Source organism: Micrococcus sp. CS26, from assembly GCF_055522295.1.
On sequence record NZ_JBVFVY010000005.1, the window covers coordinates 54,481 to 111,502 of the forward strand.

The following is a 57,022-nucleotide window of genomic DNA, read 5'->3' on the forward strand; positions in this document are numbered from 1 at the left end:
CACCGGAGGGATCTGCCCCGCGGCGGGCAGCCACGCGGCGCACACCCCGACGACGACGGGCCCGGCCAGCGCGCCCCGGCCCACCTCGTCCATGCCCGCCACCAGCACCCGGTCCACTCCCCGCGCGGCGAGGACCGGCGCGGCCAGCCCCGCCTCGACGTCCAGACCGGCGCGCACCGTCGGCCGGCCGCCGCCCCGACGGACGGTCACGTGCGAGCCTCCGGCACGGGCGCGTCCGGCACGGCGGCGAACGCGTCGGGGTCGGCGCCGGCGCCGCCGACCCGGTCCAGCGGCCAGACCACGAACCGGGCGCGGCCCACCACGTCGTCGAGGGCCACGAACCCGCCCCCGGGCCCGGCGCGGTGCGCGCGGGAGTCCGCCGACGCCGAGCGATGGTCGCCGAGCACCCACAGCCGCCCCGCGGGGACGGTCACCTCGAACGCCTCCTGCGCGGGCGTCTCCCCCGGCGCGAGGTACGGCTCCTCCACGGGCACCCCGTTCACGCGCAGCGTCTCCTCGCCGGGCGTCCAGGAGACGATGTCCCCCGGCAGCCCGACGGCCCGCTTGATCACGTGGCCGCCCCCGGGCAGCCAGCCCTTCGTGTCCTCGAACACCACCACGTCACCGCGGCGCACCGGGAACGGATCGGGGGTGAGCAGCGTGGCGACCACGCGGTCGCCGGCCCGCAGCCCGGGCTCCATGGACGAGGACGGGATGGCGTACATGCGCGCCAGGAAGGCCCACGCCAGCACGCAGGCGAGCACGGTCACGGCGGCCGCGATCAGCGCGGTGCGGCGCCCCGTCACGGCGTGTCCCCGGAGGGGGCGTCCATGGTCCCGCGGCGGGACAGGGGCCACACGACCTCCGCGGCCCGGCCCTCGACCCGCTCGAGCGGGATCAGCCCGCCGCCGGGGGCGCCCAGCAGTGCGCGGGAGTCCCGGGAGGCGGCGCGGTGGTCGCCCAGGACGACCATGCGCCCGTCGGGCACCTCGAAGGACCAGGTCCCCGCCGCGGCCGGCTCGTCTGCGGTCACGGGCCTGCCGAGATACGGCTCGTCCAGCGGCTCGCCGTTGCGCAGCAGCCGGCCGTCCGGGGCGCAGCACTCGAGGCGGTCCCCCGGCAGGGCCAGCACGCGCTTGACGAAGACGTCCTCGGCCGCGCCGACGCCCCACCACCGGGCGACGTCCTCGAGGCCGCGCTCGAGCGATCCGGCCGAACGGTACGGCGCCAGGCTGCCGGCGCCGTCGAACACCACCACGTCGCCGTGGTGCAGGCCCTGCCCGCCGGCCGCGGCGGCGTCCACCCGCACGCGGTCGCCGGGCTGCAGGGTCGGCTCCATCGACCCGGAGGGGATGAGGTAGACGGGGCCGGTGAGGGCTCGCAGCACCGCGGCCACCACGACGGCGGCCACCACGGTCAGGCCGAGCCACGCCCACCAGCGGCTCGTGCCGGAGGCGGGGGCCGCCGTCGGGCCCGAGGAGGAGCCGGCCCCGGACGCGACGGAGCCCCGTGACCGGCGGGGGTCACGGGGCTCCGAGGTGCGCATGGGTCGATCACCGGTCGGCGGGGCCGACCGGGATGATCACTTGGCGTCGGCGCGCTTCTCGCGGATGCGGGCGGCCTTGCCGTGGCGGTCGCGCATGTAGTACAGCTTCGCGCGGCGCACGTCGCCCTTGGTGACGACCTCGATCTTGTCGATGACCGGGGAGTGCACCGGGAACACGCGCTCCACGCCGATGCCGAAGGACACCTTGCGGACGCGGAAGGTCTCGCGCACGCCGTAGCCCTGACGGCCCATGACGTAGCCCTGGAACACCTGGACGCGGGCGGTCTTGCCCTCGATGATGTTCACGTGCACCTTGACGGTGTCGCCGGGGGCGAACTCCGGGATGTCGTCGCGCAGCGTCTTCTTGTCGAACGAGTCGAGAATGTGCATGTCGTCTCTCCTGGCGGATGCCACAGGTCAACCGCGTGGTATGCGGGCGCACGGCCCGTCCACGTCCGCATGACGAGGGGGCCGGGTCCCGAGCCGAGGGCCGGGCTCCGCACGTGGGGTGCGGTCCCGGGGTCCGATCCGTTGACGCGCGCCCCCTGTGGCAGGTCGGGCGTCCGGCGGACACGAGGACCCATTATGCCACAGCCGACGACGTCGCGACGCCCCTCCGGCCCGTCGGGCGCGGCGGGTCAGTCCTCGGAGTCGTACGCCGCCCACAGGTCCGGTCGCCGCTCGCGCGTGCGCTCCTCCTGCTGGGCCCGACGCCAGGCCGCGACCTTGCCGTGGTCGCCCGAGAGCAGCACGGGCGGCACCGCACGGCCCCGCCAGTCCGCGGGCTTGGTGTAGACCGGGTACTCCAGCAGGCCGTCCTCGTGGGACTCCTCGACGAGCGAGGCCGGGTTGCCCACGACGCCCGGCACGAGGCGGCCGACGGCCTCGATCATCGCCAGCGCCGCGACCTCGCCGCCGTTGAGCACGTAGTCGCCCAGCGAGACCAGCCGCACCTCGAAGAGCTCCTCGGCCCAGCCGAAGACGCGCTCGTCGATCCCCTCGTAGCGGCCGCACGCGATCGCCACGTGCTCCCGGCCCGCCAGTTCCCGGGCGAACCGCTGGGTGAAGCGCTCCCCCGAGGGCGTCGGCACGAGCAGCACGGGGCGGTCCCCCGGCTCCGCCGACGACGACTCGGCGGGGGCCGGTGACACGGGCCCCTGGGCCGCCACGTGCTCGAGCGCGAGCGCCCACGGCTCCGGTTTCATCACCATGCCGGCGCCGCCACCGTAGGGCGTGTCGTCCACGGTGCGGTGCCGGTCGGAGGTGAAGTCGCGCAGGTCGTGGACGTGCACGTCCACGAGGCCCTCGCGGCGGGCACGGCCCAGCAGCGAGACGTCGAGCACCGCGAGGTACTCGGGGAAGATCGTGACGACGTCGAAGCGCACCGCTCAGTCCTCCGCATCCGCATCGGCGGGGCGTGCCACGGCGGGCCCGTCTGCGGCGTCCTCGTCGACGCCGGTGGCGAGCTCGAGCAGCCCCGGCGGCGGGGTCAGCACGAGCACGCCGGCCTCGGGGTCGATCTCCGGGACGATCTCCTCGACGAAGGGCACCAGGGCCTCCTCCTCGACGCCGTCCAACGCGACGTGCAGCAGATCCTGGACCGCCCCGGTGGTCAGGGCCGTGACGACGCCGACGCGCTCGCCCTCGACCCGCACCTCGAGGTCCACGAGGTCCTCCTCGTACCACTCGTCGGACTCCTCGGGCGCGGCGGGAACGGCGAACAGCTGGGCGCCGCGCAGGGTCTCGGCGACGTTGCGGTCCGGCGACTCGCCGAAGCCGACCACGAGGATCTGCTTGTTCCACCGGGCCCGGGTGACGGTGAGCTCCGCCGGAAGGCCCGGGGCGCCGTCGCGCACCACGAGGCGCTCGCCGGGGGCGAAGCGGGCGTCCGGGTCGTCGGTGAAGACCTGCACGGTCACCTCGCCGCGGATGCCGTGCGGCTTGCCGATGCGGGCGACGCGGACGAGGTCGTCCTGGGCTGCGGGACTCATGGGCTCTCCTGGGTGGGACGGTCGGTGGCGGGAGGGGGCGGGGCCGCAGACGACGACGGCCCGCCGGCCCGGTGAGGGGCGGGCGGGCCGTGCGTCACGGGCCGTCAGGAGCGGCGGTCGGTCTCCACCACGTCCACGCGGACGGGGTGGCCGGCCAGGCCGTCCAGCACGGTGCGCAGCGCGGTGGCGGTGCGACCCTGGCGGCCGATCACGCGACCCAGGTCCTCGGGGGCCACGCGGACCTCCAGCATGTCGCCGCGCCGCTGGGAGCGGGCGTCCACGCGGACCGCCTCGGGCGTGTCCACGATGCCGCGCACCAGGTGCTCGAGGGCCTCGGTCAGCATGGTCACTCGGACTTCTCGGCGTCCTCGGCCGGCGCCTCAGCGGCCTCCTCGGCCGGAGCCTCGGCGGCCTGCTCGGACTCGGCCGGGGCCTCCTCCTGCTTCGGCTCCTCCGGCAGGATGACCGAGCCCTTCTCGGGGGCCACGAAGGCCTCCTTCTCGGACTTGGACTTCAGGGTGCCCTCGGCGCCCGACTCGCCCTTGAACTTCTGCCAGTCACCGGTGACCTTCAGCAGCGCGGCGACCTGCTCGGTCGGCTGGGCGCCGACGGAGAGCCAGTACTGGGCGCGCTCCGAGTCGATCTCGATGAACGAGGGCTCCTCGGTGGGGTGGTACTTGCCGATCTCCTCGATGGCACGGCCATCGCGGCGGGTGCGCGAGTCCATGACGACGACGCGGTAGAACGGGGCGCGGATCTTGCCGAACCGCTTCAGACGAATCTTGACAGCCACGAGTGTGGTTCTCCTTCAGTGGATCTGGGGGGCCGGGGCACGACGCCGCGTGGGGGCAGCGGGCGTCGACGACCTGGCACACGGAACGGAGCGCAGCGGAGGATAGAGGGTCGTCCGGGCTCACGCTCAGTACCGTGCCATTCTGCCAGATCGGGCGGGCCGGTGCACACCCGGCGCGCCGCGACCGGGCAGCGGGCGACTCAGCGGTCCTTGAGGTACTTCTCGAAGCCCGCCGGCAGGTTGAGGGTGGACGGGTCGAAGCCGTCCATCCCCGCGCCGTCGCGGCCGAACACCGCCCCGGCCTGTGCCTGGGCGGCGCGGGCGCGCCGCTCCTCGATCGCCTTGCGCTCGGCCGCGGCCTTGGCGGGGTTGCCGGACTTCACGCGATCGCGCTTGGCGTTCTTGCCCTTGCCCTTCGCCTTGCGGGAGGCGCCGCCCGGCATGCCGGGCATGCCGGGGATGCCACCGCCGGCGGCCATGCGCTTCATCATCTTCTGCGCCTCGGCGAAGCGCTCGAGCAGGCCGTTGACCTCGGACACGCTCACACCCGAGCCGCGGGCGATGCGGGCACGGCGCGAGCCGTTGATGATCTTGGGGGCCACGCGCTCGTGCGGGGTCATCGAGTGGATGATCGCCTCGACGCGGCCGATCGACGACTCGTCGAACTGCTCGAGCTGCTGCCGCATGCCCTGGGCGCCCGGCATCATCATGAGCATCTTCTTCAGCGAGCCCATCTTCTTGAGCTGCTGCATCTGGGCGAGGAAGTCGTCGAGGGTGAAGTCCTCCTGGTCCGCGAACTTGCGGGCCATCTTCTCGGCCTCGCTGCGGTCCCAGTTCTGCTCGGCCTGCTCGATCAGGGAGAGCACGTCGCCCATGTCGAGGATGCGCGAGGCCATGCGGTCCGGGTGGAAGACCTCGAAGTCCTTCAGGCCCTCGCCCGTGGAGGCGAACATGATCGGCTTGCCGGTCACGTGGCGGACGGACAGCGCGGCGCCGCCGCGCGCGTCGCCGTCGAGCTTGGTGAGCACGACGCCGGTGAAGCCGACGCCCTCGTTGAACGCCTGGGCCGTGGCGACGGCGTCCTGGCCGATCATCGCGTCGATGACGAAGAGCACCTCGTCCGGGTCCACGGCGGCGCGGATGTCCGCGGCCTGCTGCATGAGCTCGGCGTCCACGCCGAGGCGGCCGGCGGTGTCGATGATGACCACGTCGTGGTACTTGGTGTTGGCCTCGGCGACGCCGTCGCGGGCCACCTGCACCGGGTCGCCCGTGGCGGCCTCGAACTCGGAGGAGACGCCGGGGTGCGGCGCGTAGACCGGGACCCCGGCGCGCTCGCCGCCGACCTGCAGCTGCTTCACGGCGTTCGGACGCTGGAGGTCGCAGGCCACGAGCAGCGGGGTGTGGCCCTGGGACTTGAGCAGGTGGGCGAGCTTGCCGGCGAGGGTCGTCTTGCCGGCGCCCTGCAGGCCCACGAGCATGATGACGGTGGTGCCCGTCTTGGCGTGCTGGATGCGCCGGGTCTCGCCGCCGAGGATGCCCACGAGCTCCTCGTTGACGATCTTCACGACCTGCTGGCCCGGGTTCAGGGCCTGGGCCACCTCGGCTCCGAGGGCGCGCTCCTTGATCTGCGCGATGAACTGGCGGACCACGGGCACGGCGACGTCGGCGTCCAGGAGGGCGCGGCGGATCTCGCGTGCGGTGGCGTCGATGTCCGCCTCGCTCAGCCGCCCCTTGCCCTTGAGGCTGCGGAAGGTGGCTGTGAGGCGGTCGGACAGGGAGTTGAACACGGCGGGTGTGATCCTTCGAAGCGGGGTCGACTGATCCGGACGCGGTCGGTCGCGGGCGCCGCGGCATCCACCGCGGCGCCCGCCAAGCCTAGCAACCGACCGGCCTCACCCGTCCGCGGCGGCTCACCGCGCCTCCGCGGGGACGGGCACCCCGCCGAAGCCGACGTCGTAGGCCGACTCGTCGTGCAGGGTCAGATCGACGCCCCGCTCCTCGTCCTCCTTGCTCACTCGCAGGCCCATGGTCCCGCGCAGGACCAGGGCGATGACCGTGGTCACCACGGCGGTGAAGACCACGGCGACGAGCACGGCCACCGTCTGGGCCACCAGGAGACCGGCGTCTCCGCCGTAGAACAGGCCCGCCCGGCCCTCGTCCGGCAGGGCGAAGAAGCCGATCAGCACGGTGCCCAGGATGCCAGCGGTGAGGTGCACGCCGACGACGTCGAGCGAATCGTCGAAGCCGAGGCGGTACTTGAGGTTGACCGCGAGCGCGCTGGCCGCACCGGAGACCAGGCCGATCACCACGGCCCCCAGGGGGCTCACATAGGCGCACGCGGGCGTGATGGCGACCAGTCCCGAGACGATCCCGGACGCGGTGCCGATCGAGGTCGGCCGGCCGCGGCGCAGCCACTCCACGAACACCCAGCCGAGCATGCCGGCGGCGCCGGCGGCGAGGGTGTCCACCCAGATCAGTCCGAGCTCGTCGACACCGCCCGCCGCGCCCCCGTTGAACCCGAACCAGCCGAACCAGAGCAGGGCCGCACCGAGCATGGTGAACGGGACGTTGTGCGGCCGGTGGCCGGGGTCCACGCCGAAGCCGTGGCGCTTGCCCAGCAGCAGCGCGAGCACGAGGGCGGCCACGCCGGCGCTGATGTGCACCACGAGGCCACCGGCGAAGTCGAGGGCCTCCCCCAGGCGGGCGCCGATGGCGCCGTCCTCGGAGAGGAGCCCGCCGCCCCACACCATGTAGGCCAGCGGGGCGTAGACGACGGTGGTCCAGACGGGCACGAAGACGCACCACGTGACGAACTTGAACCGGTCGGCCACCGCGCCGGAGATGAGGGCGACCGCGATGATCGCGAAGGTGGCGCCGTAGGCCGCGGCGACGAGCCCGCCCTCGGCCATCGTGCCGGTCAGCCCGAGGTCACCGGCGGGGTTCCCCACCACCCCGGCCCACCCGTCGCCACCGGTCATCCCGTGGACCCACAGGACCCAGACGACTCCGACGAGGCCCATCGAGACGAAGGACATCATGATCATGTTGAGCGAGGACTTCGCGCGGGTCATGCCGCCGTAGAAGATGGCCAGTCCGGGTGTCATGAGCAGGACCATCGCCGCGCTCGTCACCATCCACACTGTCCCTGCGTCCAGGACGTTCGACTCCTCCATGGGGGTCTCCTTCGGTCCGGGCCGCGAGCCGGGGGCGAACGCCCGTCCCGCGGCGTCGCTGCCCGGCCCCGATCGGGGCCGATGGAGGGACGATACCGGAGAAGTGGGCCACGCCACACGTCGATGACGTCTCCGTGACAGAACAGGGCCCCTCCCGACGTCGTCGGGAGGGGCCCTGGACCGGGTGCGGGACGTCAGTCGGTCAGCAGCGCGTCCACGAAGCCCTCGGCGGTGAACGGCGCGAGGTCATCGGGGCCCTCGCCGAGGCCGATCAGCTTGACGGGCACGCCGAGCTGGCGCTGGATGGCGATCACGATGCCGCCCTTGGCGGTGCCGTCCAGCTTGGTCAGCACGATGCCGGTGACGTCCACGACCTCGGCGAACACCTTCGCCTGGGTCAGGCCGTTCTGGCCCGTGGTGGCGTCGAGCACGAGCAGGACCTCGTCCACCTCGGCCTGCTTCTCGATGACGCGCTTGATCTTGCCGAGCTCGTCCATGAGGTTGGCCTTGTTCTGCAGGCGGCCCGCGGTGTCCACGAGCACGACGTCGACGCCCTCGGCGATGCCGCGCTCCACGGCCTCGAAGGCGACGGACGCCGGGTCGGCGCCCTCCTTCTCGGAGCGGACGGTCTCGACGCCCACGCGGGCGCCCCACGTGGCGAGCTGCTCGGCGGCGGCGGCGCGGAAGGTATCCGCGGCGCCGAGCACGACGGTGCGGTCCTCCGCCACGAGCACACGGGCGAGCTTGCCCACGGTGGTGGTCTTGCCGACGCCGTTGACGCCCACGACCATGGTCACGGCGGGGCGGTCGCCCTTGCGGGTCGCGGCGAGACGGCGGTCCATCGAGGGGTCCACCATCGCCACGAGCTCCTCGCGCAGCAGGGTGCGCACCTGCTCCGGGTCCCGCGTGCCCTCGACCGTGACACGGGCCTTGAGGCGGTCGACGAGCTCCAGGGTGGGCTCGGTGCCGAGGTCCGCCATCAGCAGCGTCTCCTCGATCTCGTCCCACACGTCGTCGTCGATGCGGTCCTGGGACAGCAGCGCCAGCAGACCCTTGCCGAAGACGTTGTTGGACTTGAGCAGGCGGGCCCGCAGGCGGGCCAGGCGCGAGCCGGCGGCCTCGGGCCGCTCGTACACGGGCTTCGCCGGGGCGGTCTCCACCTCCTCGACGACGGCGGGCTCCGGCTCGGCGACGACGGGCGGCGCCTCGTCGACCTCGGGGCGTTCCAGGACGGCGGTGGAGCCCGACGGGGCCGCGTGTCGCGGACTCGGGCGCGGGTCGTCCGCGTCCCGCACTCCCTGGTACGAGCCCTTCGGCGGGGCGGGGCGCCGGTCCAGCAGGCCGACGAGCACGCCGCCCAGCAGCAGGGCGGCCACGACTGAGACTATGAGCACGATTTCCACGGGTCCAGTCTGTCACACGGGCCGTCGCCCGCCCCGGGCTGCACACCCGGCGCCGTGCGAAGATGGCGGTCATGCCGTTGTCGTCCGCCCGCTCCTCGCGGGTCCCCCTGCCCCGTGAGATCAAGGTCCTCGTCGCCGCCGCGTTCATCATCGCGATCGGCTTCGGGATCATCGCCCCGCTGCTGCCGCAGTACGCGAGCTCCTTCAACGCGTCCGCGACGGCCGTGGCCGCCGTCGTCTCCGCGTTCGGGCTGACGCGGCTCCTGTTCGCCCCGCTCTCCGGACGCCTGACGAACCGCCTCGGCGAGACGCCCGTGTACATGACCGGTGTGCTGATCGTGGCCGCGTCCATGTTCCTCATCGCCTTCGCGCAGACGTTCGAGCAGCTGCTGCTCTTCCGCGCCCTCGGCGGCGTCGGATCCACGCTGTTCACGGTGTCCGCCATGGCGTTCCTGGCGGCGAAGTCACCGCCGACGATGCGCGGACGCGTCTCCGGTGCGTACGCCTCCGCCTTCCTCATCGGCAACATCGTGGGGCCGATTGTGGGCTCCGCCCTGGCGGTCTTCGGCTTCCGTGCGCCGTTCCTGATCTACGGCACGTCGCTGGTGATCGCCGCGGGGATGGTGTTCGTCCTGCTGCGGGACACGCGGCGCGCGGACCGCGGCACCGGCGATCCCCGCCCGACGATGCCCCTGAAGGAGGCGTTCGGCCTGCCGTCCTACCGCGCGGCGCTCGCCTCGTTCTTCGCGAACGGCTGGGCGACGTTCGGTGTGCGCAACTCGGTGATGCCCCTGTTCGCGGCCACCGCCTTCGCCGGCACTGGGCTGCTGGGCTGGCAGGTGGACGGGGCCTTCATGGCCGGACTCGCCCTCTCCGTGTTCGCGCTGGGCAACGTGGTCGCCGTGACCTTCTCCTCGCGACTCTCCGACGTGCACGGCCGCAAGCCGCTGATCCTCACCGGCCTGCTCACCATGGCCGCCACCACCGGGGTGATCGGCTGGATGAGCTCGCCCGCGCTCTTCCTGCTCGCGTGCCTGCTGGCCGGCGCCGGCACGGGCACCCTCAACGCCCCGCAGCAGGCGGCCATCGCCGACGTCGTGGGCCAGGGACGGCGCTCCGGCGCTGTGATGTCCGCCGCCCAGATGTCCGCCGACCTGGGCGCCATCTCCGGCCCGCTGCTGGCCGGCCTCGTGGTGGACACCGCCGGCTACGGGTGGGCGTTCGTGCTCACCGGCGGCGTCATCCTGCTCGGCGCCCTCGCGTGGTGGCGTGCTCCGGAGACCAATCTGCCGATCGTGCCCGGCGGGCCCCGCACCGGGTCCCTGCCGCTGGTCCGCCCGGAGGACGCCCGGGTGACCCCGCGCGAGGACGGGTGAGGCCGGGGCACGCCACGAGGCCGCCGTCCCCGCGGGGACGGCGGCCTCGTGCGTGGACGGGGGTGTCCCCGTCCGGGAGTGCGATGCTGCTCAGGCGCCGTCGAAGGCCGGCAGCCGCTCGCCCACGCCGAGCAGCTCGGCGATCGCCGAGACCGTGCGCTCGGCCGCGCGGCCGTCGCCGTAGGGGTTCACCGCCTGGGACATCGCAGTGTACGCGGCCTCGTCCGTCACCAGGCGGGTGACCTCGGTGACCACGACCTCCTCGTCCGTGCCGATCAGGCGCACGGTGCCGGCGGTCACGGCCTCGGGACGCTCGGTGTTCTCGCGCATCACGAGGACGGGCTTGCCCAGCGACGGAGCCTCCTCCTGGACGCCACCGGAATCCGTCAGCACGACGGTGGCCACGGACAGCAGGTGGGTGAACTCGCCGTAGGCCAGGGGCTCGGTCACGAGCACGTTCTCGCGGCCCTCGATCTCGGGAAGGATCGCTTCGCGAACCACCGGGTTGCGATGCGCCGGCAGCACGAAGGTGACCTCCGGGTGGTCCGCGGCCAGGCGGGCCAGGGCGCGCCCGACGCCGCGCATCGCGTCGCCCTGGTTCTCGCGCCGGTGGGTCGTCACCAGGACGACGCGACGGCCGGACGCCTCCAGCTCGGCCAGACGCTCGTCCTCGAACGGCACCTGGTGGCTGACGGCCTCCAGCAGCGCGTCGATCACGGTGTTGCCCGTGACGTAGATATCCTCCGCGGCCACGGCCTCACGCAGCAGGTTGTCCCGGCTCACGGTGGTCGGGGGCAGGTGCAGCGCCGAGATCTGGCTGGTGATCTTGCGGTTGGCCTCCTCCGGGAACGGGGAGAGGATGTCGAAGCTGCGCAGGCCCGCCTCGGCGTGGACCACGGGGATGCCGCGGTTGAAGGCGGCGACGGCGCCCGCCGTCGAGGTCGTGGTGTCGCCCTGGACCACGACGGCGTCCGGCCGCTCCTGCTCCAGGACGGCGTCGAGCCCGTCCAGGGTGCGGGCAAACACGCCGTTGAGGGTCTGCCGGGGCTGGATGATGTTGAGGTCGTGGTCCGGGACGATGCCGAACAGCTCGTTGACCTGGTCCAGCATCTCGCGGTGTTGCCCCGTGACGGTCACCACGCACTCGAACCGCTCGTCGGCCTGCAGCGCCTTGACGATGGGGGCCACCTTGATCGCCTCCGGGCGGGTTCCGTAGATGGGCATGATTTTCTTCACGGTGTTCCTCGCTGCATCGACGACGGCTCAAAGGGGAGGAGATCAAGTCCAAGCGGCGGGACCTCCAGACGGCTTCACCATAGTCGAAGCCAACAATCCGACCCCCTCAGCAGCTGCGTTCCCGCGCCGCCGTCTCCTACACTAAGGAGGCGGTCGACGCGCCTCCCGCGCGCGGCATCGCCGTCGTGGGGCACCGTCAAGAGAAGTCCCGCATCGACGGCCGGTCCCCCACTCGGGTGGCCCACGCTCAGAAAGGCAGGCGCGAACCGATGACCACACGGCGACCAAGACGACCCTCCGAACCCGTCGCCAGCGCGTTCCGCGCCGCGGCCGTCCAGGCTTATGGTGACGCTTCGCACCTCTCACCTGTCACAGGTCGCCCTGCCCCTCGCCGCTATCTGGTGGAGCTCTGGCAACGCCGACACTTCATCTGGTGGCAGTCCCGAGGACGGCTCGTCACAGGAAACGACGACAGTCGTCTCGGGTCGGTATGGCTCATCCTTCGCCCAATGCTCGACGCGATCTTCTACTGGCTGATCTTCGGTTTGCTTTTGCGTTTCGACCACGGAATGGACAATTTCGTCGCCTTCGTCATCGTGGGTGTGTTCATGTTCCAGATGACCAGCGCCGCATTGACATCTGGCACGCGGACCATCGCGTCGAACCTGTCCTTGACCCGCGCCTTCCGGTTCCCACGCATGGCGCTGCCCTTGGCCGATCTCGTGTACGACGTGCTCCAGCGACTACCGGCGATCGCAGTGATGTTCATCCTCGTCATAGCGATCCCCCCGCATGAGACACCTGAGTGGTCCTGGCTGGTCTTCCCGGGTGTCCTGGGGCTGCACGTGATCCTAAACTTCGGCATCATGCTCCTGCTGGCGCGGCTCAGCACCCTCCTTCCGGATGTGAGCCGCATGGTGCCGTTCGTGTCCCGTCTCCTGATGTACGGCTCCGGAGTCATCTTCCCGATAACGCGTTTCACGGACAACCACCCCGCCCTCCATGCGATCATCCAACTCAACCCGTTGTATGTACTGATCACGATGTACCGTCAGGTCATCATCGAGGGGGTGACGCCGCCGGCGTCGAGCTGGGCGATGCTCGCCGCGTATGCAGTGTGCCTGACGATTGTCGGCGGCATTGTCTTCTGGCTCGGAGAGGAGTCGTACGGCCGTGACCAGTACCGCTAACCAGGACCATGCGCAGCCGCCGGAAGCGTTCGAGGGGGGGCACCTAGCTTCGACTGGCGGCCTCAACCTGCTCGCTACGGACATCATCCTCGATTACCCCGTGAGGATCGCTCGGGACGAGAAATCTCGCGGGCTCTTTTCTCGGGGCGGTGAACTGGACGTCGTCCATGCTGTGAGGGGGGTGTCCTTGGCCGCACGGAAGGGCGAATTCATCGGACTCGTCGGACGCAATGGGTCCGGCAAGAGTGCCCTGCTCCGCGTCCTGGCAGGCGTTGAGGCGCCAACATCTGGGGAGGTCTTTGCCGCTTCTGCGCCCCAATTGATGGGTGTGGGGGCAGCGCTCATGCCCAACCTCACCGGTCTAGACAACATTCGTATCGGTCTACTCGCGATGGGCTTGACCCCAGCCGAGGTCCACGACCGAATCCCACAAGTCGCTGAGTTGGCCGACATCGGAAAATCCATTCGCATGCCCATGCGTACATACTCCTCCGGCATGCGGGCCCGCCTGCGCTTCGCGATCTCAGTAGCGTCGCAACCCGACATCATCATGATTGACGAAGCACTTGCGACCGGCGACGACGCTTTCCGGGAGCGGTCCAATCAAGCAATGCGAGACCTGATCGCCCGGTCTGGCACAGGCTTCCTCGTCAACCATTCCGCCGGAGTGATCCGAGAGATGTGCACCCGCGTCGTCTGGATGGATGAGGGCGCAATCATCGAAGACGGAGACACCCTCGATGTCATGCAGCATTACAGCTATTTCATGAGCGCCCTACGCAAGCACGGGGAAGAGAAAGCGCTCGAAGCCCGGGCACGGTACGAGACGACCGAGGCAGAACGCATCGTTGCTCTCAAGGGCACCACGGGTCATTAAAAGAAGGGGACCGTCTCACACGAGAGACGGTCCCCTTCTTTCTCCGGCGCTACGTCACCGCCGACCCTCTACCACGGCCAGGATCTGGGCACCGATCTCCTCGGGCGAGAAACGCTCCCGCATGAATGCTTGGGCCCGCTCAGACTCCTCGAGGAAGAGGGCCGGGTCTGAAGAGTACCTGCGGATCCGGTCGGCCGCGTCGCGGACGCCCTCGACGACCCATCGATCGTCGTAAACGGCCTCAGCCCCCGCCCACGGAAAGATCACCGGCACACAGCCCGCTGCACCACCTTCCGCGATCGCCTGATGCGTTCCTTCGTGGTCGCTCGTGGACAAGATGATGCCTGGCTTGGCGCGGTACCACTCCGCGATGTCATAGGAGTGTCCGCCGAACCGGACGGCTTCGCGGAGCACCGCAGACGATTCAATCCGCAAATACTGCGCCTCAAAATAACTCCGCTCAGCAGTTCGCTTCATGAGCCACGCGTACTCGTGGTACTCCTTACCCATGACGTCGAGACGGTAAGTCGGGTCGTGCGACGCCAGCAGTTCGGTCACGTCGAGCGCGAGGTCCAGACGCTTCGAATGTGGCACGGAGCCAACAAGACCGAGGGCATGCGGATCCGGTGCGTTCCGAGGCGCCGCAAATCGCTCGAAGTCGAAGGTGTTGCCGATGACCACGGACCGATCCACCGGTACTCCGAAGAGCAACTGCGCCCGCCGCATGCCGACGGGTGACACGAACACGAAGGTGTCCACGGCGGACAGGTCGGCGTCCTTGAGGTAGCGAGTGCGAAGTTCCTGGGCGTGGAGGCGCACCACAAGCCGCTGGTCGTCCTGCTTGTGGTGGCTGTACCACTTCACGTTCCCGAGCGCCCACTCACAGAAGATGACATCCGCTTCGGCGAGGAGTCGGAGGCTGCGTTCCTCGTCGTGGATATCGTGCCCGTCCCACTGGTCGACGATGACACGGTGACCCGCGGCTTCGAGCTGCGCCATGATCTGCGGCAGGAACTTCAGGTCATGGCCAGCGACGAGGACGTTGAGAGGCACCGTCTGAGTCTCCCCTACGGGTGGCCCCGCCTCTCCAGACGCAACGGGCGGAAGGGGGTCTGCCTCCTCGTGGACGACCGCGGTGTCGATCGGGACAGCCGTCGAGTCCGTGTAGGTCACCTTGCCGACGTGTTCGACGACGTGCTGCCAGGCAAAGACCTCGTCATCGGCTAGGGCAGGTCGCTCCCCGAGAACAGAGCCGGCGTAGACGTCGGCGTCCACCAGTACAGTGCCCTCATCGATGTCCGCCGTCAGGGCAGCGATTCGCACGTGTGCGTCGCCCGGCGACCATTCGACGGTGCGAGTGCCCACGGCCTTCCAATGCCCGAAATGCAGAGCGAGCGAGAAGTCCTCCACGAGGTGCTCGTCCAGAGCAGGGGCGCCCTCACGGTGGATGACGACGTTCCGGATGCCGGCCTCTTGCAGCTTTGCCGCCCTCTCCGGAGGAGCGGCGAGGACGACGGGACTGGCGGCATCAACGCCCTCGGTTGTGTCGGTCACCAGGTACAAGGCAGGACGCATGGTCTGGGCCTCGAACAACGGTACGTCTGCGGCGGCGCACTCGACTGCGATCGGCGCGGCCTGCGGACTGCGGACTCGGAACCCAGCGACGCGCATCATGTACACCAAACGGTGAGCACACGTGTGCGTCTCGTAGACGTGGCGGAACGCCTCCCAAAGGCCGGCGTGCCGACGCTGCTCAGACGACTTCCAGCCCTCCAGATAGGCCGCAGCCTCATCGGGGGTGGTCACGGTCGGGACGGTGCCCGCCAACGTCTCGTCTACGCCACGGCCCGCAGAGCTGAGTACCGTCGACCCAGACGCGGTGATCTCCACGACCCGGCGAGAGAACATGCTCGGCGAGTCCACCACCGAATTGCCGTTCAGGTGGATCGGGTGGGCCTTATAGGCCTGGCACATCTCGGGATAGCTCAGGCTTCCTCGGGCGTACCGGCGGAAACGGTCCGGCAGGCGGTACGGCGAGTTGGGATCGTTGTGCACCCGCTCGTAGATCGCCAAGCCGTGTGGGGCAGACTCATAGAACAGGAAATCCAGCCCCTGTTTACGGGTCGCATACTTGTCCCCGTAGTAGGTCCCGCCATACGCGATAGCTTCGTCTTGTGCCCGGGTGCTGGGTAGCGGGTTGTGCAACAGAGGCTGCGCCGCGAACGGGGCCGAGGCGACGGTCGTGATCTGGTTGCCCGGAAGCGCGTTGTAATCAACAATGGTGCGCGCGTCCGTCGTGAACACGTAGTCGCACAGGGCTGCGGTGCGCTTGAACCGATTGAAATGGACCGGATCCTCCTTGTTCCAGAACATCACGGGGATTTCGTGAAGCCTGCAATGCGCGATCAGCTCGACCACCGGCGCGTGAGTCTCGTCATCGTAATACCCAATGATCCCGGTCCAGGCGCTGTCGTTGCCTCGCCAAGCGGACTCAATGAACAGCGCATCCACGCGGTGGTCTTCGAAGGTCTCGCGCCAGTCCTCAGGCCGCACACGCAAGGCGGTCAACTCGGGGACGAAGGTGTCCGTCGTGAATTCGTCGCCGATGAAGGCGACTGTGTAATCGGTGAGCGGGCGTTCTGCGTCGTCCAGTGAGGCCCGGAACTCCTCGGCCAAGGCCATTAGTGAAGCGGCGATGCGCTCGCCCGTGACTGGCCAGCGCCGATTCTCCTTGACCCAGCGTCGAGCACGAACCCCCATGGCGCGAGCAGCATCTGGGGCGGCGAGAGTTTCGCGCAGACGCTCGACGAGGCTCGCCAGGTCGTCCTTCTGGAAACTGACCGCAGTGTCTCCATCAGGCCCGCAGAACACCTTGTGCGGCGAGACATCGGAGAGGACCACCGCCCCGCCGACCGCCATCGCCTCCAGCGGCTTCAATGGCGAAACGAGCTCGGTCACCGGCAAGGACTTCCGGGCCAGGGGGAACACATCGATGCTCGAGAGGTACGCTGGCATGTCTGCGTTCGGAACGTTCATGACGAACCGCGTCTCAGGATCAAGACCGCGTGTGGCGATCCTCGCCTTCAACGTATCGAGATATGCGCCCCCGCCGATGATGAGGAAGTTGAACCGGACTCCCTCTGCCTTGAGTGTCGCGAGCGCGTCGGTGACGAGATCGAGGCCTTCGTAATCGGTGACGCTGCCCGCGAAACCCACGACTGGAGCCTCCGTATCGGTGAATCCCAGGCCGCGCAAGAGCGCGTGATCCTTGCCAAGAGGGGCGAACACCTCTGGGTCAACGCAGTTGGGCGCGACGGTGACCTTGTCCGCATCGATGCCGCGGGCAGCAAGGTCTTCACGCATCTCATCCGTGATGACGACCACTCGGTCGGCTTCGCGGGCGACGAGGTCTTCATAGCGGCGGTCAAGCCGATACTGGTCCGACTGCTCCCAGCCCGGCCGGACGGATGCCGCAGACACTTCCCAGAATCCGCGCATCTCATACACGAACGGCACCCCGAGCCGACGGGCTGCGATCAGGGCGGGCAGAGCGGACAGATAGTTCGAGGCGGCCAGGATGAACTCGGGCTTCTCGATCATGGCTTCGCGGACGTACGCATCGGCAGCCACCTGGAAGAAGACGTCGAGATCGCCCTCCCATGCAGGGAGACCAGGGTTGTGCACGTGGCGTACGCCGTCGATCTCCGACACATCACGACGCTGCTTGACAGGCACTCGCCGCCCGGGGACGACCGACTTCTTGTCCCAAGGCTTGCCTGGCAGGGGCGCTACGACCACGTCCAGCCCTTGGGCCACGAGCCCTGCGGCGACGCCCTTGGTCCGGGACGTGTAGCCATTGGTCACAGACACGGGTGACATGCCCACGGCGTAGAGCACCCGGCCTCGCACGGGGAGGTAATTGCAGGTGCGGTGACGTGCGGGAAGCGGGTAGTCCGCTTCAAGAAGGCGGTTGAGAGAGTCGACGCGACGAACGAAGTTCTCTTCAGAGTCGGTCAGGCCCGACTTTCCACGAAGCTGATCCAGCACCTCCCGCGCGCCACTGAGGTCCCCGCGTTCCTGGATGAGTTTGCGCGCCAGCGGCAGGCCCGCGGCGACGGTCCTCCGGCGGGCGAAAGCGGCCTGGAGCGAGTCGAGCGACTCTTGCGTCGATATTCGACGCCCCGTGGCGGGCCGCGTACCCCCGCGGCCCGCCACAGCGGAAGACCCCATGCGTGCAGCACGGGCGGTGCGGTTGATCTTTGCGTTGAGACGGCGGTGATACATGATCATTACGAACACCGCAGCGCACAACATCCAGAACAGCGCGACGATGAGGATCGCGTGGTCCACCAGGAAGGCGAGTACCGAACCCACGACAGCGAGCAGAATAAAAAGCCCCATGACGAGTTGCTGGCGTCGTGAGAAGCGAAGAAAGAGTTGGATCATGGGTGCGATTCCTCGGGTGCTGTAATCGGCGGGGCAGGTCTGGCGTCTCTGCGACGAGCAGTCAGGTGACGAGCCGGGGCGGGAAGTCGATGACGGACGTGACAATGTCATCGCGCGTATAACGTGCTACCCATCCGAGTTCCTTCTCAATGAGCGAGACGTTGGCTGTCAAGGCCCCCGGGTCACCCGGGCGGCGGGGCTGGATGTCGTAATCAAGATCCACGCCGGGGCGGCGGCGGAAGGCATCTACGACTTCGAGAACGCTGCTTCCGCTTCCGGTGCCCACGTTGTAGATCCGGGTCGCTGGGTCGGTGCTGCCCTGGACCGCCGGCAGGGCCGCCAGGTGCGCCTCGGCCAGGTCGACGACGTGGACGTAATCGCGTACACATGTGCCGTCGACGGTGGGGTAATCGTCGCCGAAGACCGAGAGACGCTGGCCGCGAGTGATGACATCACGGATCGCCGGCATGAGGTTCGTCGTCGTGGTATCGGCCAGAATGGCGTCTTCCGCGCCGGCGACATTGAAGTAGCGCAATGCCACCGCCCGGAGACCCCAGGCGCGGGAAGCGTTCGCGAGAGCTAGCTCACTCACGAGCTTGGACTGGCCGTACGGATTGATCGGCACCGTCGGGGTGTCCTCGAACACGATCGACGAGTCCGGCTCACCATAGACCGCTGCCGACGAGGAGAAGATCATCGACGCGGCTCCCGCAGCTCTCATGGCAGCCAGCACGTTTACAGTTGCACCGACGTTCGACCGAAAATAATCCTCCGGCTGCACGACGGAGTCCGCGACGACCTTCTTCGCGGCGAAGTGAACGACGACGTCAATCGACTCTTCTTTAAGGAGAGTGGTCAGCGCAGCTACGGCCGCGTCGCTCGCGAGGTCGATCGTGTACACGGGGACATCGGCCGGAACGCGCTGTCTGAGGCCTGTCGAGAAGTCGTCAACGACGACGATGTCGGCCCGGCCCTGTTGCCGTGCTACGGAGACGAAGTGAGACCCGATGTATCCGGCGCCGCCGGTCACGAGCAGGCGCATGTTGTCCTCCTTGGTCGTGGTACTGCCCGTCTGGGACATACGGGGCGGGGCAGCCGTCACCGACCGCCCCGCCACAGGTGCCGAGTTCGTGTCAGCGCCACTGGCCGCGCGTGTCGATGACCTTCTTGCCCTCGGTGGTGGCACCGAGGCTGGCGAACGCATCGTGGTCCACCAGTAGCAGGACGACGTCCGCCTCCCGAATGCCGTCCTCGGCCGGGACCAACTCCACGTTGTCACGGCCGGCCAGCGCAGCGGGCAGCTCCTCCACGTGCGGCTCCACGACGAGGATGCGCGAACCGGTGAACTGCTGCGCCACCTCGATCGCGATGTTCAGGGCAGGCGATTCACGCAGATCGTCGATGTTCGGCTTGAATGCCAGACCGAGGACGGCCACCACGGGGGCACGGCCGGTGGCCTGCTGCACGTCGAACGCGGCGGCCTTGGCCTGGTCCACGACCCACTTCGGCTTGCCGTCGTTGATCTCGCGGGCCGCACGGATGATGCGGGCCGTCTGCGGTGCGGCGTCGACGATGAACCACGGGTCCACAGCGATGCAGTGGCCGCCCACGCCGGGGCCCGGCTGGAGGATGTTGACACGGGGGTGGTGGTTGGCAAGCTCGATGAGCTCCCACACGTCGATCCCCAGGTCGGAGCAGATCAGGGACAGCTCGTTCGCGAAGGCGATGTTCACATCACGGAACGAATTCTCGACCAGCTTGGCCATCTCCGCGGTGACGCAGTCCGTCACGAGGATCTCCCCCTGACAGAACGCCTCATACAGCTGCTTGGCGCGCTGCGCGGCCTCCGGCGTGGACCCGCCCACGATGCGGTCGTTCGTGACGAGCTCGATCATGACCCGGCCGGGCAGCACCCGCTCCGGGCAGTGGGCGAAGTCCAGGGTGACGCCGTCCAGGTCCGGCCGTGCCTCGCGGATGACGGCGGCCATGTGCTCGGTGGCGCCGGGGGGCGAGGTGGACTCCAGGATCACGAGCTCGCCGCCGCGCAGCTGCGGGGCGAGACCGCGGGCCGCAGCCTCGATGTAGCCGAGGTCCGGCGAATGGCCGTCCTTGAAGGGCGTCGGGACCGCGACGATGTACGCGTCGGCCTGCGGCGTCTTCAGGGACGCGGACAGTCGACCGGCCTTGACGTTGCGCTCCACGAAGTCCGCCAGGTCCGGCTCCACGAAGGGCACGGTGCCTGCGTTGACCGCGTCCACGGTGCGCTGGCTGACGTCCACGCCGTGCACACGCACGCCGTTCTCGGCCAGGATGGCAGCTGTCGGCAGCCCGATGTAGCCCAGGCCGATCACGGCCACGTCCTTGATCTGCGTCGTCATCTAGAGGTCCTCGTTCGTCTAAGCGGTGGCAAGGGCAGAATCCGGCGCGGGCCGGACTCCCCGTGATGCTCTGTCGAGTATAAGGATTAGTTCAGGCAGACGGCGCCGTCACGCCCAGGCGCCGGTAGAGGGCGTCATAGCGCCGGGCGTTCGCCGCCCAGGTCCGATGCCCGAGCACCCACTCCCGCGCCCTGGCTCCGAGGCCGCGGGCCGCGGCGGGGTCGTCGAGTAGCGCCGCCAGGGCGGCGGCCCACGCCTCCGGTTCCTCGGCCGGCAGCACCCGTCCGGTCACGCCGTCCTCGACGATCTCGCTCAGCGCGGGCAGGTCCGAGACGAGGACGGGCCGGGACGTGGCCATGGCCTCCAGCGGCTTCATGGGCGTCACCGCCCGGGTCACGCCCGTGTCCTTGCGAGGCACGCAGAAGACGTCGAGGGCCTGGTGCCACACGGGAGCCAGGGAACGGTCCACCCGTCCCGGCGCGAGCAGCCGATCCTCGATCCCCAGGTCGGCCGCAAGCCGGCGCAGGGCCGGCAGGGCAACGCCGTCCCCCACCACGGCCAGCCGCAGGCGCGGCCTCTCGTCGACGAGCGCGGCGACGGCACGCACAAGGTCGTCGAGTCCCTCGTACGGCACCACGGAGGAGACGGTGCCGACGATCTCGTCGTCCATGGACAGCCCGAGACGGCGGCGAGCATCCTCGCGTGGGGCGGGCTCCTCCAGGAAGGCGCCCCCCACCCCGTTAGGGCTGAGCACGACGGCGTCCCGGTCCATGCCGGCCGCGGCGATGCGGCGGGCCATCTGCTCACCGAGCGTCACGACGCCGTCGGCAGAACGCACGGCGTCGTCCTCGCGGGCCGTGAACAGGGCGTAGCGGTCGGAGCGCAGCGCCTCGGGTCCGCGCGTCGAGGCCCAGGTGTCCGCCAGCTGCCCGCGCACCTCGTACACCCACGGGACGCCCACGGCCTCCGCGACCGCGCGGGTCACCACGGCGTTGACCCAGTGGGTGGTGGTGTGCAGGACCGCCGGGCGGCGCTCGAGGACCAGATCGAGGAGCATCCGCGCGTGCTGAGCCAGCCGTCCGTCGAATCCCCGGGCCAGGCTCGAGGGCAGGAGGCGGTGGTACACGATGCCGTCCACCATGTCGCGTCGGGCGGCGGTGAGCACGCCGGTCTGGACCGGCCAACCGAGCCGGGTGACGGCCTCTACGTGCCAGCCCTCGTCCCGCAGCGCGCACGCGAGGCTGTGGCTGCGTTGCGCGTATCCGGAACCGGTGTGGGGCAGGGAGTTGGTCAGGACGAACAGTGCCGAGCCCGGGCGGGGCCGATATCCAACGGCCCGGTCCCGGTCTGCCCGCGGCAACGGCAGGGCGCCCCCGCGCAGAGCACGCACCTCGGAGGCGAACCGGGCTCGCACGACACCGTCCCGGCCGGTGCCGCCGAGCAGGGAGATGGCCGCCTCGACGTCACCGCGGTGCCAGGCCACGCGGGCCCTTGCGGCGGCCAAGCCCGGCGTGTCGACGGGCACGGCGTCGAGGACGGCTTGGGCCCGGTCAGGCTCCTGCGCGGCCGTGAGCACGTCCGCCAGTCGCACCCGATCTGGCGCGCCGGCGGACGGCAGGACCGCCTCGACGTGCTCGAGGAGGTCCACGTGCCGGCCGGCGGCCGCGAGACCCATGGCGCCTAAGACCACGCCGGGGCGTGCGGGCAGGGACTCTGCCAGGCGCCCCAGGCCCACGCGTGCCGCGAGCGGCAGGCGACGGCTGATCTGCAGGCCCAGGACCGCCGGGTCGTCCCGCAGGTGGTCGACCACCGTCCGCAGGACGAGTGGCGCGTGGCCGAGTGCGCGGACGGAATCGAGGAGGATGGAGGTCATGCGTGTCTCCTGTAGTCGGGGACGAGCTGCCCCAGCAGCCGGACGTAACGCCGGGCGACGCTCGGCAGGTCCGCGTGCCGTCGGACCCACGGGCGGCCGCCCTCCCCCACATCAGTGCGAGCCGGATCGTCGGCGAGCGCGGTCAGATGCGCGACGAGGTCAGCTACCCGTGGGCCGATGACGTCGGCTCCCCCGGCGTCCTCGAGGGTGCGGGCCGCCTCGCCGGTGACCATCCCGGTGACGTGCCGGCCGACGGCGAGCACCTCGTAGGTCTTCGACGGCACCGTGTGGCGGAAGCTGGGCCAGTCAGGCCGCAGCGCCACGACGAGTGTGTCCGCCCAGGCGTACTGGGCCGCCGCATCCTCGCCGTAGCAGGCAGGAAGGATCTCGGCCGGGGAGCCGAGCTCCGCGTTACGCGCCTCGAGCTCGCCGCGCCGAGTGCCGGCGCCGACGAGCCGGACCCGCACCCCTGGCCGGCTCTGGCGGAGTTCGGCCGCCGCCTCCATGAGCCGTTCGAGCCCCTGGCTCTCACCCATGTTGCCGAGGTAGAGGACGTGCAGGTCCCCGGGCTCGCGCCTCCGAGCAGGTGCCCACGCCAGGCCTGCGAGTTCGACGCCGTTGCACAAGGTCTCGGCACGCTCGACCCCGCGCCCGCGCAGCGTCTCCGCGAAGCCGTCCGTGACGGTCACCACGAGTCGGGCCGCGCGCTGGCCGCCGGTCACGACGCGTTCCATTGCGGCGCCCAGCAGGCCCTGGTGGACCCCGGCCTCGTGGGCGAGATCCGGCCAGGCGTCGCGCATCTCCAGCACGAGGGGACGGCGCCAGAGACGGGAGAGCACGACGCCGGGCACCACCACGGGCAGGGCGGGCACGGTGGCCACCACCACGTCCGGGCGTCGGGTGGCCATCCCGCGCGGGATGGCGAGCAGCGCGTGCACCACCGCCTCGGCGAAACGACCGTTGCGGCCGGCCTCCCCCAGGGGCAGGCGAGGCGTGGGCAGGACACGTTCGCCGTCGGGCCCGGCGAAGGGGCGCACCCCCCCGGGCGCGACGACGTCGACGTCCCAGCCCGCCGACCGCAGCGCCGCCACGACCGCGCCCCAGCGACGCGCGGGCGGGGTGCGCTCGGGCCGGTAGGAGTGGGAGACCAGCAGGAGGCGGGGGCGGCGCGGCTCAGTCGTCACAGGGGTCCTCCCCGAGGGCGGGTGCGGGCGTGGTGCCGGTCAGCAGGGTCAGCACGGGGGCGGGACCGCCGGCGGCCTGGGCCTTCTTCTCCTTCGTGGGCTCGTGCTCGTCGACGTAGCGCTGGACGTCGTCGTCGGCGAGGGCGGAGCGCAGGTCCGCCAGCTTGTCCTCGTCGAGCTCGACGATGGCGTCGCCGTTCGGGCCCTCCGCGAAGCCCTTGCGCGGCACCGTGAACATCTCGACGTCCTCGCCGCGGACGTCGCGCAGCTGCCACGCGAGCGAGGCGATCACGCCGGACGTGAGCCCCTCGTCCACACCGAGGTGGTCGGAGAACGTGGCGACGACCTCGGTGGTGCGGGCGGGATTGCCCAGGATCTCCGGGCTGAGGAAGCGGTCCATCGCCCCGGCCAGGTAGCGCTGCTGGTTCTTCACGCGGGTGACGTCGCCGTCGTCGAAGGCGTGCCGTTCGCGCACGTAGCGCAGGGCGGCGGTGTCCTGCAGCAGGATGTGTCCGCGCGGGTAGTACGAGGGGTTGGCCTGACCGGAGGAGAAGGCCTGCGGGTTGCAGACCTCGACGCCGCCCAGCGCATTCGTCACGCCCCGGAAGCCCTGGAAGTCGACCTCGAGGACGTGGTGGATCGGCACTCCCAGCAGCAGCTCCACCGTGTCCACGGCGAGCGCGTAGCCGCCCGTGTCGAAGGCCGAGTTGATCTTCGCCTCACCGTGGCCGGGCACGGTGACCCACGAATCCCGCAGCACGGACATGACGTAGACCTGGCGTCGGTCCGCGGGGATGTGCACGAGCATCATGGTGTCCGAGCGCTGGCCCATGTCCTGCTCGCCCTCGCCCTCGCGGGAGTCGGAGCCCAGGACGAGCACGTTCAGCGGGCCGTTGCCGGCCGCCTGCTCGAGCGCCCCCACGTCCACCGTCTGCCGGTGGTCGTCGAAGGTGCGCCCGAGCGAGCCCGCGTACCAGGCGCCCAGACCGAGCAGCGCCGCGAGCAGGACGGCGAGCACGCCGACGACCCACGGCCAGCGCCGGCGGCGCCGCGCGACCGACGAGGCGTCGTCGCGCGGGGACTCGGGACGCGGCAGGGGCTCGGGCGTCCAGGACGCGGCCGGGGGATGGCTCACTCGTGTCTCCTGCTCGAGGTCGGGGGTCAGCCCAGTCTACGGACGCCCCGTCAGGCGTCGGCCACCGCGGCCCGGCGACGGCGCGGCCTGGGCTGGCAGCGCGGGCACAGGTGGCTCGCACGGTTCATGAACGGCTCGCGCACGATGCGGGAGTCGACCCCCTCGGCGGCGCAGCGGCGACACGGCTGCCCGGTGCGCCCGTAGGCCGCCAGGGAGCGGGCGAAGTAGCCCGATCGCCCGTCCACGTTGACGTAGAGCGCGTCGAAGCTCGTGCCCCCCACCTCCAGGGCCCGGCGCATCACGTCCTGGACGGCCGCCAGGAGGCGCAGCGTGTCAGCCCGGCGCATGCGCTCGGTCGGCCGCTCGGGGTGCAGGCGGGCGCCCCACAGGGCCTCGTCCGCGTAGATGTTGCCGATCCCGGAGACCAGCGACTGGTCCAGCAGCGCGCGCTTGAGGGTGGAGCGGCGCCGTGCCAGGCGCGCGTGCACGGCCACGGGGTCGAACAGCGGGTGCAGCGGGTCCAGGGCGATGTGGGCGGCCGTGGTGGGGATCCGCTCGCCGCCGGCGGCGTCGTCGGGCCGCAGCGCGTCGAGCCACCAGCCGCCGAAGATCCGCTGGTCCACGAACCGCAGCTCGCGGGCGGACCCGTCCGCGGCGGTGACGGGCAGGCGCAGGCGCAGGTGTCGCTGGTCGGCGGCCCCCGGTCCGTCCACGAGGATCTGCCCGCTCATCCCCAGGTGCACGACGACGGCGTCGTCGCCCTCGGCCAGGGGCAGCCAGAGGAACTTGCCGCGGCGAGCCGGCTCGGCCAGTCGGGCGCCTCGCAGCCGCTCCCGGAGGGCGTCCGCACCACCGGGGCTGCGACGCAGCGAGCGGGGGTCGAGGACCTCGAGCTCCGCGGCGACGGCGTCCGTGGCCCACCGGGCCAGGCCGCGCCGGACGACCTCGGCCTCGGGCAGCTCCGGCACGGGCTCAGCGCCCCGCGGCCGGCAGGCCCGCTTCGAGGGCGGGCCAGGAGGCGGCCGCGGCGTCCCGCTCGGCCTGCTTCTTGGAGCTGGCGACGGCGGAGCCGTACTCGCGCTCGCCGACGACGAGGGTGGCCCGGTAGCGGGGGTCGTGCGCGGGGCCCTGACCCTCGATCGCGTAGCGGACGGCGCCGAGACCGTGGCGGCTGGCGGCCTCGGCCACGACCGTCTTCCAGTCGGTGCTCTCGCGCAGCAGGTCCGGCTCGTCCAGCAGCGGCACCACGTGGCGGTGCACGAGGGCGGCCGCGGCCACGGCCCCGTGGTCCACGTAGACGGCGCCGATGAGCGCCTCGAGGGTGTCGGCGAGGATCGAGTCCTTGTCCGCCCCGCCGGTGCGGCGCTCCCCCGTGCCCAGGCGCACGAACGGGCCGATGCCGATCCGGCGCGCCACCTTCGCCAGGGCACGCGTGGACACGACGGCGGCCCGGCGGCGGGCGAGGTCGCCCTCGGCCAGGTCCGGGTACACCGTGAAGATGTGGTCGGTGACCACGTAGCCCAGCACCGAGTCCCCGAGGAACTCGAGGCGCTCGTTGGTGGGCAGCCCGCCCTGCTCGTAGGCGAACGAGCGGTGCGTCAGAGCGCGTTCGAGCGTCCCGGCGGTGATGTGCACGCCGAGACGCTCGAACAGCTCTTCTGGCTCGGGCGCGGGCTCAGGCCCGCGACGAGCCGACGGGGACGCCATCTCAGGCGTCGGCGACCTTGCGGCCCTTGTACTCGAAGAACAGGGGGGTGCCGGCGGCGTCGGTCTTCAGCTCGGCCTGGTGGGGCAGGCGGTAGGAGACGCGACCGTTCTCGACGGACTTCACCAGGGCGGGCGCGGTGGCCTTCCACTGCGACCGGCGGGCACGGGTGTTGGCACGGGACATCTTCCGCTTCGGGACTGCCACGACTATCTCTCTTCTGTCTCGGTGATGGAGGTCTCTGAGGTGCCCGCGAGGTGGGCCAGGGCGGCCCAGCGCGGGTCCACGCGCTCGTGGGCGTGCCCCTCGGGCGCGTCCTCGAGGCGGATGCCGCAGTCGGCGCACAGGCCCTCGCAGTCCGGCCGGCACAGCGGCTGGAACGGGAGGGCGATGACCACGGCGTCCCGGAACACGGGTTCCAGGTCCACGGTCTCGCGCACCACGAGCGGCTGCTCGCCGGCGTCGTCCTCGGACGTGCCGGTGAGGTACAGCTCCTGCAGGTCCACGGTGATCCCCTCGTGCAGCGGGCGCAGGCAACGGCCGCACTCGCCCTTCAGGGTCGCGTCCGCGGTGCCGGTGACGAGGACGCCCTCGTGCACCGACTCCAGACGCAGGTCCAGTTCGACGGGGTCCCCCTCGGGGATCCCCAACAGCGGCGTGGAGACGCCCGCAGGGGCGGGCCACTCGGCCGTCAGCTCGCGCTGGACTCCGGCCCCGCGCGTCAGATCGCGCACGGGGATCACCCACGGCGAGTCGGCGCCGTGGTGCTGGATGCTGTCCATGGTCGCTCCTCTCGGCGGGTGGGACGGCGGGGGTACACGGCCCGTCCGCACGCCCTCTGCGGGGGTGCGATGCGGCCTGGACACGGGTCCAGCCACGACGGACCGACAGCCCATCCTACCGGGTGGGTCCGCCTCGGCCAAAGCCGGCCGCGGCCCGCGCGTCGCCGGCCCGGCTCAGAGCCCGGCGGTGAACTCCCGGAGCCAGGCCCGCAGGTCGGCCCCGAGGTCCTCATGCCGCGTCCCGAACTCGATGACCGCCTGCAGGTAGCCGAGCTTGTCCCCCGTGTCGTAGCGGCGGCCGTCGAAGACGACGGCGTGCACGCCGCGGCCTTCGCCGTCCTCCGTGGCCAGCCTCTGCAGCGCGTCGGTGAGCTGGATCTCCCCGCCGCGGCCGGGCGGGGTCTCGTCCAGCACGTCGAACACCTGCGGGACCAGCACGTAGCGGCCGATGATCGCGAGGGTGGAGGGGGCGTCCTCGCGGGCCGGCTTCTCCACGAGGTCGGTGACGCGGACGACGTCGTCGCCCTCCCCCGGCACGGCCTCCACCGCGGCCACACCGTAGGCCGAGACGGCCTCCTCCGGGACCTCCATGAGGGCGATCACGGAGCCGCCGAGGCGCTGCTGCACGTCGATCATGCGCTCGAGCAGCGCCTCGCCGTCGCCGATGATGTCATCGCCCAGCAGGACCGCGAACGGCTCCTCGCCGACGTGGCGGCGTGCGCAGTTCACCGCGTGGCCGAGCCCGAGGGCCTCGCCCTGACGGACGTAGTGGATGTCCCCCACCAGGTCCGACTCGTGGATCTGCGCGAGCCGCGTGGTGTCGCCCTTGTGCTCCAACGCGGCCTCCAGCGCGGGATGGCGGTCGAAGTGGTCCTCGAGGGCCCGCTTGTTCCGGCCCGTGATCATCAGCACGTCGGCGAGGCCCGCACGCCGGGCCTCCGTCACCACATACTCGATGGCCGGCCGGTCCACCACCGGCAGCATCTCCTTCGGCATGGCCTTGGTGGCCGGCAGGAAGCGGGTGCCCAGGCCGGCGGCCGGGATGACGGCCTTGCGGGTGCGGGGGCGGGAGGGGGGCGGGACGGTCATCGGCGGTTCTCCTGCGGTGGATGCGGTGGGACGAGCGGAAGGGTGGCCCGCGGGTGGGCCGGGCGGGGTCAGGCCCCGCCGTCGAGGCCGCGCAGGACCGCGGCCGGGACGAACTCGGCGACGTCGCCGCCGAGTCCATGGACCTCCTTGATGAGCGAGGAGGACACGTGGGTGTACCGGGTGTCGGCCGGGAGGTAGACCGTCTCGACCCCGGTCAGGTGGCGGTTCATCGCGGCCATCGGTGCCTCGAACTCGAGGTCGGCGCCGCCGCGCAGCCCCTTGACGATCGCGTCCGCGCCGATCTGCCGGCAGAACTCGGCCAGCAGGCCCGGGCCCATGGGCCGGACCACGACACCGGCGAGGGAGGACACCGTCGCCTCGATCATGGCGATGCGCTCGTCCACGCTGAAGCGGTACGTCTTGGCCGGGTTGGCGGACACGGCGACCACCACCTCCTCGAAGAGGTTCGCGGCTCGCGCGATCACCTCGACGTGCCCCTTGTGGAGGGGATCGAACGAACCAGGGCAGACGGCACGACGCATGGGTGCCAGCCTAGCGGGGGCCGCGCCGAGCGGCGACGGACGCCCGTCCGGTCCGGCTCCGGCGCGTCGCGGTCGTGACGGACGCGGCATGCGCCGCCGTGTGCGGTCCGCGGCGATGGGTACAGTGCGGCCATGGACGGAACCCAGCCCACCCCCGGATCGGCACGGCACGACGTCGACGTGGACGCGCCGTGGCGTCGCACGGCGGCGGCCGCGGGCCTGCTCGGTGACGCCGGCCCCGTGCCCACCGTGTTCGAGACGATGACGGGCCTCGCCGTCGAGCACGGGGCCGTGAACCTCGGCCAGGGCTTCCCCGACGCCGACGGCCCCGACGCGCTGCTGCGGCTGGCGGCCGACGCCGTGCTGGCGGGTCCCAACCAGTACGCCCCCGGCACGGGCGACCCCGTGCTGCGGCAGGCCGTCGCAGAGCACCGCCGGCGCCACTGGGGCGTGACGGAGGACCCCGCCACGCAGGTCATGATCACCACGGGTGCCACCGAGGGCATCGCCGCGACGGTCCTGGCGTTCGTGCGCCCGGGCGACGAGGTCGTCACGGTCGAGCCGTTCTACGACTCGCACGCCGCCACGATCGCCCTGGCCGGCGGCCGGCACGTGAGCGTGCCGGTGGAGGCGCCGGACTTCCTGCCGGACCCGGCACGGGTGGCCGCGGCGATGACCGACCGCACGCGCCTGCTCATCGTGAACACGCCACACAACCCCACGGGCGCGGTCTATCCGCGGGAGCTGCTCGAGGAGCTCATGGCCCTGTGCCGGTCCCGGGGCGTGCTGATCCTCTCGGACGAGGTCTACGACCACCTCGTCTACGAGGGCGAGCACGTCAGCCTGCGCTCAGTCGCGGGCGCCGAGGACATCGCCCTGACGGTCTCCAGCGCGGGCAAGGCGTTCGCGGTCACCGGCTGGAAGGTCGGCTGGCTGACCGGCCCGGCCGAGCTCGTCGGGGCCGCGCGCTCCGTCAAGCAGTTCCTCACCTACTCCTCCGGCCCCGCCTTCCAGCGCGCGCTGGGCGCCTACCTGCCCACCGACGACGCCGAGCGGCACCTCGCCGGCCAGCGCGAGCGGTACCGCGACGCCCGGGATCGGCTCGTGGCGGGCCTGCGGGAGGCGGGCCTGGACCCGGTCGTCCCGGCGGCGGGCTACTTCGTCGTCGTGGACCTGGCCCCGTGGGGTGTGACGGACGCGGCCGAGGCCGCGGTGCGGTGGACGCGTGAGGCCGGCGTCACGGGCATCCCCGTGGGCGCGCTCTGCCGCCCGGACGGAGGCCACCTGCGGTCGTGGCTGCGGCTGGCGTTCTGCAAGTCTCCCGATGCGATCGACGAGGCGATGCGCCGCCTGGCCGAGGCGGCCCCGCGGCTGCGCACGGCCTGACCCCCGACGCTTTCGTTGACGAAACGGCGGCCCCCGGAGCATTTTCGTTCGGGAAACGGCGGTCTCCGGAGCATTTTCGTTCGGGAAACGGCGGCCGCCGTGCTCGCGGTTCCGTACTGAGCCCAGTCCGTTCCGCCCTCCCGTCTCCCCAGTGAAAACGGGACGAGACGCCGCCGTTTCCCGAACGAAAACGGGCCGAGACGCCGCCGTTTCCCGAACGAAAGCGGGTGGGCGGGGTCAGCGCTCGTCCTGCCAGAGGTACAGGGCGGTCTCGCCGTAGACGCGCACCTCGACCTCCTCGAGGCCGCGCGGCCGGCGCGGCGCCGCGTCCCGGGCCGCCCGCTCGAGCACGAGCAGCCCGCCCGGGGCGAGCCGCTCGGCCGCCGCCTCCACCACGGCCTCGAGCGGCGGGCCGGCCACCGGGTACGGCGGGTCGGCCAGGATCAGGTCCACGGGCGCGGCCTCCGCCGCGAGCGCCTGCTCCACGCTCCCGGCGCGCACGCGCACGACGTCGGCCCCGCGCGCCCGGTTGACCAGCGCGGCGTTCGCGCGGCACGCGGCCACGGCCCTCCGGTCCCGCTCGACCAGCAGCACCGATGCCGCTCCGCGGCTGGCGGCCTCGCACCCCAGGGCGCCGGAGCCGGCGTAGAGGTCGAGCACGGCCGTCCCGTCCAGCCAGTCGCGGGCCTCGAGCCAGGAGAACAGGGCCTCCTTGGTGCGGTCCGTGGTGGGGCGCGTGCCGGTGCCGGGGACGGCGGTCAGGGGCCGCCCGGCGGCCGCGCCGGCGATGATGCGGGACATGGCTCAGCCCTTCTCGAGGTAGTCGGCGGCGGTGAGGTGCTCGGCCTCCCAGCGGGCCACCTCGGCGGCGAGCGCCGGGTGGGCGGAGAGCCCCGGGCCGGCCACCATGACCTGCGCGACGGCGTCGGCGGCCACGGCGATCAGCGGGGCGTCGGCGATGACGTCCACGTGGTGCAGCCCCGAGGCCAGCCCGGACTGGGCGGCGCCGAGCACGTCGCCGACACCGCGCTGGGCGAGGTCCTCCTGCGCGATGCGCATGCCGTCCTGCTCCTGCGCCAGGACCTCGAGCCGGCGCAGCGACGGGTGCCCGTCCGGCAGGCGCGTGGCCAGCAGGCAGACCGCCGCCCCGGGCCCGCGGCCCACGCGGCCGCGCAGCTGGTGCAGGGTGGACAGGCCGAAGTCGTCGGCGTCGAGGATCGCCATGACCGTCGCGTTGGGCACGTCCACGCCCACCTCCACGACGGTGGTCGCCACGAGCACGTCCGTCTCCCCGCGCGCGAAGGCCTGCATCGCCGCGTCCTGCTCGGCCTGGTCCATGCGCCCGTGCACGGCGTCGATCCGCAGCCCCGCCAGCGCCGGGAGACCCCGCAGCCGGGGTGTCATCTCCTCCACGTTGGCGTGGCCCGGGTCGGCGTCGTCGGGGTCGATGCGCGGGCACACCACGAACGCCTGGTGGCCGGCCGCCACGTGCTCGGCGATCAGCTCCCACACCCGGCCGATCACGCGCGGACCGTGGGCCATCCGCGCCACGTGCGTGGTGACCGGCTGACGCCCGGACGGCAGCCCCTCGAGCACCGACAGGTCCAGGTCCCCGAACACCGTCATCGCCACGGAGCGCGGGATAGGCGTGGCGGACATGACGAGCAGGTGCGTGCCGGGATTGGCCCGCCGCAGGGCCTCGCGCTGGTCCACGCCGAAGCGGTGCTGCTCGTCGACGACGGCCAGGGCCAGCTCGGCGAAGCCCACCTTCTCGGAGAGCAGCGCGTGCGTCCCGACGGCGATCCCGGCCTCGCCGGAGGCCAGGGCCAGCAGCGCCTCGCGGCGCGCGGCGGTCTTGAGCGAGCCGGTGACCAGCGCGACCCTCGTGGCCGGGCCGTCGCCGGCCCCGAGGGTGCCGGCCTCGGCGAGCGGGCCCATCAGGCGCAGCAGGGCACGGTGGTGCTGCGCGGCGAGCACCTCGGTGGGCGCCACCAGGGCGGCCTGGCCGCCGGCGTCCACGACCTGCAGCATCGCCCGCAGGGCCACGAGCGTCTTGCCCGCGCCCACGTCCCCCTGCAGCAGCCGGCTCATCGGGGCGTCCCGGGCCAGCTCGGCGGACAGCTGCTCCCCCACCGCCACCTGGCCGGGCGTGAGCGCGAACGGCAGGCGGGCGTCGAGGGCCTCGAGCAGGCCCCCGGGCCGCGGCGGGCGGGGCACGGCGGGCACCGCCCGCTCCCGGTCCCGGCGCCAGGCGAGCGCGGCCTGGACGAGCAGCGCCTCACGCAGGGCCAGCGCGGTCCGCGCCGGGCCGGTGGCGGCGACGTCGTGAGGGGCGTGCAGGTCCCGGTACGCCTGGGCGGTGCCCGGCAGCGGCGCGTCCAGGTCGAGCGCCGCGGCGGCCTCCGCGCGGATCCGCTCGGTGAGCAGCTCGGGGATCCGTCCCAGGTCGACGGTCTCGAGCACCCGGGCGACGGCGGAGCGGACCGTCCACGACGGCAGCTTCCCCGTGGCCCGGTAGAGCGGGACCGGTCGCACGTCCACCTCCCCCGGGGCGACGTCGTCGTCCAGGAGCGCGAAGTCCGGGTTGTTCAGCGTGATCCGGCCGCGGTACTCGGTCGTGCGGCCCTGGAACATGGCGGTCATCCCGGGGGCGAGGCGGCGGCGGGCGTCGTGGCCGTTGAAGAAGGCCATGGACAGGCTCGCCCCCGGCACGCCGGCCACGGACGGGTCCGCGACGGTGACGTCCACGATGAACCCGGGCCGGCTGTGCATGCGCCGCGTGGTCACCGACTCCACGACGGCGACGACGGTCACCTCGGCGTCGTACGGCAGGGCGGCGATGGGGGTGAGCTCGCCGCGCTCGATCCAGCGGCGCGGCACGTGGTCCAGCAGGTCCCCGACCGTGGTCAGCCCGAGCTCCTTCTCGAGGCGGGCGGGCAGCTTCCCGCCCAGCACCTCGGACAGGGGCAGGTCGGTGACGGGGGCCTCAGCGGCCATGGCACCCATCCGGTGCGGCGTCGTCGCCGTGCGACGGCTCGGCCAGGTCGGTGACGGCCAGGCCCTCCACGTCGCCGGCGGCCCGCAGGGGGCCGATCGCGTCCTCGGCGCGGGGCACGTGCACGTGGACCCGCCACGGCACCCGGCCCTGCGCGTCACGGGCGGTCCCGACGGGGGCGAGGATCACGGCGTCCCCCACGTCGGTCAGCCGTCGGCGCAGCTCGGCCGCGGCGAGCGGGGTGAGGGCCAGGGTGCCCATCACCTCGACGGCCCCCTCGGTCGGCTCCTCCGCCGCGGCGGCGGGCTCGCCCTCCGCGGCATGGGCGCCCTCGACGTAGCCGTGGAGCGCGGTGGCCAGCTCCTCGTCCACGGGCGTGCCCGTGACGACGGCGCGCAGCGCCTCGAACACCCAGAGCAGCCCGACGGCGCCGGCGTCCACGACGTGCGCCCGGGTCAGCGGGGCGAGCAACGACTCGGTCTCCTCCACGGCCTGCACGCAGTCGGCCAGCATGACGGTCACGGCCGGGCCCAGCCGCACGGCCGGGTCCGCGTCCCCGGCCACCGCGGGCGTGTCGGGGGCCTGGGTGGACGAGCGCGCGAGGCTGCGGGCGGCCGCGGAGAGCACCGTGAGGATCGTCCCCTCGCGCGGATCCGACAGGGCCTGCCGGGCGGCCCGGTCGGCGGCTCCGAACGCCGCCGCCAGGGCGAACGCGTCGACGCGCTCCCGGCCGCGCAGGGGCTCGGCCATCCCCGCCAGGCTGACCGCCAGCAGCATGCCCGAGTTGCCCCGGGCCGAGTCCAGCGCGGCCGCGCCCGCGTGCGCGAGCACGGCGCCGGCGTCGTCCTGTGCGGGGCAGGCGTCGGCCGCGGTGCGGGCCGCCGTCAGCGTGGCCAGCATGTTCGTGCCCGTGTCCGCGTCCGGGACCGGGAAGAGGTTCAGGGCGTCGAGCCGCGGCGCGGCCCGGCCCACGAGCTCCTCCGCGAGCGCGAGCCAGTGCGGCACCAGCGACGGCCGGGTCGGCGTGCTCACGGCGCCACGGCCTCCCCCAGGGTGCCGGTGCGGATGCCCTCGCCCAGGCGGGCGATCGCCGCCCAGTCCGGCCACACGACGTCCTCGCCGGTGTCCGTGTAGCCCACGCCCACGGACGGCACCGTGCTGGTCACGATCGGGGCGTCGCGCGCGTCGCGCAGGGACCACGCCAGGTTCGCGAGGGTGCTGGAGTCGAGCTCGTCGTCGAGGGTCAGGAAAGGGGCGAACTCCTCGACGGCGGCCTGCACGCGGCTCGGGTCCGAGAGGGTGTCCCGGGAGAGGAACGCGGCCACGATGGCCTTGACCAGGCGCTGCTGGTTCTCCACGCGGTCGAAGTCGCTGCGCGGCAGGTTGTACCGCTCCCGCGCGTAGGCCAGGGCCTTGTCCCCGTCCATCTGCACGGTGCCCGCGGGGAAGTCGATGCCGCCGGTCGAGACGAAGGCGCTGGGGTTGTCCACGCTGACGCCGCCCAGGGCGTCCACCAGGCCCTTGAAGCCGGCGAGGTCCACGGCGACCACGTGGTCCACGCGCGCCTGGAACATGTTCTCCGCGGTGGCCACCGTCAGCGGGATGCCGCCGTACTGGTAGGCGGCGTTGACCTTGTGGTCCCCGTGTCCCGGGATCGGCACCCACATGTCGCGCATGATGGACATGACCTGGATCTCGCTGCGGTCCCCGGGCACGTGGACCCACATGAGGGTGTCCGACCGGCCGGCGGAGTCACGGCCCTCCGCGCCCGCGTCCTCGCCGACGAGCAGCACGTCGAGGGCCTGCTCGTCCGCCTTCTCGTCCGCGTCCGGGGCGACGGGGCCCTGGGCGCCTTCGGCGGCCTGGTCCGCGTCCATGCCGGGCGGCGGCGCGGTGGGCTGCTGGGCGGACGCCCCCGCGGCGCCCGGGCGGCCCGACTCGGCGGGGAACGCGCCGCCGTCGAAGCGCTGGGTGTCCTGGTCGATGATCCGGGCGATCCCGCCGACGTACACCGCCGCCGCGATGCCCACGGCCAGCAGCGCCACGAGCACCACCGCCAGGGCGATCAGCCACGGGCGGCGACGACGACGGCGCCGCCCGACGGCGACGTCCTCCTGCGGGGGGCGGGGGCGGGGGTCCGCGGTGCTGCTCACGTGGGCTCCTGAGGCGGGGACGGGAACGGTCCCGCCCATGCTAGGGCACGGGCCCCCGCGGGTCCCGGCGCCGCACGTATCCTGGGCGGATGGAATCCCGCCGTCTGCGTCGTCTCGTGCCCCTCCTGACCGCGATCGCCCTCGGCGCCACGGCCTGCACCGGACGGGTGGCCACGGTGGAGGCCGCGCCCCACGCCGCTGACCCGGCGTGTGCCCCGGCCATGGTGGCCATGCCCGACGCCCTGGGCGACCTCGACCTGCGCCCCACCGACAGCCAGGCGACGGCCGTGTGGGGTGACCCGGCCGCCGTCGTCCTGCGCTGCGGCGCCGAGGTCCCCGGCCCCACCACGGACCGCTGCATCTCCGTGGACGGGATCGACTGGGTCATCCGGGACGAGGACGAGAACTGGCGGATCACCACCTACGGCCGCGACCCGGCCGTGGAGGTGCTGTTCGGCAAGGACCAGGCCAGCTCGGACACCGTGATGGTGGGCCTGTCCTCGGCGGTCGCGCAGATCGAGTCCAGCGGCGGCTGCGTCAGCGTGCAGGACGCCACACCCGTCGGCTGAGACCGGCGCGGGCCGCGTCAGTGCAGGCCGACGCCCCGCTCGAGGGCGAGGTCCAGCAGCTCCGAGATCAGATCGTCGTAGGACAGGCCCGTCCGCTCCCACATGGCCGGGTACATGCTGATGGGCGTGAAGCCCGGCATGGTGTTGATCTCGTTGACCACCCAGCGCCCGTCCGGGGTGAAGAAGAAGTCGCAGCGGCCGAGGCCGGACCCGTCCACGGCCTCGAAGGCGCGGATCGCCAGGGCGCGCAGTCGCTCGATCTCCTCCTCCGGCAGCTCGGCCGGGCAGGACAGCTGGGTGCTGCCGGTGTCCTGGTACTTCGACTCGAAGTCGTAGAACTGCGTCTCACCCTCGTCGTGGGCCACGACGATCTCCCCCGGCAGCGAGGCGCGCGGGGCGGCGGCGCCGTGCCCGTCGAGGACGGCGCACTCGATCTCGCGGCCGACGATGCCCGCCTCCACCACGACCTTGGGGTCGAAGCGACGGGCCTCCTCGACGGCGGCGCGCAGACCCGCGGGCTCGGTGACGCGGGTGATGCCGAAGGACGAGCCGGCGCGGGCGGGCTTGACGAACAGCGGGTAGGCGAGCGCCCCGGCGCGGGCGAGGGCCGCCTCCGGATCGCGCGCCCAGTCGCGGGCGGTGATGGTCTCCCACGGGCCGACCTCGAGGCCGGCGGCCTGGAAGGCGACCTTCATGAAGTGCTTGTCCATGCCGACCGCGGAGGCGAGCACGCCGCAGCCCACGTAGGGCAGACCCAGCGACTCGAACATGCCCTGGAGAGTGCCGTCCTCGCCCCAGGGGCCGTGCAGCAGCGGGAACACGACGTCCACCGGGCCCAGCGAGGAGCCGTCGGCCGCGGTCAGCTCGACGGTGCCGTCCGGCAGGGCGCGCAGGCTCACCGGGGCCTCGGGCTCCGGCACCTCCGGCAGGGCGTCGCCGCCCAGGCGGAACGAGGCCACGTCCAGCTCGTCGTGCGACCACAGGCCGGAGCGGGCCACACCCACCGGCACGACGTCCCAGCGCTGACGGTCGGCCGCGTGCAGCACGCCCGCCGCGGTCACGCAGCTGATGGGGTGCTCGCTCGAGCGCCCGCCGAAGAGCAGGAGCACGCGGGGACGCGCGCCGGCGGCGGCCTCCGGGGCGGGGGTGGCGGTCATGCGGTGCGTCCTTCCGACTTCAGGTCACGGGCGAGCAGCAGCTCGGCGAGGCGGTCCACGGCCACGTCCCCGGCGACCACCCGGTCCATCAGCTCGCTGATGGGCATCTCCACACCGTGGGCGCGGGCGGCGTGCACGATGGCGGAGACGGACTTGATGCCCTCGGCCGTCTGGCTCATGGCGGCCACCGCCTCCTCCGCGCTGAGGCCGGTGCCGATGTGGCGGCCGGCCGTGCGGTTGCGGGAGAGGGGCGAGGCGCACGTGGCCACGAGGTCGCCCAGGCCGGCGAGCCCGGCCATGGTGGCCGGGTCGCCGCCGAGCGCGACGGCCAGCCGGGTGGTCTCGGCCAGGCCCCGGGTGATGACGGAGGCCTTGGAGTTGTCCCCCAGTCCCTGCCCGTCGCAGATGCCCACGGCGAGCGCGATGACGTTCTTCACCACGCCGCCGATCTCCACGCCCACGACGTCCGTGTTCGTGTAGGGCCGGAAGGTCCGGCCGGCCGTGAGGGCGGCGATGCGCTCCGCCGTCGCGCGCGAGGCCGAGGCGACCACCGTGGCGGTGGGCTCGCCGCGCGCGATCTCGAGGGCGAGGTTGGGTCCGGAGACCACCGCGAACCGGTCCGGGCTGAGGCCCAGCTCCTCCGCGCAGACCTGCGACATCCGCGCGTCGGTGCCGCGCTCGAGGCCCTTGACGAGGGAGACCACGACGGCGTCCGGGGCCAGGTCGGCGCGCACGGCGTGCAGGGTCTCGCGCACGTGCTGCGCGGGCACGGCCACCACCACGACGCCGGCGCCCCGGACCGCCTCGGCGGCGTCGGTGACGGCGCGCACGCAGGTGGGCAGCGTGATGCCGGGCAGGTACTCGGGGTTCTCGTGTCGCTCGGTGATGGCCTCGGCGACCTCGGCCCGCCGGGACCACATCACGATCTCGGACGCGCGGGCGGGCTCGGGGCTGGTGCTCAGGCCCAGGACGCGGGCGAAGGCCGACCCCCAGCTGCCGGCCCCGAGGACGGCGACGGTGCGCGGATCGCTCATGCCCCGGCCACCCGCGCTCCGGCCGTGGGATCCCAGCGGCCCTCCGGGGCCGGTTCTCCGCGCAGCTCGGCGACCAGGTCGGTGATCGCGCCCATCATGCGGCCGGTGCCCTCGCGCAGGGTCGCCGCCGTCACGGGGCGGTCCCGCAGGTCCGCGAGGTCGACGGGCGCGCCGACCCGGATCCGGGCGGTCTTGCGCGGGAGGACGCGGAGGGAGCGGCCGCCGTACGGCAGCAGCTCCTGGATGCCCCACTGACCGACGGGGATGAGCGGGGCGCCGGTCTGCAGGGCGAGGCGCACGGCCCCGTTGCGCCCGGCCATGGGCCAGCCGTCGGGATCGCGGGTGACGGTGCCCTCCGGGTAGACGATGATCGCCCGGCCCGTGGCGACGGCCTCGCGGGCGGCGGCGAGCGAGCGGCCGCCGTCGCGGGTGCGCTCGACCGGGATCATGCGGGTGGCCTCGAGGACCTGCTTGAGCACGGGCACCTTCCAGAGCTCGGCCTTGGCGAGGAAGGTCGGCAGCAGGCCCTGGTTGTACACCATGTGGGCCACGGAGAGCGGGTCCACCTCCGAGATGTGGTTGACGGCGAGGATCGCGCCGGTCTCGGGCAGGTGCTCGGTCCCCTCCCACACCTGGCGGACGAGGGCCCGCATCGCCGGTCGCACGATCACCCCCGGGATCACGTAGGGGGCCCGCGCGGCACGCGTCGGACGACCCCCCGCGGCGGCAGGGCTCTGCGCGTCCACGCCGCTCACCGGTCGCGTTCGGTCAGCTCGACGTCGGCGCCGAGGCCCTCGAGCTTCGCCATGAAGTGCTCGTAGCCGCGGTTGATGATCTCCAGGCCCGTCGCCGTGGAGGTGCCCTCGGCGGTGAGGGCGGCGATCAGGTGGGAGAAGCCGCCGCGCAGGTCCGGGATGTCGAACTCGACGCCGTGCAGCGGCTTCGGGCCGGAGATCACGGCCGAGTGCAGGAAGTTGCGCTGACCGAAGCGGCACGGCACGGAGCCGAGGCACTCGCGGTGCAGCTGGATGGAGGCGCCCATCCGCACGAGGGCGTCGGTGAAGCCGAAGCGGTTCTCGTACACGGTCTCGTGCACGATGGAGACCCCCTTGGCCTGGGTCAGCGCCACCACGAGGGGCTGCTGCCAGTCGGTCATGAAGCCGGGGTGCACGTCCGTCTCGAGCACGAGCGGGTTGAGATCGCCGCCGGCGTGCCAGAACCGGATGCCGTCGTCGACGACGTCGAACTCGCCGCCGATCTTGCGGTAGGTGTTCAGGAACGCCGTCAGGTCGCGCTGCTCGGCGCCGCGGACGTAGATGTCCCCGCGGGTGGCCAGGGCGGCGGAGGCCCACGAGGCGGACTCGTTGCGGTCGGGCAGCGCGATGTGGTTGTAGCCGCGCATCTCGCTCACGCCCTCGATGCGGATGGTGCGGTCCGTCTGCACGGTGATGATCGCGCCCATCTTCTGCAGGACGGCGATGAGGTCGTGGATCTCCGGCTCGACGGCGGCGCCCTTGAGCTCGGTGATGCCCTCGGCCTTCACGGCGGTCAGCAGCACCTGCTCGGTGGCTCCGACGGAGGGGTACGGCAGCTCGAGCTTGGCGCCGTGCAGACCCTTGGGGGCGGAGATGGAGATGCCGCCCGGGCGCTTGTCCACGACGGCGCCGAAGTTGCGCAGCACGGCCAGGTGGTAGTCGATCGGGCGGTCGCCGATCTTGCAGCCGCCGAGGTCGGGGATGAAGGCCTCCCCGATCGCGTGCATGAGCGGGCCGCAGAAGAGGATCGGGATGCGCGAGTCGCCGGCGTGGGCGTCGATCTCGGCGGTCAGGGCCGACTTCACCCCGGCCGGGTCCATCGTGATCCGCCCGGTCTCCTTGTCCCACTCCACGGACACGCCGTGGATCTCGAGGAGGGAGCTGACGACGTCCACGTCCTTGATCTCGGGGATGTTCCGGAGCACGGACGGCGAGTTGCCGAGCAGGGCGGCCACCATGGCCTTGGGCACCAGGTTCTTGGCGCCGCGCACGGTCACCTCACCGGTCAGCGGCTTGCCGCCATGGATGGTCAAGAGCTTCGCCATGCGCGTCCTTCCTCAGCGCGGCCGCAGGGCCACGGTCTCGGCCACTCCGCCGGAGCGGGGAGGTCTCTGAACGGGACCGCCCGCCGCGTGCGGCGGGCGGTCCCGGAATCGACTCCCAGCATAGGGCGTCGCCGGGCACGCGCGGCAATGGTGCGCTCCCGGCGCCGGCCGGTCAGCCGGCCGTGCGGGCCGGCAGGGTGGTGGGCTTGTACGCGGGGCGGTCCGCCTCATAGGCATCGATCTCGGCCTGGTGCCCCAGGGTGACGGCGATGTCGTCCAGGCCCTCGAGCAGCCGGCGACGGGTGTCGTCGTCGATCTGGAAGGGGGCGGTCACATCCCCGCACTCGACGGTGCGTGTGACGAGGTCCACGGTGACCGTGGTCCCGGGACGGTTCTCCAGCTCCTTCCAGATGCGCTCGACGTCCTCCTGCTCCACCTGAGCCGCGACGAGCCCCTGCTTGGCGGAGTTGCCGCGGAAGATGTCCGCGAAGCGCGGGGAGATCACGGCGCGGAAGCCGTAGTCCTTGAGCGCCCACACGGCATGTTCGCGCGAGGAGCCGGTGCCGAAGTCGGAGCCCGCCACGAGCACGGTGCCCCCGCTGAACGGCTCGGTGTTCAGGATGAAGTCGGGGTCCTGGCGCCAGCCGGCGAACAGGGCGTCCTCGAAGCCCGTGCGGGAGATCCGCTTGAGGTACACGGCCGGGATGATCTGGTCCGTGTCCACGTTCGAGGCGCGCAGCGGCACGCCGACGCCGGTGTGGGTGGTGAACTTCTCCATGGCTCAGGCCTCCTGGAGGGTGAGGGCGGGCAGGTCGGACGGGCTGGCGAGGCGGCCCAGCACGGCGGTGGCCGCGGCGACCACCGGGGACACCAGGTGGGTGCGCCCGCCCTTGCCCTGCCGGCCCTCGAAGTTGCGGTTGGAGGTGGACGCGCAGCGCTCCCCCGGGGCGAGCTGGTCCGGGTTCATGCCCAGGCACATGGAGCAGCCGGCGAACCGCCACTCGGCCCCGAAGTCCTCGAACACCCTGTCCAGGCCCTCGTCCATGGCCTGCAGACGCACGCGCGCCGAGCCCGGCACGACCATGACGCGCAGCCCCTCGGCCTTGCGCCGGCCCCGGACGACCTCGGCGAACGCCCGCAGGTCCTCGATGCGGGAGTTGGTGCACGAGCCCATGAAGACGGTGTCGACCTCGACCTGCTTCATCGGCGTGCCGGGGGCCAGGTCCATGTAGGACAGCGCCTTGCGGGCCGCCTCCTGGGCCACCGGGTCGGTGAAGTCCTCGGGCGCGGGGACGGTGTCGTTCAGGCTCACGCCCTGACCCGGGTTGGTGCCCCACGTGACGAACGGCTCCAGCGTGTCCGCGTCGATGACCACCTCGGCGTCGAACTCCGCGCCCTCATCCGTGGCGAGGGTGCGCCAGTGCTCGACGGCGGCGTCCCAGTCGGCGCCCTCGGGGGCATGGGGCCGTCCCTTCAGGTAGGCGAAGGTGGTCTCGTCCGGGGCGACCATGCCGGCGCGGGCGCCGGCCTCGATGGACATGTTGCAGATGGTCATCCGGCCCTCCATGGAGAGGTTCCGGATGGCCTCACCGCGGTACTCGAGCACGAAGCCCTGGCCCCCGCCCGTGCCGATCTTCGCGATGACCGCGAGGATGATGTCCTTGGCCGTCACACCCGGGCGCAGCGTGCCGTCCACGGTGACCGCCATGGTCTTGAAGGGCTTCAGCGGCAGGGTCTGGGTCGCCAGGACGTGCTCGACCTCGGAGGTGCCGATGCCGAACGCCAGGGCGCCGAACGCACCGTGGGTGGAGGTGTGGGAGTCGCCGCAGACCACGGTGAGGCCGGGCTGGGTCAGGCCCAGCTGGGGGCCGACGACGTGAACGATGCCCTGCTCGGCGTCGCCCAACGGGTGCAGGCGGACGCCGAACTCGGCGCAGTTGGCCCGCAGGGTCTCGATCTGGGTGCGCGAGGTGGGATCCGCGATCGGCTGGTCGATGTCCAGCGTCGGGGTGTTGTGGTCCTCCGTGGCGATGGTCAGGTCGGGCCGACGCACCGGACGCCCGGCCAGACGCAGCCCCTCGAAGGCCTGCGGGCTCGTCACCTCGTGCACGAGGTGCAGGTCGATGTAGAGCAGGTCGGGGGTGCGGGAGGCGCCCTCGCCCTCGCCGCGCACCACCACGTGCTCGTCCCAGACCTTCTCGGCCAGCGTCCTGGGCCGCGTCGTCGCCGTCGTCATGTGCCGCACCTTCCTGCTCACGCACCTGTCAGTCGTCGCCCGGCGCGGGGCGCCGGTGCTCACGGACCACTGTGGGGCGCGGCGGGGCTGTTCTCGACCACGCGGCGCGATATTCCACATCGTGAGATGTCGTCTCACATGCCGGACGCGGCGGAGGCCGGCCCGGTCGCGCACGTCGCGCGCCGACATCCCCGGCCGTCCGCGCAGTGAGACGACTACGATCACCCCATGACCACCGAGCCCGTGCGCCCGCCCACCGAGGACGACCTCATCGGCCCCTCGCTCCACCGGCATCCCAGCGGTGTCGGCGTGGTGGACAAGTCGGTGGCGATCCTTGACGCGCTCGAGTCCGGCCCGGCCACGCTCGCCCAGCTCGTCATCGCCACCGGGATCGCGCGGCCCACGCTGCACCGGCTCGCGGCCGCCCTCACGCACCACCGCATGGTGGGCAAGGACCTGCAGGGCCGCTACGTGCTGGGCACCCGCCTGGCCGAGCTCGCCTCCGCCGCCGGCGAGGACCGGCTCACCACGGCCTCCGGTCCGGTGCTGCTGTGGCTGCGCGACGCCACGGGAGAGAGTGCCCAGGTGTTCCGTCGGCAGGCGGACGCCCGCGTGTGCGTGGCCAGCGCGGAGCGGCCCTGGGGCCTGCGCGACACCATCCCCGTGGGCGCCCGCATGTCCATGAAGGCCGGCTCCGCCGCGCAGGTGCTCCTGGCCTGGGAGGACCACGAGCGGCTCGTCGAGGGGCTGGCCGGCGCCGTGTTCACACCCACCGTCCTCGCGGCGGTGCGGCGGCGCGGCTGGGCCCAGTCCCTGGCCGAGCGCGAGCCCGGGGTCGCCTCGGTGTCCGCACCGGTGCGCGGCCCCAGCGGACGCGTCATCGCGGCGGTCTCGATCTCCGGCCCCCTCGAACGGCTCTCCCGGCAGCCGGGCCGGCTGCACGCGGACGCCGTCGTCTCCGCCGCGACGCGGCTCACCGAGCTCATCCGCGCCGGCGAGGCCTGAGGCCCGCCCGCGCCACCGACGGGACGCGCCGCGGAGACACCCCGTTCTTCCCGCGTTCACCCGCGGGGCCTAGCGTCAACCAGGTCCCCGACCGCCGCCCCCCGCACCACCGAGGAGTCCGCTGTGACCGAGACGACCGCGCCCGCCGCCCCCGCCGAGCAGGAGGCCGCGCCGCGGCTGTCCGTGATCGGCACGGGCTATCTGGGCGCCACACACGCCGCCTGCATGGCCGAGCTGGGCTTCGAGGTCCTCGGCGTGGACGTGGACCCGGCCAAGATCGAGCGCCTGGCCCGCGGCGAGGTGCCCTTCCACGAACCCGGCCTGCCCGAGCTGCTGCGCACCCACGTCGCCTCCGGGCGGCTGCGCTTCACCACCGACGTCGCGGAGGCGGCCCGCTGGGCGGACGTCCACTTCATCGGCGTCGGCACCCCGCAGAAGGTGGGCGAGACCGCGGCGGACCTGAGCTATGTGGACGCCGCCGTCGCCTCCCTCGCCGCGGCGATCGACCGCGACGCACTGATCGTCGGCAAGTCGACCGTGCCCGTGGGCACCGCGCGCCGCCTGGCCGAGCTCGTGCGCACCGTGCGCGCCGAGGCCGGACTGCCGGGCGAGGTCGAGCTCGCATGGAACCCCGAGTTCCTCCGGGAGGGCTTCGCCGTGAGGGACACGCTCACCCCGGACCGCCTCGTCATCGGCACGCACGGGCCCCGCGCCGAGGGCATCCTGCGCCGCGTCTACGCGCGGCAGCTCGCCGCCGACACCCCGTGGATCAGCACGGACCTCGAGACGGCCGAGCTGGTGAAGGTGGCCGCCAACGCCTTCCTGGCCACGAAGATCTCGTTCATCAACGCGTTCTCGGAGATCACCGAGAACGTGGGCGGGGACATCGGCACCCTCGCGGACGCGATCGGCCACGACGCGCGGATCGGACGCCGGTTCCTCAACGCGGGCGTGGGCTTCGGGGGCGGCTGCCTGCCCAAGGACATCCGCGCGCTCCAGGCCCGCGTCTCCGAGCTGGGCCTGGACCGGACCATGCGGTTCCTGGCGGAGGTGGATGACATCAACCTGCGCCGCCGCGACCGCGTGGTGGACCTGGCGGTGCAGGTGCTCTCCGCGGCTCGCGACGGCCGCATCCGCCGGGCCGAGGCCTCCGGGCCCGCCCCCACCCCGGCGAGCGTGCAGGTGCTCAACGGCACGCGGATCGCCGTGCTGGGCGTCACGTTCAAGCCGGACTCCGACGACGTCCGGGACTCCCCCGCCCTCGACGTCGCCAACCGTCTCTACACGGCCGGCGCCGACGTCCGGGTGTACGACCCGGAGGGCAACGCCAACGCGGCCGCCCGCTTCCCGCGGCTCGACTACGTGGACTCGCTCGAGGCGGCCGTGGACGGCGCCGAGCTGACCCTGCTGCTGACCGAGTGGCGCCAGTTCCGCGAGATGGATCCGGACACCGTGGGCGCACGCGTGGCCTCCCGCCTGCTGATCGACGGGCGCAACGTCCTGGACGTCGCCGCGTGGCGCGAGCACGGGTGGGACGTCATCGGCCTCGGCCACCGCTTCGACCCGGAGCGACTCCTCCGCGCGGCCTGACCCGCCCGCGGACCTCAGCCCGGGCGCTCAGCCGGCGAACGGGTCCCAGCCGGACTCGGACAGCGGCCGGTGCCCGGCCGGCGGCCGGGCACCGGCCGGCACGAGCCGGCCGATCCGCGTGAACCCCCGCGGCAGCTCGGTCTCGGGCCACGCCAGCCCCAGGAGACCGTAGTCCTCGCCCCCGCCGGTCACGAGCGCCTCCGGACTGGTCCCGGCCAGGGCGGCCACGCGGCGCAGGGGTGCGGCGGCCTCCGCCAGCCAGGCCTCGTCCAGCCACGGTGCCGGCGCGGGGCCTGCCCCGCCGGTGGCGGCCGCCATGCGGTGCGCGTCCTTGCCCAGGCCGTCGGAGACGTCCATGAGGGTGAGCAGGCCGGCCGTCACCGCGGCGGGCCCGAGGGCCAGCGGCGGGCGCGGTCGCAGCTGGGCGCGGACGGCGCGGGCGAGCTCCCGCGGTGACGGCCGGTCGGCGGCGGGGAGGGCGTCCGCCCGTCGCTCCAGCTCCGCGCGATCGGTGAGCAGCAGGGTGAGCCCGGCGGCGGCCCACCCCGGACCCGGAGGCGCGGCGGCCCGGGGACCGTCCGGCACCGCCTGGGCATGGACGAGGTCGGCGCCCTCGACGAGCACGCGGTCCCGGTCCGCCGCGGCCGGCGTGCGGCACAGCACTCCGCCGGGGTGCGGGTCCCCGAGCACCGTCACCGCGGCGTGGACCCGTCCGCCGGTGCCCAGGTCGCCCCCGGCCACCCGGCAGTCCGGCGCGCCGAGGTGACGCACCGCGCCCACGATGCCCGCGGCGAACGACCGCACCCAGGCGACCGGCGTCGTCGGCGGCAGGGTGAGGGCGGTGACGAGCGCGGAGGCGGTCCCGCCCATCGCGTTGACGTCCGAGAGGTTCTGGGCGACGGCCTTCCAGCCGGCGTCGTGGCCGCGGGTGCGGGGGCCGGCGGGCCAGCGGGGCAGGAAGTCCGTGCCCTCCCCCATCGCGTCCGTGGAGATGAGCGTCCCGCCGCGGGGCGCGGGCACGAGGGCGGCGTCGTCGCCCGGGGCGACGGTGCCGGCGGGCCAGTGGCCGTCCCGGACGGCGGGGGCGAGCCCGGTCAGGACGACCTCCAGCAGCTCGGACTCCGTGAGGTCGCCGACGGTCGCCCCCGCCGCAGCCGCGGGGTCGCGCACCGTCACCGGCGGCCCCGCCGGACCGGGACGCCGGAGGCCCGGGCGAGGGCGTCGCGGAAGGCGTGGAAGCGCTCCACCTCGGCGCGCACCGGGTCGACGACGAGCCGCCGGCCGACGTCGGTGGTCGCCTCCTCGAGGCGGCGGCGTGCGCGACGTCCCCGCGCCGCGGCGGTCCACCGGGTCAGGGGGATCGCCAGCAGGGCCAGCAGCACACCGAGCGCGAGGCCGCCGACGAGCAGCAGCGTCGGGAGGGGGAAGCCCTCGACCGTGGGGGCGGGCGGCAGGGGGAACTGCAGGTACCCGGCCAGGGCGAGGACGCCCAGCCAGCCGGCGCCGACGACGGCGGTGAGGAGGGCGAGCCACTGCAGCACGTCGAGCACGGGGTGCCACCAGCTGCCCCGGCCGGCCCCGAGGTCGGTGGCGGCGATCGCCTGGTCCACGGCGCCGGGGAGGTCCTCGGCGTGCTCCCGGCCCGCGCGGCGGATGGCGGCGGCCCACGGCTCGGAGGCTCCCGTGCCGGCCGCGGCGGCCAGCGTGCGGACCGCGCCGTCGACGACGGCCCGCTGGGTGCCCGAGCGCTCGGGCAGGGAGGTGCGGTGCAGCGCGGGGTCGCGGGCGACCTCATCCCGGTCGCGGCGGGGGGCGGTGCTCGCGGGCATCAGGTGCAGGCGCCGCAGGGGGTCCGCGCGGAAGGAGTGCATCCAGCGCAGCACGGGCCAGCTGGTGCGCTTGGCCGAGCGCAGCCGGTACGAGCCCTCGACCGCCCGGACGACGGCCGGCACGCCGCCGGCCACGGCCAGCTCGCGCCCGAGCCGCTGCTCGTCCCCGGGCCCGACGCCGGCCGGCTCGCCCTCGCCCGAGGCGGCGGCGAGGTCCGCGGCGCGGGCCGCGACGTCCGCGCCCAGGCGCTCGGCGGCCGCGCCGCGCTGGGCGACGATCGCCGCGACCTGCCGGCCGACCTCCTCGAGGCCCTCCCCCGTGCGCGCGGACACGGGCAGCACGCGGACGTCACCGAGGCCGTGGCCCGAGAGCATCCGGCGCAGCGAGGCCAGCACGACGTCCCGGTCCCGCACCGAGAGCCGGTCCACCTGGTTGAGCAGCACGAGGGTCACGGCCGCGTGCGAGCCCATGGTCGCCAGGAACTCGCGGTGCAGCACGGCGTCCGCGTACTTCTCCGGGTCCACGACCCACACCAGCACGTCCACGTGGCCGGCCAGCCGGGAGGTGATCTCGCGGTTGCCCCGCTCGACCGAGTCGATGTCCGGCAGGTCCAGCAGGATCAGGCCGGTGGCGTCGGCGCCGTCACGGCGGCCGAGGCCGAGGAAGCCGGGGCGGCCGTCGTCGAGCACGGGCGCCTCGTCCAGCAGGTGGCGGCGGCGAACGCCGAGCCAGTCGAGCAGGGCGGCCGCGCCGCCGCCCTCGCCGGTGCCGTCGCCGTGCTCCGCGTCCGGGTCCAGCCCCTGCCCCCGGCCCACGCCCCAGACCGCGGCGAGCGGCTCGGACGTGGTGGGCCGGGTGGCGGCCACGCGGGCCAGGTCGCGGCCGGTGAGCGCGTTGAACAGGGAGGACTTGCCGGAGCCCGTCGCCCCGAAGAATCCGACCACGGTGTGCTCCGCGGAGAGTGCCTGGCGCTCCCCGGCCGCGCGCACGACGGCGTCGGCCCCGGCCACGACGTCCTCGGGCAGGCGGCCCGCGGCCAGCTCGGCGGCCTCGCCGAGGGCGTCCAGGCGGGGGGCCAGGGCGGGGGTGTCGCGGCGGCTCATCGGGACTCCTCCCCCGCCTCGGCGGCGGACGGGGCGTGCTCGGGTTCGGTCGGGCCGTCGACGCCGGCGGCCACCCCGCGGCGCAGCACCGGCACGAGGGCGCGCAGCTCCTCGGTGGCCTGCGGCTCGCGCTCGAGGTGGAGCAGCGGCAGGAAGCGGTCCGCGAGCACGGTCTCGAGGAAGGCCCGCACGCGGAGCTCGAGCAGCTCATCGGCCCGCCGGGCCATGCGGCGCACGGCGTCCTCGCCGAAGATCGACTCGAGCAGCTTCTGCCCGACGACGGCGGCGCCGCCGGCGATGCCGACCTCGATGCCCGCGAGTCCGCCGGTGGAGGCGAACGAGATGATCATGAGGGCCACGGCCGCGCCGTTCACGCCGGTGGCCGCCAGGCGGGCGCGCGTGCGCTTGCCCGCGCCCTCCTCCTGGATCAGCGCCAGCACGTCCGACTGCCAGTCCCGCACGACGTCGGCCGCCCGCGCCGACGCGTCCGGCGTCAGGGCACCCAGGTCGCGCCCGGCCACGAGGGCCCGGCCCGCCGGCTCGGACGCCCAGCGCCGCTCGATCTGCTCGGCGGCTGCGGCGGCCGCCTCGACCATCACGGCGTGCAGGCCGGTCTCCAGGGCGGTCTCGACCTCCTCGGGCGGTGCCGGGCGCCCGCGCACGAGGGCGCCGAGGCGGTCCCGCAGCCGGCCGATCGTGGTCTCGACGCCGCGGAAGAACTCCCCCGTGCCGACGAAGTCCTGCCAGCGGGAGAGCACCTCGCCGCGCAGCAGCGTGCCGTCCGAGGTGGCCTCGCGGACCCGGCCGACGGCCTGGTCGGTGGAGTCCCCCACGATCCGGGCGAGCAGGTCCGCGGCATGCCGCTGCTCCTCCTCGGCGCGGGCCAGGTCGGCGACGCGGGCGGCCAGCTGGCCCAGCACGCCGTCCACGGTCCGGCGGGCGACGGCGCCGCGCGCCTGGGCGTCGGCGGCGAGGGTCTCGAGCCAGGCGCGCAGGCCCGCGACGTGCTCCTGCGGGAGCAGGCCGCGCTCGTCGAAGCGGGTCTCGGGGATCACGTGGATCCGGGCGTCGGCGAGGCCGCGCTCGGTGAGCATGCGCCGCAGGTCCGGGGTGATGTCCTCCGCCGCGCCCTCGGGCACGCGGCCGAGCACGACGGCCACGGTGATGTCGCGGTCGGCGGCCTCGTCCAGCAGCTGCCAGGGCACGGCGTCGGCGTAGCGGTGCGCCGTCGTCGTGAAGATCCACAGGTCGGCGGCCTCGAGGAGCTGCCGGGCCAGCGCGCGGTTCTGGTCCGCCACGGAGTCGATGTCCGGGGCGTCCACGAGGGCGATGCCTGACGGCAGTGCGGGCTCGGCCACGAGCGCGACCGTGTCCATCGCGGACTGGTCGGGTTCGACGGGGCCGGCGGCCGCGTCGCGGTGCACGCTGACGCGGGCGAGGTCGGGCAGCACCCGCGGGCCCGTGAACCAGTGGGCGTCGGCGGGGTTGTGCAGCAGCAGCGGCTGCCGCGTGGTGGGCCGCAGGGCGGAGGAGCGGGAGACCTCGTGGCCGACGAGCGCGTTCACCAGCGTGGACTTGCCCGCACCGGTGGAGCCGCCGACGACGGCCAGCAGCGGCGCGTCGAGCGAGTCGAGGCGGGGCAGCACGTAGTCGTCGATCTGGTGCAGGGTGCGCTCTCGCTCGGCGCGGTCCTGCCCTGCGGTGACGGTCTCGAAGGGCAACTCGAGCGCGGCGAGGTGCTCGCGCACGCGGCGGACGGCCGTGTCGACACCGAGGTCTGGGACGTTCTGATCCGTGTGTGGCACGTGGGCCATCGTCTCACGGGCGCGCGCCGGCCGCCCATCCCGCCGGCCCGGCGGACGGAGACGACGGAAGCCCGGTCCGCAGGGACCGGGCTTCCTGTCACTCGGGTGACCCCAGCGGGATTTGAACCCGCGTTACCGCCGTGAGAGGGCGGCGTACTAGGCCGCTATACGATGGGGCCGAGCGCGCTGTCCGCGTGTGCGGAAGCGATGCCGTGGAGACCTTCTGCTGCGCCTGCGTCTCCTGTTCAGGCGGCGGATGCGTTCATCCGCCCGTGCCGTTCCGGTCTGAGGACCGGGCGGCGACTGCGTGACCCCAGCGGGATTTGAACCCGCGTTACCGCCGTGAGAGGGCGGCGTACTAGGCCGCTATACGATGGGGCCGTGCGCCACGTCCGAGCGTCTCCGCCCGTGCGCGTTCACTGAGTCCGAAGACTCGCTGGGGTACCAGGACTCGAACCTAGAATGACGGTACCAGAAACCGTTGTGTTGCCAATTACACCATACCCCACTGTCGGTCAAGCATGCCTGACCGATGTGCATCATATTCATGAGCTCCGTGTTCCCGGATCTCTCCGGCAACGAGTAAGAACTCTACACCCTCCGGGCGGCGCGTGCAAAATCGGCGGGTCAGGCCGCCAGCCAGGTCCGCAGCCCGCCGATCGCCCGCATCCGCCAGCACGCGTGCTCCTCGTCCCAGAGCGGCTCCTCCGCCCCGCCGTGGGCGGGGGCGTCGGGGCTCATCCACACCGGGACGAGCCCCGCCGACCGGGCCCCCTCGACGTCGTGACGCAGGCTGTCCCCCACCATGAGGGTACGTCCCGGGTCCGTGCCCAGGCGGGAGCAGCCGGCCAGGAAGGGGGCCGGGTCCGGCTTCGGGGCCCCGGCCGTGTCCGAGCCGATCAGCACCTCGACCCACTCCAGACCGAGGGCGTCGGCCTTGCCGCGCTGGTAGGTCTCCACGTTGTTCGTGACGATCCCCACGCCACGGCCTGTTCCCCGCACCTCGGCGAGCACGTCGGCGGTCGCGGGGAACAGCGCCCAGTGCCCGCGCACGACCTCCTCGTAGTCGGTGGTCCACAGGCCGTCGAGCGGGGTCGCCGCGTCCTCGGGCACGCCGAGCGCGCGCAGGGCGTCGGCCACGCGGGCCAGCCGCTGCTCCTCGAACGTCAGCTCCCCGGCCACGTAGCGCCCGTAGTGGCCGCCGACGTCGGACGCGAAGGCGTCGGTGGCCTCGGCCAGCACCGCCGGGTCGACGTCGGCGGCCCCGGCCCACTGCCGGCGCACCGTCGCGTCGAACGCGGCGTGCTGGGCGGAGCGCAGATCCAGCAGCGTGTCGTCCAGGTCGAAGAGGACGGCGTCCCAGGCCGGCGGCGCGGGCGCGCCCGCGGACCCGCCGGCCGGCGTCGTGCTGGCGCCCCGGCTCATGCGTCGGCGGGCCGGCCCTGGTCCAGGCCCTGCTCCGCGGCGAAGCGGTCCAGGCGGGCGAGCGCGGAGTCGCGGCCCAGGATCTCGAGCGACTCGAAGAGCGGCGGGGACACCTTGCGGCCGGTCACCGCGACGCGCACCGGGCCGAACGCCTGGCGCGGCTTGAGGCCCAGGCCGTCGATGAGGGCGGCCCGCAGCGCCGCCTCGATCCGCTCGGTGGTGAACTCGTCCTCGGGCAGGGCGGCCAGCGCCTCCCGGGCCGCGGCGACGGCGGCCCCCAGGTCCGCCGGCATGCCCTTGAGGGCGCCCTCGGCCGTCCGGACGTCCCGGTCCGCCGTGAAGAGGAAGGCGAGCATCTCGACGGCCTCGCCGAGCAGCTGCACGCGCTCCTGCACGAGCGGGGCCGCGGCGGTGAGGATCTGCATCTCCCGATCCGTGAGGTGCTCGCCCACGAGGCCGGCCGCGTGCAGGTAGGGCACGAGACGGTCACGGAAGTCGGCCACGTCGAGCATGCGCACGTGCGTGCCGTTGATCGCGATCGCCTTCTTCTCGTCGAAGCGGGCGGGGTTGGCCAGCACCTTGTGCACGTCGAAGTGCTCCACGAACTGCTGCGGGGTGAAGATGTCCTCGTCCGCGGAGAGGGACCAGCCCAGCAGGCCGAGGTAGTTCAGCAGGCCCTCCGGGATGAAGCCGTTGTCCCGGTGCAGGAACAGGTTGGCCTGCGGGTCGCGCTTGGAGAGCTTCTTGTTGCCCTCGCCCATCACGTAGGGCAGGTGGCCGAACACCGGCATGTACCGGGCGACGCCGATCGCGTACAGGGCGCGGTAGAGCGCGATCTGGCGCGGAGTGGAGGAGAGCAGGTCCTCGCCGCGCAACACGTGGGTGATGCCCATGAGCGCGTCGTCCACCGGGTTCACGAGGGTGTACAGCGGCGAGCCGTCCGCGCGCACCACCACGAAGTCCGGCACGGAGCCGGCCTTGAAGGTGATCTCCCCGCGCACCAGGTCGGTGAAGGTGATGTCCTCGTCCGGCATGCGCAGCCGCCAGACCGGCGCGCGGCCCTCGGCCTCGAAGGCGGCGATCTGCTCGTCCGTGAGGTCGCGGTCGTGGCCGTCGTAGCCGAGCTTGGGGTCGCGGCCGGCGGCCCGGTGACGGGCCTCGGTCTCCTCGGGGCTCGAGTAGGACGGGTAGATGTATCCGCCGGCCTTGAGCTTCTCGATCACGTCCGCGTAGATCTGCCCGCGCTGGGACTGACGGTACGGCTCGTGCGGGCCGCCGACCTCGACGCCCTCGTCCCAGTCGATCCCGAGCCAGCGCATCGCCTCGAGCAGCTGCTGGTAGGACTCCTCCGAATCGCGCTTGGCATCCGTGTCCTCGATGCGGAACACGAGGGTGCCGCCGGTGTGCCGCGCCCAGCCCCAGTTGAACAGGACGGTGCGGATCAGCCCCACGTGGGGGGTGCCGGTGGGCGAGGGGGCGAAGCGCACGCGCACGGGGGTCTCGGCGTCCACCTGGGGGACGTCGGCGAAGGGGGCGGGGGCGTTCTCGGACACGGGAGCGGTGGCGTCAGTCATGATGCCCCGAGTCTACGCGGGGGCCCGGACGGCGTCGTCGGGCGCCCGCGTCAGCGGCGGAAGACGGTGGCCAGGACGCCGATCCCCTCGACCTCGGCCTCGACGCGCTGGCCCTCCTGGACCGTCCCGACCCCGCCCGGGGTGCCGGTCAGGATCACGTCGCCGGGCAGGAGGGTGAACATCTCCGAGGCCGCGGCCACGAGCTCGCGGACGCCGAAGACCATGTCCGCCGTCGTGCCGTCCTGGCGGGTCTCGCCGTCGAGCCGGGACGTGATGCGCAGGCCGCCGGCCGGCTCCACGTCCAGCTCGGTCTCGATCCACGGGCCCAGCGGGCAGGCGCCGTCGAAGCCCTTGGCGCGGGCCCACTGCAGGTCGGTGCGCTGGGCGTCGCGGGCGGTGAGGTCGTTGCCCACGGTGTAGCCGAACACGACGTCGTCCACGCGGCTCACCGGCACGTCCTTGCAGATGGTGCCGATGACGACGGCAAGCTCGGCCTCGTAGGAGACCTCGTCCGACCAGCTCGGCAGGGTCACGGGCTCGTTCGGACCCACCACGGAGGTGTTCGGCTTGAGGAAGAACTGGGGCGAGGTGGGCACCTCGTTGCCGAGCTCCTTGGCGTGGTCAGCCCAGTTGCGGCCGACGCCGACGATCTTGGAGCGCGGGATGATCGGCGCCACGAGGCGCACGTCCTCGAGGCGGTGCGTGGTGCCGGTGGGCTGGATCCCGTGGAAGAACGGGTCGCCCTGCAGGGCGGTGATGCTCAGCTCGGCGGGGTCGGCGTCGGCCGGGCCCTCCACGATGCCGTAGGTCGGTTCGGCCTGGTCCACGAAACGGGCGATGCGCATGCCTGCCAGCCTAGTGGGTGAGCAGCGGGCGCCGTCGCCGGACACCCCACCCGATGCCGACCCCGCTGACGCCGCGAGCCAGACGATTCGGCCGCGCCCGACGGCCCGGGGCGACCGATTCGTCTGGCTCGCGGGCGGATTCGTCTGGCTCAGCGGGGTGCGGTGCGGCGCGGTGCAGGGCGGGTCGAGACCGCTCAGCAGCAGCGGCTGCCCGGATTCGCCTGCTGGCGGGCGTATTCGGCCCGCCAGAATTCCCGCTCGGTCATCGGTGCCCGCCCCGGGTGGTGGGCCCGGTGATGGGCCACGTAGGCGTCGTACTTCCCCTCACCGGAGAGCTGGCGGACCCACCAGCGCGCCCGGGCCCACACCCCGGGCCGTGACGGGCCGGCCGAGCCCTCCGCGGTGGAGGGCCCGGCCGGCGTCGCGCGCGGATCGGCCACGTCAGTGACCCCGCACCGGCTGCCGGTCCGCCGGCAGGGCGTCCCACTGCCGCTGCAGCTCCTTCTCCTCGGCCGTGGCGAACAGCCCGGCCGGGGCGAAGCGCTGCGAGGGCACGTACGGGTCCTGGTGGTCGATGACCTCGGTGCCGCGGAAGGCGCGCACCGTGGCGAGCACCGACGTCGTGATGACGATCAGCGCCAACACCAGGAAGACGACGGAGAGCGTGCCCTGGATGAAGGTGTTGCGGACCACGGCCTCCATGGCCGGCACGGACTTCGCGGCGCCGAAGCTCGTCTTCCCCGCCGCCAGCGCGTCCTGGAACGCGCGATGCTGCGCCCAGTAGCCCACCGCCGGGATGGAGGAGAAGATCTTCTGGAACGACGCCACGGTGGTGACCACGGTGATGAACGCCAGCGGCAGCGCCACGATCCACAGGCCCCGGAAGTGCCGGCGGCCGGCCACGATCGCCAGGACCACCGCGAGCGCGATGGCCGCCAGCAGCTGGTTGGCGATGCCGAACAGCGGGAACAGCGTGTTGATGCCGCCCAGCGGGTCGGTCACGCCCATGATCAGCACGGCGCCCCACGCGGCCACCATGATGCCGGTGCACACCCAGGCGCCCACGCGCCAGCCGGTGTCCTTGAAGCGCGGGACCACGTTGCCCAGGGAATCCTGGAGCATGAAGCGGGCCACGCGGGTGCCGGCGTCCACGGCGGTGAGGATGAACAGCGCCTCGAACATGATGGCGAAGTGGTACCAGAAGCCCATGAGGGCCTCGCCGCCGATCAGCTGGCCCATGATGTGCGCCAGGCCGACCGCGAGGGTGGGGGCGCCGCCGGTGCGGGAGACCACGGTCTCCTCGCCCACGAGGTCGGCCAGGTGGGTCAGGTCCCCGGGGGCGAGGTTCACCCCGGCCAGGCCGAGACCCATGACGAAGTCGGCGGCGGTCTCCGGGGTGCCGCCGGTGAGCGCGGCGGGGGCGTTCATGGCGAAGTAGATGCCGCGGTCGATGGACACGGCCGCCACGAGCGCCATGACCGCCACGAAGGCCTCCATGAGCATGCCGCCGTAGCCGATGAAGCGGGTCTGGCGCTCCTTCTCCACCATCTTGGGCGTCGTGCCCGAGGCGATCAGCGCGTGGAAGCCGGAGAGCGCACCGCACGCGATGGTGACGAACAGGAACGGGAACAGCGAACCGGGCCACACCGGGCCGGTCTGGCCCGAGGCGAACTCGGAGAACGCGGGGGTGCCGATGCGCGGCTGCACGACGACGATGGCCAGCGCGAGACCGGCGATCACGCCGATCTTCATGAAGGTGGACAGGTAGTCGCGCGGAGCGAGCAGCAGCCACACGGGGAGCACGGCCGCGACGAACCCGTAGATGATCACGGCCCAGGCGATGGTGGTGCGGTCCAGGGTGAACAGGGCCGCGCCCCACTCGGTCCCGGCCACCCAGCCGCCGCCGATGATGGCCGCCAGGAGCAGGACGAACCCGATCACGGAGATCTCGGTGATGCGGCCCGGGCGGATCCAGCGCAGGTACACGCCCATGAAGAGCGCGATCGGGATGGTCATGGCCACGGAGAACACGCCCCACGGGGACTCGCCCAGGGCGTTGACCACCACGAGGGCCAGGATGGCCGTGATGATCACCATGATCAGCAGGGTCGCGACGATCGCGGCGGTGCCCCCGACGCGGCCCAGCTCGTCCCGGGCCATCTGGCCGAGCGAGCGGCCGCCGCGGCGCATCGAGAAGAACAGGACGAGGTAGTCCTGGACCGCGCCGGCCAGGATCACGCCGACGATGATCCAGATTGTGCCGGGCAGGTAGCCCATCTGCGCGGCGAGCACGGGGCCCACGAGCGGACCGGCGCCGGCGATGGCCGCGAAGTGGTGGCCGTAGAGCACGCGGCGGTCGGTGGCCACGTAGTCCCGGCCGTCGGCCCGGTACTCGGCCGGGGTGGCGCGGGTGTCGTCCGGGTGGACGATCATGCGCTCGACGTACTTCGAGTAGAAGCGGTAGCCGATCGCGAACGTCGCCACGGCGGCGAACACGAACCAGATCGCGTTGATCGTCTCGCCGCGGTGCAGGGCGAGCATGGTCCAGGCGACGCCGCCGAGCAGTGCCACGGCCACCCAGACGGCGATCTTCACGGGTGTCCAGCGGGGCCGGTCGGCGGCCTCGGTCGGCGGGAGGTCTTCCGGCGTCGTGGCCGGGCGTGGGGCGCCCTCGGCGGGCGCGGAGGAGCGGTGCGAGCTCACGGGGGTCTCCGTTCGTGGGGTGGGGTCAGACGAGGCGGTGCAGCCAGCCGTGGCGGTCCTCGACGCGCCCGGTCTGGATGCCCTCGAGCTCGGCGCGGATCCTGAGGGTCACGTCGGTCCCGCCGGCGGCCTCGATCACGTCGTCACCGTCGAGCAGACGGCCGATCGGGGTCACGACGGCGGCGGTGCCGCACGCGAAGACCTCGGTGATCTCGCCCGAGCGGACGCCCTCGGCCCACTCGGCGAGGGTGACGCGACGCTCCTCGACGGTCAGGCCCATGTCCCGGCCGAGCTGGAGGATCGAGGAGCGGGTGACGCCCTCGAGGATCGTGCCGGTGAGTGCCGGGGTGACGAGGCGGCCGTCGGCGTGCACGAAGAAGACGTTCATGCCGCCGAGCTCCTCGATCGCGTCGTCGTGGTACTGGTCGAGGAACACGACCTGGTCGGCGCCCTTCGCCGCGGCCTGCAGCTGGGGCAGCAGCGAGGCGGCGTAGTTGCCGCCGGTCTTGGCCGCGCCCGTGCCGCCCTTGCCGGCGCGGGCGTAGTCACGCGAGACCCAGATGGTCACCGGCTTGAGCTCGCCGCCGAAGTAGTTGCCGGCCGGCGAGGCGATCACCATGTACCGCACCTGCCGGGCCGGGCGGACGCCGAGGAACGCCTCGGAGGCGAACATGAAGGGGCGCAGGTAGAGGGACTGGCCCGGGCCGGTGGGCACCCAGGCCCGGTCCGCCTCGAGCTGGGCCCGCAGCGAGCCGAGGAACAGCTCCTCGGGCAGCTCCGGCAGGGCCAGGCGGCGGGCGGAGCGGTTCAGGC

General features: G+C 72.8%; 50 protein-coding genes and 3 tRNA genes (2 of these 53 running past the window's edge). 7 read left to right on the forward strand and 46 right to left on the reverse strand.

All coding sequences use genetic code 11. The annotated features are described in order from the left end of the window. The 11 genes from ACZ1IK_RS03830 to ftsY form a co-directional block, all read right to left on the reverse strand. Positions 1–210, reverse strand: partial view of a ribonuclease HII gene (locus ACZ1IK_RS03830; RefSeq protein WP_256836522.1) — the 5' portion only. Its footprint begins 543 nt before the window's first position; the window shows 210 of its 753 coding nt (coding positions 1–210); the start codon lies at positions 208–210; the stop codon falls past the left edge of the window. Next, positions 207–806 carry a signal peptidase I gene (lepB, locus tag ACZ1IK_RS03835; RefSeq protein ID WP_256836520.1) on the reverse strand — a complete coding sequence of 200 codons (600 nt, stop codon included), beginning with the start codon at positions 804–806 and terminating at the stop codon, positions 207–209. The genes ACZ1IK_RS03830 and lepB (ACZ1IK_RS03835) overlap by 4 nt, the downstream gene beginning before the upstream one ends. Continuing rightward, positions 803–1,546 (reverse strand): signal peptidase I, encoded by a 744-nt coding sequence (gene lepB / locus ACZ1IK_RS03840; protein ID WP_256836518.1) that lies wholly within the window; start codon positions 1,544–1,546, stop codon positions 803–805. The genes lepB (ACZ1IK_RS03835) and lepB (ACZ1IK_RS03840) overlap by 4 nt, the downstream gene beginning before the upstream one ends. Before the next feature lie 36 nt (positions 1,547–1,582). Then, positions 1,583–1,936, reverse strand: coding sequence for a 50S ribosomal protein L19 (gene rplS, locus ACZ1IK_RS03845; RefSeq protein WP_002853821.1), 354 nt, complete (start codon positions 1,934–1,936; stop codon positions 1,583–1,585). Between the two features lie 248 nt (positions 1,937–2,184). After that, complete coding sequence (trmD, locus tag ACZ1IK_RS03850) at positions 2,185–2,931, reverse strand: tRNA (guanosine(37)-N1)-methyltransferase TrmD (RefSeq protein WP_256836516.1); 747 nt, start codon at positions 2,929–2,931, stop codon at positions 2,185–2,187. Positions 2,932–2,934: 3 nt separating this feature from the next. Continuing rightward, complete coding sequence (rimM, locus tag ACZ1IK_RS03855; protein ID WP_256836514.1) at positions 2,935–3,537, reverse strand: ribosome maturation factor RimM; 603 nt, start codon at positions 3,535–3,537, stop codon at positions 2,935–2,937. 104 nt (positions 3,538–3,641) lie between these two features. Further along, positions 3,642–3,881 (reverse strand): RNA-binding protein, encoded by a 240-nt coding sequence (locus ACZ1IK_RS03860; protein ID WP_029248213.1) that lies wholly within the window; start codon positions 3,879–3,881, stop codon positions 3,642–3,644. Positions 3,882–3,883: 2 nt separating this feature from the next. Further along, positions 3,884–4,330 carry a 30S ribosomal protein S16 gene (gene rpsP, locus ACZ1IK_RS03865; RefSeq protein ID WP_020628324.1) on the reverse strand — a complete coding sequence of 149 codons (447 nt, stop codon included), beginning with the start codon at positions 4,328–4,330 and terminating at the stop codon, positions 3,884–3,886. Positions 4,331–4,530: 200 nt separating this feature from the next. After that, positions 4,531–6,117 (reverse strand): signal recognition particle protein, encoded by a 1,587-nt coding sequence (gene ffh, locus ACZ1IK_RS03870; RefSeq protein ID WP_115165098.1) that lies wholly within the window; start codon positions 6,115–6,117, stop codon positions 4,531–4,533. Positions 6,118–6,240: 123 nt separating this feature from the next. Further along, positions 6,241–7,503, reverse strand: a complete 1,263-nt coding sequence (locus ACZ1IK_RS03875) for an ammonium transporter (RefSeq protein ID WP_163720867.1) — start codon at positions 7,501–7,503, stop codon at positions 6,241–6,243. Between the two features lie 194 nt (positions 7,504–7,697). Further along, positions 7,698–8,906 carry a signal recognition particle-docking protein FtsY gene (ftsY, locus tag ACZ1IK_RS03880; RefSeq protein WP_205521327.1) on the reverse strand — a complete coding sequence of 403 codons (1,209 nt, stop codon included), beginning with the start codon at positions 8,904–8,906 and terminating at the stop codon, positions 7,698–7,700. A gap of 71 nt (positions 8,907–8,977) precedes the next feature. On the opposite strand from ftsY, the gene ACZ1IK_RS03885 reads away from it, so the two are divergent. Next, positions 8,978–10,282 (forward strand): MFS transporter, encoded by a 1,305-nt coding sequence (locus ACZ1IK_RS03885; protein WP_240335696.1) that lies wholly within the window; start codon positions 8,978–8,980, stop codon positions 10,280–10,282. Positions 10,283–10,372: 90 nt separating this feature from the next. On the opposite strand, the gene wecB is transcribed toward ACZ1IK_RS03885, so the two are convergent. Further along, positions 10,373–11,518, reverse strand: a complete 1,146-nt coding sequence (wecB, locus tag ACZ1IK_RS03890; RefSeq protein ID WP_163720871.1) for a non-hydrolyzing UDP-N-acetylglucosamine 2-epimerase — start codon at positions 11,516–11,518, stop codon at positions 10,373–10,375. Positions 11,519–11,787: 269 nt separating this feature from the next. Between wecB and ACZ1IK_RS03895 the strand changes: the two genes are divergently transcribed. Together ACZ1IK_RS03895 and ACZ1IK_RS03900 are read left to right on the forward strand one after the other, a co-directional pair. Next, complete coding sequence (locus ACZ1IK_RS03895; protein WP_044659147.1) at positions 11,788–12,708, forward strand: ABC transporter permease; 921 nt, start codon at positions 11,788–11,790, stop codon at positions 12,706–12,708. Beyond that, a complete protein-coding gene (locus tag ACZ1IK_RS03900; RefSeq protein ID WP_061867850.1) occupies positions 12,692–13,585 on the forward strand; it encodes an ABC transporter ATP-binding protein in 894 nt (297 codons plus the stop codon). Before ACZ1IK_RS03895 ends, ACZ1IK_RS03900 begins: the two co-directional genes overlap by 17 nt. Before the next feature lie 54 nt (positions 13,586–13,639). On the opposite strand, the gene ACZ1IK_RS03905 is transcribed toward ACZ1IK_RS03900, so the two are convergent. The 12 genes from ACZ1IK_RS03905 to coaD form a co-directional block, all read right to left on the reverse strand. Beyond that, entirely contained in the window at positions 13,640–18,031 is a 4,392-nt protein-coding gene (locus ACZ1IK_RS03905) for a glycosyltransferase (protein WP_465098341.1), read from the reverse strand. 61 nt (positions 18,032–18,092) lie between these two features. Continuing rightward, on the reverse strand, positions 18,093–19,073 hold the full coding sequence (galE, locus tag ACZ1IK_RS03910; RefSeq protein ID WP_041103153.1) for a UDP-glucose 4-epimerase GalE: 981 nt from the start codon (positions 19,071–19,073) through the stop codon (positions 18,093–18,095). Positions 19,074–19,164: 91 nt separating this feature from the next. Next, positions 19,165–20,409: a UDP-N-acetyl-D-mannosamine dehydrogenase gene (wecC, locus tag ACZ1IK_RS03915; protein WP_061867852.1), complete on the reverse strand. Its 1,245-nt coding sequence runs from the start codon at positions 20,407–20,409 to the stop codon at positions 19,165–19,167. A gap of 91 nt (positions 20,410–20,500) precedes the next feature. After that, positions 20,501–22,282 carry a glycosyltransferase gene (locus tag ACZ1IK_RS03920; protein ID WP_084776597.1) on the reverse strand — a complete coding sequence of 594 codons (1,782 nt, stop codon included), beginning with the start codon at positions 22,280–22,282 and terminating at the stop codon, positions 20,501–20,503. Next, positions 22,279–23,466 (reverse strand): glycosyltransferase family 4 protein, encoded by a 1,188-nt coding sequence (locus tag ACZ1IK_RS03925; protein WP_061867853.1) that lies wholly within the window; start codon positions 23,464–23,466, stop codon positions 22,279–22,281. Before ACZ1IK_RS03925 ends, ACZ1IK_RS03920 begins: the two co-directional genes overlap by 4 nt. Beyond that, entirely contained in the window at positions 23,456–24,601 is a 1,146-nt protein-coding gene (locus ACZ1IK_RS03930) for an LCP family protein (RefSeq protein ID WP_061867854.1), read from the reverse strand. The genes ACZ1IK_RS03925 and ACZ1IK_RS03930 overlap by 11 nt, the downstream gene beginning before the upstream one ends. 50 nt (positions 24,602–24,651) lie before the next feature. Then, positions 24,652–25,569: a bifunctional DNA-formamidopyrimidine glycosylase/DNA-(apurinic or apyrimidinic site) lyase gene (gene mutM, locus ACZ1IK_RS03935; protein ID WP_044659151.1), complete on the reverse strand. Its 918-nt coding sequence runs from the start codon at positions 25,567–25,569 to the stop codon at positions 24,652–24,654. A gap of 4 nt (positions 25,570–25,573) precedes the next feature. Then, positions 25,574–26,236, reverse strand: a complete 663-nt coding sequence (rnc, locus tag ACZ1IK_RS03940; protein WP_020621711.1) for a ribonuclease III — start codon at positions 26,234–26,236, stop codon at positions 25,574–25,576. Positions 26,237–26,309: 73 nt separating this feature from the next. Beyond that, positions 26,310–26,513, reverse strand: coding sequence for a 50S ribosomal protein L32 (gene rpmF, locus ACZ1IK_RS03945; protein WP_002856390.1), 204 nt, complete (start codon positions 26,511–26,513; stop codon positions 26,310–26,312). A 2-nt stretch (positions 26,514–26,515) separates the two neighbouring features. Then, on the reverse strand, positions 26,516–27,088 hold the full coding sequence (locus tag ACZ1IK_RS03950) for a YceD family protein (protein WP_002856392.1): 573 nt from the start codon (positions 27,086–27,088) through the stop codon (positions 26,516–26,518). Between the two features lie 174 nt (positions 27,089–27,262). Continuing rightward, on the reverse strand, positions 27,263–28,177 hold the full coding sequence (gene galU / locus ACZ1IK_RS03955) for a UTP--glucose-1-phosphate uridylyltransferase GalU (RefSeq protein WP_044659153.1): 915 nt from the start codon (positions 28,175–28,177) through the stop codon (positions 27,263–27,265). Between the two features lie 68 nt (positions 28,178–28,245). Then, on the reverse strand, positions 28,246–28,719 hold the full coding sequence (coaD, locus tag ACZ1IK_RS03960; RefSeq protein WP_465098342.1) for a pantetheine-phosphate adenylyltransferase: 474 nt from the start codon (positions 28,717–28,719) through the stop codon (positions 28,246–28,248). A 132-nt stretch (positions 28,720–28,851) separates the two neighbouring features. Between coaD and ACZ1IK_RS03965 the strand changes: the two genes are divergently transcribed. Continuing rightward, positions 28,852–30,105, forward strand: coding sequence for an aminotransferase class I/II-fold pyridoxal phosphate-dependent enzyme (locus ACZ1IK_RS03965; protein WP_465098343.1), 1,254 nt, complete (start codon positions 28,852–28,854; stop codon positions 30,103–30,105). A gap of 237 nt (positions 30,106–30,342) precedes the next feature. Here the strand turns inward: ACZ1IK_RS03965 and rsmD are convergent, their stop codons facing one another. From rsmD to ACZ1IK_RS03985, 4 genes are read right to left on the reverse strand one after another with little or no spacing between them, the layout of a single operon-like run. Beyond that, entirely contained in the window at positions 30,343–30,906 is a 564-nt protein-coding gene (gene rsmD / locus ACZ1IK_RS03970; RefSeq protein ID WP_041103170.1) for a 16S rRNA (guanine(966)-N(2))-methyltransferase RsmD, read from the reverse strand. A gap of 3 nt (positions 30,907–30,909) precedes the next feature. Beyond that, entirely contained in the window at positions 30,910–33,102 is a 2,193-nt protein-coding gene (locus ACZ1IK_RS03975) for an ATP-dependent DNA helicase RecG (protein ID WP_041103172.1), read from the reverse strand. Beyond that, complete coding sequence (locus ACZ1IK_RS03980) at positions 33,092–34,132, reverse strand: DAK2 domain-containing protein (protein ID WP_051995172.1); 1,041 nt, start codon at positions 34,130–34,132, stop codon at positions 33,092–33,094. Before ACZ1IK_RS03980 ends, ACZ1IK_RS03975 begins: the two co-directional genes overlap by 11 nt. Continuing rightward, a complete protein-coding gene (locus ACZ1IK_RS03985) occupies positions 34,129–35,253 on the reverse strand; it encodes an LCP family protein (RefSeq protein ID WP_036312907.1) in 1,125 nt (374 codons plus the stop codon). Before ACZ1IK_RS03985 ends, ACZ1IK_RS03980 begins: the two co-directional genes overlap by 4 nt. An 89-nt stretch (positions 35,254–35,342) precedes the next feature. On the opposite strand from ACZ1IK_RS03985, the gene ACZ1IK_RS03990 reads away from it, so the two are divergent. Next, the gene (locus ACZ1IK_RS03990) at positions 35,343–35,822 is read left to right on the forward strand and encodes a DUF3515 family protein (RefSeq protein WP_036312910.1); all 480 of its coding nucleotides are present in this window, start codon (positions 35,343–35,345) and stop codon (positions 35,820–35,822) included. A 17-nt stretch (positions 35,823–35,839) separates the two neighbouring features. On the opposite strand, the gene ACZ1IK_RS03995 is transcribed toward ACZ1IK_RS03990, so the two are convergent. From ACZ1IK_RS03995 to leuC, 6 genes are all read right to left on the reverse strand, one after another. Next, positions 35,840–36,979 (reverse strand): D-alanine--D-alanine ligase family protein, encoded by a 1,140-nt coding sequence (locus tag ACZ1IK_RS03995; RefSeq protein ID WP_036312913.1) that lies wholly within the window; start codon positions 36,977–36,979, stop codon positions 35,840–35,842. After that, the gene (locus ACZ1IK_RS04000; RefSeq protein ID WP_036312916.1) at positions 36,976–38,013 is read right to left on the reverse strand and encodes an NAD(P)H-dependent glycerol-3-phosphate dehydrogenase; all 1,038 of its coding nucleotides are present in this window, start codon (positions 38,011–38,013) and stop codon (positions 36,976–36,978) included. Before ACZ1IK_RS04000 ends, ACZ1IK_RS03995 begins: the two co-directional genes overlap by 4 nt. Then, entirely contained in the window at positions 38,010–38,684 is a 675-nt protein-coding gene (locus ACZ1IK_RS04005) for a lysophospholipid acyltransferase family protein (RefSeq protein ID WP_465098344.1), read from the reverse strand. The genes ACZ1IK_RS04000 and ACZ1IK_RS04005 overlap by 4 nt, the downstream gene beginning before the upstream one ends. Before the next feature lie 80 nt (positions 38,685–38,764). Beyond that, the gene (gene murA, locus ACZ1IK_RS04010) at positions 38,765–40,093 is read right to left on the reverse strand and encodes a UDP-N-acetylglucosamine 1-carboxyvinyltransferase (protein ID WP_113913886.1); all 1,329 of its coding nucleotides are present in this window, start codon (positions 40,091–40,093) and stop codon (positions 38,765–38,767) included. A gap of 172 nt (positions 40,094–40,265) precedes the next feature. Then, entirely contained in the window at positions 40,266–40,871 is a 606-nt protein-coding gene (gene leuD, locus ACZ1IK_RS04015; RefSeq protein ID WP_010078962.1) for a 3-isopropylmalate dehydratase small subunit, read from the reverse strand. Between the two features lie 3 nt (positions 40,872–40,874). Next, complete coding sequence (gene leuC / locus ACZ1IK_RS04020; RefSeq protein ID WP_036312922.1) at positions 40,875–42,329, reverse strand: 3-isopropylmalate dehydratase large subunit; 1,455 nt, start codon at positions 42,327–42,329, stop codon at positions 40,875–40,877. Between the two features lie 228 nt (positions 42,330–42,557). Between leuC and ACZ1IK_RS04025 the strand changes: the two genes are divergently transcribed. Together ACZ1IK_RS04025 and ACZ1IK_RS04030 are read left to right on the forward strand one after the other, a co-directional pair. Further along, a complete protein-coding gene (locus ACZ1IK_RS04025) occupies positions 42,558–43,334 on the forward strand; it encodes an IclR family transcriptional regulator (protein ID WP_465098345.1) in 777 nt (258 codons plus the stop codon). Between the two features lie 123 nt (positions 43,335–43,457). Beyond that, the gene (locus tag ACZ1IK_RS04030; protein WP_041103176.1) at positions 43,458–44,924 is read left to right on the forward strand and encodes a UDP-glucose dehydrogenase family protein; all 1,467 of its coding nucleotides are present in this window, start codon (positions 43,458–43,460) and stop codon (positions 44,922–44,924) included. A 27-nt stretch (positions 44,925–44,951) separates the two neighbouring features. On the opposite strand, the gene ACZ1IK_RS04035 is transcribed toward ACZ1IK_RS04030, so the two are convergent. The 12 genes from ACZ1IK_RS04035 to ACZ1IK_RS04090 form a co-directional block, all read right to left on the reverse strand. Further along, complete coding sequence (locus ACZ1IK_RS04035; protein ID WP_052520027.1) at positions 44,952–46,100, reverse strand: thiamine-phosphate kinase; 1,149 nt, start codon at positions 46,098–46,100, stop codon at positions 44,952–44,954. Further along, the gene (locus tag ACZ1IK_RS04040; RefSeq protein WP_041103178.1) at positions 46,097–47,857 is read right to left on the reverse strand and encodes a GTPase; all 1,761 of its coding nucleotides are present in this window, start codon (positions 47,855–47,857) and stop codon (positions 46,097–46,099) included. The genes ACZ1IK_RS04035 and ACZ1IK_RS04040 overlap by 4 nt, the downstream gene beginning before the upstream one ends. Beyond that, a complete protein-coding gene (locus ACZ1IK_RS04045) occupies positions 47,854–49,662 on the reverse strand; it encodes a dynamin family protein (RefSeq protein WP_465098346.1) in 1,809 nt (602 codons plus the stop codon). Before ACZ1IK_RS04045 ends, ACZ1IK_RS04040 begins: the two co-directional genes overlap by 4 nt. A gap of 106 nt (positions 49,663–49,768) precedes the next feature. Continuing rightward, positions 49,769–49,841: transfer RNA gene (locus ACZ1IK_RS04050), tRNA-Glu, on the reverse strand. 129 nt (positions 49,842–49,970) lie between these two features. Then, positions 49,971–50,043, reverse strand: a tRNA-Glu gene (locus ACZ1IK_RS04055). Positions 50,044–50,098: 55 nt separating this feature from the next. Continuing rightward, positions 50,099–50,170, reverse strand: a tRNA-Gln gene (locus tag ACZ1IK_RS04060). 119 nt (positions 50,171–50,289) lie between these two features. After that, the gene (locus tag ACZ1IK_RS04065; protein WP_135019811.1) at positions 50,290–51,087 is read right to left on the reverse strand and encodes an HAD family hydrolase; all 798 of its coding nucleotides are present in this window, start codon (positions 51,085–51,087) and stop codon (positions 50,290–50,292) included. Beyond that, positions 51,084–52,661, reverse strand: coding sequence for a glutamate--tRNA ligase (gene gltX / locus ACZ1IK_RS04070; protein WP_049145177.1), 1,578 nt, complete (start codon positions 52,659–52,661; stop codon positions 51,084–51,086). The genes ACZ1IK_RS04065 and gltX overlap by 4 nt, the downstream gene beginning before the upstream one ends. 50 nt (positions 52,662–52,711) lie before the next feature. Further along, positions 52,712–53,506, reverse strand: coding sequence for a fumarylacetoacetate hydrolase family protein (locus ACZ1IK_RS04075; protein WP_041103184.1), 795 nt, complete (start codon positions 53,504–53,506; stop codon positions 52,712–52,714). Between the two features lie 194 nt (positions 53,507–53,700). Next, a complete protein-coding gene (locus tag ACZ1IK_RS04080) occupies positions 53,701–53,946 on the reverse strand; it encodes a YbdD/YjiX family protein (RefSeq protein ID WP_080772545.1) in 246 nt (81 codons plus the stop codon). A 1-nt stretch (position 53,947) separates the two neighbouring features. Further along, complete coding sequence (locus tag ACZ1IK_RS04085; protein ID WP_465098347.1) at positions 53,948–56,209, reverse strand: carbon starvation CstA family protein; 2,262 nt, start codon at positions 56,207–56,209, stop codon at positions 53,948–53,950. A gap of 25 nt (positions 56,210–56,234) precedes the next feature. After that, a protein-coding gene (locus tag ACZ1IK_RS04090) for a branched-chain amino acid aminotransferase (RefSeq protein ID WP_465098348.1) crosses the window boundary here: on the reverse strand, positions 56,235–57,022 show its 3' portion. It continues 304 nt past the right edge of the window; only the last 788 of its 1,092 coding nucleotides appear in the window; its start codon lies beyond the right edge, outside the window — the gene reads right to left on this strand; it ends in the stop codon at positions 56,235–56,237.

Excerpts from the sequence above, each read along its gene's own strand:
- ACZ1IK_RS03990 (WP_036312910.1), top strand. The coding sequence starts at position 35,343 with ATGGAATCCCGCCGTCTGCGTCGTCTCGTGCCCCTCCTGACCGCGATC.
- galU (WP_044659153.1), bottom strand. The coding sequence starts at position 28,177 with ATGACCGTCCCGCCCCCCTCCCGCCCCCGCACCCGCAAGGCCGTCATC.
- ACZ1IK_RS03875 (WP_163720867.1), bottom strand. The coding sequence starts at position 7,503 with ATGGAGGAGTCGAACGTCCTGGACGCAGGGACAGTGTGGATGGTGACG.
- ACZ1IK_RS04025 (WP_465098345.1), top strand. The coding sequence starts at position 42,558 with ATGACCACCGAGCCCGTGCGCCCGCCCACCGAGGACGACCTCATCGGC.
- ACZ1IK_RS03995 (WP_036312913.1), bottom strand. The coding sequence starts at position 36,979 with ATGACCGCCACCCCCGCCCCGGAGGCCGCCGCCGGCGCGCGTCCCCGC.
- lepB (WP_256836518.1), bottom strand. The coding sequence starts at position 1,546 with ATGCGCACCTCGGAGCCCCGTGACCCCCGCCGGTCACGGGGCTCCGTC.
- ACZ1IK_RS03950 (WP_002856392.1), bottom strand. The coding sequence starts at position 27,088 with ATGGACAGCATCCAGCACCACGGCGCCGACTCGCCGTGGGTGATCCCC.
- ACZ1IK_RS03920 (WP_084776597.1), bottom strand. The coding sequence starts at position 22,282 with ATGACCTCCATCCTCCTCGATTCCGTCCGCGCACTCGGCCACGCGCCA.
- murA (WP_113913886.1), bottom strand. The coding sequence starts at position 40,093 with ATGGCGAAGCTCTTGACCATCCATGGCGGCAAGCCGCTGACCGGTGAG.
- leuC (WP_036312922.1), bottom strand. The coding sequence starts at position 42,329 with ATGACGACGGCGACGACGCGGCCCAGGACGCTGGCCGAGAAGGTCTGG.
- gltX (WP_049145177.1), bottom strand. The coding sequence starts at position 52,661 with ATGACTGACGCCACCGCTCCCGTGTCCGAGAACGCCCCCGCCCCCTTC.
- ACZ1IK_RS03965 (WP_465098343.1), top strand. The coding sequence starts at position 28,852 with ATGGACGGAACCCAGCCCACCCCCGGATCGGCACGGCACGACGTCGAC.
- ACZ1IK_RS04040 (WP_041103178.1), bottom strand. The coding sequence starts at position 47,857 with ATGAGCCGCCGCGACACCCCCGCCCTGGCCCCCCGCCTGGACGCCCTC.
- coaD (WP_465098342.1), bottom strand. The coding sequence starts at position 28,719 with ATGCGTCGTGCCGTCTGCCCTGGTTCGTTCGATCCCCTCCACAAGGGG.
- ACZ1IK_RS03975 (WP_041103172.1), bottom strand. The coding sequence starts at position 33,102 with ATGGCCGCTGAGGCCCCCGTCACCGACCTGCCCCTGTCCGAGGTGCTG.
- galE (WP_041103153.1), bottom strand. The coding sequence starts at position 19,073 with ATGCGCCTGCTCGTGACCGGCGGCGCCGGATACATCGGGTCTCACTTC.
- wecC (WP_061867852.1), bottom strand. The coding sequence starts at position 20,409 with ATGACGACGCAGATCAAGGACGTGGCCGTGATCGGCCTGGGCTACATC.
- ACZ1IK_RS03885 (WP_240335696.1), top strand. The coding sequence starts at position 8,978 with ATGCCGTTGTCGTCCGCCCGCTCCTCGCGGGTCCCCCTGCCCCGTGAG.
- ACZ1IK_RS03895 (WP_044659147.1), top strand. The coding sequence starts at position 11,788 with ATGACCACACGGCGACCAAGACGACCCTCCGAACCCGTCGCCAGCGCG.
- ACZ1IK_RS03860 (WP_029248213.1), bottom strand. The coding sequence starts at position 3,881 with ATGCTGACCGAGGCCCTCGAGCACCTGGTGCGCGGCATCGTGGACACG.
- ACZ1IK_RS04000 (WP_036312916.1), bottom strand. The coding sequence starts at position 38,013 with ATGAGCGATCCGCGCACCGTCGCCGTCCTCGGGGCCGGCAGCTGGGGG.
- ACZ1IK_RS04075 (WP_041103184.1), bottom strand. The coding sequence starts at position 53,506 with ATGCGCATCGCCCGTTTCGTGGACCAGGCCGAACCGACCTACGGCATC.
- rimM (WP_256836514.1), bottom strand. The coding sequence starts at position 3,537 with ATGAGTCCCGCAGCCCAGGACGACCTCGTCCGCGTCGCCCGCATCGGC.
- rsmD (WP_041103170.1), bottom strand. The coding sequence starts at position 30,906 with ATGTCCCGCATCATCGCCGGCGCGGCCGCCGGGCGGCCCCTGACCGCC.
- rplS (WP_002853821.1), bottom strand. The coding sequence starts at position 1,936 with ATGCACATTCTCGACTCGTTCGACAAGAAGACGCTGCGCGACGACATC.
- ACZ1IK_RS04065 (WP_135019811.1), bottom strand. The coding sequence starts at position 51,087 with ATGAGCCGGGGCGCCAGCACGACGCCGGCCGGCGGGTCCGCGGGCGCG.
- leuD (WP_010078962.1), bottom strand. The coding sequence starts at position 40,871 with ATGGAGAAGTTCACCACCCACACCGGCGTCGGCGTGCCGCTGCGCGCC.
- ACZ1IK_RS03905 (WP_465098341.1), bottom strand. The coding sequence starts at position 18,031 with ATGATCCAACTCTTTCTTCGCTTCTCACGACGCCAGCAACTCGTCATG.